A 57,671-nucleotide genomic window follows, 5' to 3' on the forward strand; every position below is an offset into this window, starting at 1 on the left:
CAGTATCAGGTCGGGCACCTTGCCGCTAGCGACCCGCTGTAACGCCTGCACGCCATTCTTGGCAACGCTGATGTTGTACCGCTCATTCAGCGCACCGACCAGTACATCGATATAGAAGGTCTCATCATCGACAATCAACACCCGCGGTCTCTGATCGTCATCCATCTCACTATTCATCCAGATTAATTCCCATTAAAGTCGCAATCTCCCTCAGTGAGACGATCGCCTGGTCGAAATCGTAATCGTTGATCTGTTGGCCCAGCTGGGCGGCCAGCCCTGCCGCTCCATTATCTACTGCTTTCAAGGATACGGCCAAACGCCTGTAGATTTCCCCGGCATCTGGAGAACCCTGATTGAGCAGGTGAGCCAGATTCGACAGCAGCTGCGATATCTCCCCTGCAGTGGTCGAATGCTGTAGATCCTCTTGCTTCAACGTCCCATCTGCCTCCTTCTCCCTCAGATCGAGACTTTCGATCCCCCTAAAGACGATACCTGCCTGCAGACAGAACTCATCAAGCAACGCTGCAATCTCCGCAGGCTTGTCACCGCTGTTTACCGCCAGACGAAGATCTCGCGTCGCATCATGGAAGCTCGATGCACCGATATTTCCCGTTACGCCCTGCAGGGTATGCAGCAGTCGTCGTGACTCTTCAACCTCATCGCCCGCCACCCAGGTACGCAATTGAGTGCAGTTGTCGGCATAGTTGTCATTGAAGTCCGTCAGCAGCTTGAAAAAGAGCGTGCGATTACCACCCACGCGCTTCAATCCCCAGGCGAGATCGATGCCCTCGACCTGATCGGGCAGCACATCCCCGGATGGCAGCTCACTCCTTTCGGGCACGGCCACCAAGTCCTCATCCGGCAGCCAGTTCTGTAACGTTGCCAATACCTTATCGGGTTCAATCGGCTTGGAGAGGTAATCGTTCATACCTGCCTCCAGGCAACGCTCTCTGTCTTCGGCCATCGCATGGGCCGTCATTGCAATGATCGTCAGATGGGTATTCTGTAACTCCTTGCGGATATAGCGTGTTGCCTCCAGTCCATCCATCACCGGCATCTGGATATCCATAAAGACCAGACTGAAATCGACCTCCTTGATGCGCTCTATCGCCTCTTCACCATTCTCGGCAACCATCACCAGCAGCCCCATCCCCTCCAGCAGCTCCTTGGCGACCAGCTGATTGATATCGTTATCCTCCACCAGCAGCACCTGTCCCTTGAAGCGTTTGCGCTGCACATCAGAGTGGTGCGCCTTCAACTGCGAAGGCGCACCCTGAAAGAGCTCGTGGATGGTATCGAACAGCGTGGAGGGGTTGATCGGCTTGATCAGCACGCCATCGACCAAACTCCTCTTTTCATCGCTCTCCAGTTCATCTCGACCATAGGGGGAGATCAACAGAAGCTTCGGCTGTTTAATCAGTCCGAGTTCGTTTCTGATCCGTTTTGCCGCCTCAATCCCACTCATACCAGGCATATCCCAATCCATCAGCACCATATCGATCGACAAGCTATCCATTGACGTACGATCCAACTGCGGCTGCTCGAGCAGTTCGAACGCCTGCTGCGCGGATTCAACAGTAGTCACCTCGCTGAATATCGAAGAGAGCATCTCCGATATCGCCTGCCGTGCGCTTCTGTTACCGATCACCAGTAGTACACGCATGGAACGCAGATCGACCCCGGAGCGCAGGAGAGGCTGTTCATCCTCATCAGGCAGAGGCAGTACCAGCTCGAAGGAGAATGTGCTTCCAGCGCCAAGCTCACTCTCAACCTGTAGCCTTCCCCCCATCAGCAACACCAGGTTGTTGCTGATACTCAGCCCCAGACCGGTTCCCCCATGCTGGCGCGTGACTGAGCTGTCTGCCTGCACAAAGGCCTCCAACAGATCCTCGACACGCCCCGCATCGATACCACTTCCCGTGTCGGTAACCTTAAACCTGAGCCTCACTCGATCGCCCATCTCCTCCACTAGTTCGACCGAGGTCACCACCTCACCCTCATCGGTAAACTTGATCGCGTTATGCACCAGATTTAGCAGTACCTGTCCGATACGCAGAGGATCACCAATCAGCTTGTTCGGCGCCTTCGCATCACGCTTGAGGATCAGCTCCAACCCCCTCCCTTCAGCTTTGACATTGACCATGCCAAAGAGATTTTCGAGTAGCGCATCGAGCTGAAATTCAGTCGATTCGATCTCAAGCTTGTTCGCCTCGATCTTGGAGAAATCCAGGATATCGTTAATGATGCCGAGCAGGTTATGCGCGGAGAGTTTGATCTTGCTCACATAGTCATGCTGCTTCTCATTCAGCTCGGTATTCAGTGCCAGATAAGACATACCGATAATGGCATTCATCGGCGTTCTGATTTCATGACTCATGTTGGCCAGGAAGTCTCTCTTGAATCGATTTGCCTGCTCCGCAGCGAGGATCGCCTCGGAGAGTTCATGCTCCATGCTAATCCGCTCGGTCATGTTCACCAAAATCGTCAGATTCATCATCTCATCGTTGAGCCGAACGGGAATAACTGAAAGCACACACTCCGCGGTATTCCCCTTTAGTGTCTTCACACTCACCGCGCAGTTATCAACTCGCCCATCGCGTGCCAGCATTTGGCTTACCTTGGTACGACCCGCAGGATCGAAAAACATCTCGAGACCAGTACCCTCCAACGCATTTCCCTCAGACTCAAGTTCAGTGGTCACATATGAGTTGGTCATCACAATTCTATTCTTATGATCACTAATAATGATCGAGAGCGGCACGGTGTTGATAATCAGCTTCAGTTGCTCTTCACTTCGTGCCAGTGCACGCTGCTGGCGCTTGACCTGAAATAACCAGGCCATAATCAGCACAAGAGCACCAACCGCAATGGCCACCACCTTCCATAGCAGCGAATAGTCGACACCGACATCGTAACGGATCGACATCCACTTCTTCCTCAGGTCGCTCTTCTCGGCATCGGAAAGATTGCCGATCGCTTTTTCGAGAATCGGAATCAGCTCCGGCCAATCCTTTCTCACACCGATCGAGAGGTCGTACTGGTATTGTGTCGGTGCCCCCACCTTTACGTTGCTCAACCCCTTCTGATTAATCAGATGGCTACCGACGGTAAGATTGCCGACATAACCGTCGACCTCACCCAGAGAGACCAGCTCCAGACCACAATAGGTGTTCTCAACACGCACCAGCTCGATCCCAGGATAGTCACGGCTCAAATAATCCTCGGTCACATACCCCTTCACCACCGCTATCCTCTTGCCGAGAAAGTCGTCGAGATCGGTCACGAACGGCAATCTGTCCGAAACAAAGATGACAAACGGAAAACTGGCATAGGGTTTTGTGAAGTTGAGATACTGCCTACGCTCTTCGGTATTGACCGCAGCAGAGAGCAGATCGACACGCCTCTCCCTCGCCGCCTGCAACACCTGCTCCCACGCCATGTCGCCATCGGCCTGCATCTCGACCTCAAGCAGAGAGCTGATGTATTTGATGTACTCGGAGGAGACCCCCTGATGCTCGCCTCGACCATCCAGAAACTCGATCGGCGCCCAATCACGATCGATACCAACCCGCATCTGTGGATGATCTGCAAGCCAGAGACGCTCCTCGTCAGTCAGACCGATATCCTTTTTCACCACCTCACCACCACCGATGGAGACCCAGTTATTGAGGATCGTCAAACGCTGCTGGTCAGTAATATCACTCATCGCCTTGTCGATGACCGTCACCAACGGCTTCAAGCCTGGAGTTCGGTGAACGGCAATACGTTGCTCGGAAGAACCGATACCTGGATCACCGGTAAAGCGCAGATTGGCAAGCTGTGCCTGCTGAATAAGCCACTGCGCCACAACCCTGTTGCCGATGTAGGCGTCCGCCTTACCCCACGAAACCCCCTGTAGCGCCTCGACCGTTGAATCGAACAGCACCAACTCGATCTGTGGGTGATCCTGCTCCAGTTGGCGCATGGTGGAAAAATTGTTCTCTACCGCTACTCGCTTGCCGTAAAGGGTTTCAATGGCATCCAATTCCGCGTCTTCGTGACGCGCCACAATTGTCTTGTGCACAGTGAAGAATGGCTGAGTGAAGTAGAGATCCTTTGCTCGCTCCTCGGTCTTCACCACCGATGTCGCTACGGGCAGCGTGCCGCTGCGTACCTTCTCCAGCATCTGCTTGAAGGTCGGTCCCGGATGAACATTAAACGTAATGCCCAGTTTCTCTCCTATCAGCGCCAGATAGTCGGCGGCGATGCCACTGTGTTGCGTCTGCTGCCCCATAAAATCGATCGGCGGCCAGTTTCCATCCACACCAACATCGACAACCGGATTGCGACTAAGCCAATCACGTTCATCTTCACTGAGTTCGATCACCTCTCCACTATCGATGGCCCCGGTCTGCCACTGCAGTCCGAGCCACTTGTCGGTAATCGCCGTGAACTCACCGACCTCAATTTCATCGAGATATCGATTAACCAGCATCAGCAGCGCCACATTACCGCGCTGTACAGCGGCACGGTAAGGCCGCACATAGAGCGGTGAGGCCATCATGCGGAAGCCGCTCTTGATCCCGCTCTGCTTGAGATAGCGACTCAGGTAGTGGGGTTGGGTTACAAAGAGATCTATCTCTCCCTCAGTCGCTGCCGAGAAAAGTGCGTCGTACCCCTTGTAGAGCGCCAGCTCCACGGTGGGGAAATTCTTACGCATATAGCTCTCGTGATAGCTGCCCGCCGTGACACCGATTCGGTGAAGCACCAACTCGGCGTCATCTTCGATCAGCCCGACCTTACGACTTGAGAAGATGTGGTAGGCACTACTCAGAATCGGTGTTGAGAAGTCCATATACTGCTTGCGCTTCTCACTCTCAAAAAGACCGGCATTGATATCGGCCACACCATCCCTGACCATCGCCTGTGCCTCTTTGTTATAGGCACCGACGAATTTCACCGGGATGCCTGACTTCTCACTCCACAGCTTCCAGATATCGATCAGAATACCGTCCGCCTCACCCGCGCTGTTACGAAACTGGGTCGGCTCGCTATCAAGTCGATAGGCAATCGTCACTGCCGCCTCTGCGCCATCAACCGGTTCGGCATCTTGAACAGCTTTGGAAACAGACGGGAAAGTAAACAGCGCGAGCAGCAGCGCAGAGAGCCAAATGAAGTGAGTGCAATTTCCGTAGCTGTTATTCATGACACCCTACCTGGCAGTTGGTGTGGCAAAGCGGGGACGCTCCTATCCACCCAGAAAACTGTTCAGCGCCAATGGCATGATCATGAGTTCAGGTCACACGGCACCGCAGCGTTCTCACTGATTAAACCACAACCGTAGCGCGTCAGGCAGAGAGTACCAACGCCTCCTCAAGCGCCTCTTCTGCCGCCAGCCACTGCTCCTCAATCTCAGCCAGTACCTGATCGACTCGAGCCTGCTCCAGTAGCAGCTCCTTCAGCTCGGCCTTGCGGGTATCGCTATAGAGATCGCTATCACCCAGTCTGGTTTCAATTGTTGCCTTCTCATCACTGAGGCGCGTCATCGCCTTCTCCAGCTTATCGAGGCTCTTTTTAAGCGGCTGTAGCTGTTTTCGCTGCTCCGCCTCCAGGCGCTTCTGCTCCTTGCGATTAGTGGCACTGTTGCTGGCAGAGGGTTTCGCCTCAGCAGACTTCTCATCACGGCGCTGCTCGGCCAACCACTGGCGATAGCTCTCCAGATCACCATCGAAGGGCCTCGCGGCACCATCAGCAACCAGCCACATCTCATCAGCGACACTGCGCAGCAGATGGCGGTCGTGCGAGACCACCACCATCGCCCCCTCAAATCCCTGCAGCGCCATGCCGAGGGCGTGACGCATCTCAAGATCGAGGTGGTTGGTCGGCTCATCGAGCAGTAGCAGATTGGGGCGCTGGTAGACCAGCAGCGCCAACACCAGCCGCGCCTTCTCGCCACCGGAGAAGGGGGCGATGGACTCGAAAACACGATCGCCGTTAAATCCGAATCCACCCAGGAAGTTACGCGCCGCCTGATCGGTGATCTTTGGATCGATGCGTGAGAGATGGGTGGCAGGGGTTGCCGCCGGATCGAGCTGTTCGAGCTGATGCTGTGCAAAGTAGCCGATCTGCAGATCGGGCGGCACCTCGCGTTCACCCGCCATCGACGACAACTCACCGGCCAGTAGACGAATCAGGGTCGATTTACCGGCACCATTGTGACCAAGCAGGCCGATGCGCTGCCCCGGCAACAGGGTCATCTCAACGTTAGAGATAATCGGCTTGCCCTCATAGCCGACAGCCACCTCATCAAGGCGCAGCAGTGGACTCGGCTGCTTCTCCGGCACTGGAAACTCGAAGTGAAACGGGGAGTCGACATGGGCGGCAGCGATCAGCTCCATGCGCGCCATCGCCTTGAGGCGCGACTGCGCCTGCTTCGCCTTGGTCGCCTTGGCGCGGAAGCGATCAACAAAATGCTGCATATGGGCGATTTCGGCCTGCTGACGATCGTAGGCGACCTGCTGCTGGGCCAGCCGCTCGGCACGGCGCACCTCAAAATCGGAGTAGCCCCCAGCGTAGACCACCATCCCCTCCTGCTCGATATGGGCGATGTGGTGCACCACCCGATCGAGAAAGTCACGGTCGTGTGAGATCAGCAGCAGCGTGCCGGGGTAGCTGCAGAGCCACTCCTCAAGCCAGATCACGGTATCGAGATCGAGGTGGTTGGTCGGCTCATCGAGCAGCAGCAGATCGGAGCGGCACATCAGCGCCTGGGCGAGGTTGAGGCGCATGCGCCAGCCACCGGAGAAGCTGGTGACGGGTTGCTGCAGCTCCTCCTCGGCAAAACCGAGTCCGTGCAGCAGCTTGGCGGCACGTACCGGTGCGCCGTAACCGTCGATGTTTGAAATACTATCGTGCAGCGTCGCCTGCAGATGACCATCATCGACCGCCTCCGCCTCGGCGAGGCTCGCCTCAAGGGCACGCAGCTCACTATCGCCATCAATCGCGTAATCGATAGCGCTACGCTCTACTGCCGGGGTCTCCTGGGCGACGTGGGCGATCACCGTCTTCGGCGGCATCGACCAGTTGCCCTCATCGACCTGCAGCTCACCGCGCAGCAGCGCAAACAGGGATGATTTCCCGCAGCCATTGGCGCCCGTCACACCGACCCGCTGGCCGGCATGAATCGTAATATCGACCTCTTTGAGCAGCGTGCGACTTCCACGCCGTAGGGTCATCTGATCGAGTTTCAACATGGCGCGGAGTTTAGCAGCTCTCTCCACAAGGAGGTGTTGTTGAGAAGTGTGTGGGCATCTGGGACCGATCAGCTCGTAGCCCGGATGGAGTAGCACGCAATCCGGGGTCTTGTAGCGATCTTCCCGGATTGCGCTTCGCTTCATCCGGGCTACAACGACAGAAACCTCTTCCCTCACTATTAGAATAAGGGGTAGAGGATGCAGCAAATCGACGCACTTTCAGGAGAGTGAGTTACGAGCATTGCCATGACATGGGCAGTTAATGGAGGCTTGTTCTCGGCAGTCTACTGCCGTCATACAGGTTCAGACTGCATCGCGTACACAGCGCGCATAGTTATAGATGCGCACCTCATCACGCTGCCCGCCCATCGCCGGCCATGATTTCGGTTCACCGGTTTTTGGATCGCTGCGCTGTGCACCGGCACCGTGGGTATCGACCCCATCAACCGAGGTACAGGCACCGAAACAGACGTAGTTCGCCATACCCGCACTATCGCCGTGGGTGGTACTCGACCAGAACCAGCCACGGCTATCGCGCTGGGCAAAAAAGCGCATATCGATTGCCGGGTAGGCGTTGCGGTAATCAACAATACTCTGCAACGCCTTCACGTTGGGCAGTCGCCAATCATCTTTGCCAGCCAGCTGCAGGTCGTTGCAGTAGGCGAGCAACTGCGGCCAGTCACGCTCCTTACCATCATCTGACTGCTGCCAGACCAGACCACTCTTCCGGTCGCTGATGGTGCCATTACGATTGTCGACCAGTAGATTTTCGCCATAAGGCTCGCCACGCACGCAGCGGTAGAAGAGGCCGTAACGACCATTGGTCGGCGCCTGTTTGATCCGACCATCGAGAAAGTTAAAAAAGAAGGCGGCCTCGACATTGCGCCCCCAGTGGTCACCCGCATAGATCGTACTCGACCAGGTCTGACCCATCATGCTGGTGCGGTGGGTGGAGCGGAAGCGGTCACCCGTAAGAATCGACTCATCCGGCTCCTCTAGTTCAAAATAACGACTGTTGATAAAGAAACGGCTACCGGTCACGCCACGCCAGTCACTGATCGAGAAGAGTGATTTGATATTAGGCAGCCGCCAGTCGTCACGCCCAGCCAGCTCGAGCTGTTCGCAGGCACGTTTCGCCGCATAAAAACCGAGCCGCTCCCGGTTATGCTCCTGCTGCCACTGCAGGCCCGTCGAGTGATCCGTCACTGTACCGTTGCCATGATCGGTATATGCCTGAGGTCCACCGACGAAGCTTGCATCCTGTCCATAGAAAGGCTCCCCCTCAGCCGGACAGTCGATCTTGCCTCGCCCATCGAAACAACTTCCCTGCATCGTATCGGCAATACGGCTCGAACTTGCCTGTGCCGTGGGGTTTGTCGCAGAGATATTCAGCGCAGAGGGTCGAGCACCACGTGGCTGCATCTCGCCCGATCCTCCCGGTCCAGCGGGTCTGCCCTGATCTCCTGTACCACCGGGACCACCGGGACCACCTCGACCACGCTCCGGCACACAGACCCTGCCATCCTGCCCCATGCTTCGGCAGCTTCCGCTCACCCTACCGTGCGGTGCCGTGAAGCTACATTGCGAACCTTCACTACTGCTCTGACACGCCGACTTCGCCTCCGGTGGCGGCCCACCCATCGGACCACGCTCCGGCATCTGTGCGGCCGTTACCGCCGCGGCAAACATAAACGCTGCAAATATTAGATAGAGGTAGTGCATCTCATCGACTCCACATTGCATTAATCACAATGTTGAGAGTAGGGATGGAATGTGAAGAGAGTGTGCAGATTAACCGCTTTTACAGACGGCGGATGAAATCACTCGCCGGGAATCACCTTGAGTGAAGGCAGATTGGTGCGACCGATCACATGCAGGACGATGCCGACGCCGACAAAGAAGACCACCGAGGCCATAAACGCCGCAGTGACGGGATGCTCAGAACCGTGCTCCTGATACTTCACATAGCTCAATACCATGCAGCCGATCGCCAACAGATAGTTGATATAAGCCGTAATGACGACGGCTTGCTGAATTTTTCCCTTCTTGGCCATTTCTGCTGTTACCTCGTTTTCGTGGCGTGCAACTTAGCATAGGCATTGAAATATAAGATTGATACGGGTCAACACCGATTGGGCTGCAAAGTATCGTGCCATCCCCAGCCAGCCAGCAACATCGCTTATCATGCCCAATCCGATCTAAACCGAAACAGAACATGACCGACTCCATCGACGAGTGGCACACCTACATCGTGCGCTGCAGCGACGATACGCTCTACACCGGCATCGCCAAGGATCTTGAGCAGCGTATCGATCAACACAACGCGGGCAAGCTGGGGGCTCGTTATACCCGCGCCCGTCGTCCGGTGACCTTGATCTATTCCGAACCCTCCGCCTCGCGCTCCGAGGCGCAGAAACGCGAGTATGCGATCAAGCAGCTCACTCGTGCGCAGAAACTTACTCTCATCGATGACTAACGCATGGGTTCGGAGTCAAAACCGACTCCGACCCCTCATCGATGCCTCCTCATGACGTTTACTCGTCGCGATTACGCTGTCCGATCCAGATCACCAGCGGCAACAGAAGCAGTAGACCCCAGGGACCCAATGCGCCGCCCCCGCCACCACCGAAGCTGGGTCGTGAACCACTGAACATCGGCTGGCTGTTATCAACCCGGCGTTGCACCGGCGCCTGTGCCTTGCGTTGCTGCTGCGCTGCAACTTCCTGCTGACGTCTCGCCTGGTTGATGCGCTGAATTCCGCGCTGCGCAAAGACCTCATCACGCACCACCACCATCGAGGTGTAGTCGGTTACCAGTGAAAACCCCTTGCCGAGATCGGTCACTGCCTGTTTCAGATCGGCCTTCTCGCCAAAGTCCTCCATCTCACCCACCATCTGCTCGATGGTGGCGTAGGCCCAGAGTCGCTCGATCTCGGGGTTAGTGGTTGCCGTTGCCGGGAAGTTGAATCGACTCCGGTACTGTTTTTTATCACCGGAGATCTTCGCATTCAGGGTAATCTCCGCTTCGCCATCGCCCCAGTAGTGACCAAAGGCGACTAGCTGCTGACCACGGTAGAGGCTACCGATCTGCTTCGGTGTGAGATCGGCTGTTTTAATGCCGTCGATTTTCAGCTCCACACCGTGCAGCGCCTGATGGGTCATCTTGCTGGTTGCAGCCAGCAGCTGACCGACGATGTCATCGCTGTTAGAGATACTCATCGCAAAGCCGTTGGAGGCCTTGCTTACCGCCTCCAGTAGTGGACGATTGGCGCTGTTGCCCATAATGAAGGTAAAGAGACGGATGTCCTTCTTCTCGATCAACTCGATGAACTTGCGCTGCACCGTCTCACCGACGTTGGCCACACCATCGGTGACCAGCACCACCGCACTACTGCGATCGGGATCGATCGATTTCAGCCCCAGCTCAATGCCACCGAAGAGGTTGGTACCACTGGTCGGCTGTACCGCTGCCACCTTGTCGCTATAACGCTGAACACTCTCAGCCGTCGCGGCGACATACCCTGGGGTCAGCTCACGTGCACCACTGTTAAAGAGCACGATGCGGAAGCGGTCGTTACCGCTCATCTTCTGCAGCGCGCGGCTCACGCCATCGGCCAGCGTGGCGAACTTGCCTCGCATAGAACCTGAGATATCGAGTACAAAGATGTAATCACGACCCTCGGTGATCGGTTGCAGATCCTCACCGGGGGTCACCACCAGCATGAAGGTACCGCGACCGTTTGCATCGGTTTTGTGGGTGATCAGATCGACACTACCCGGCAGCCCCTCCTGCTGACGCCAGTAGACCACCAGATCCTTGTCGAGTGTGTAGGCGACTGCACCACCCTGCGGATTGAAGGGAATTGCCGTTGCACCCTGCTGATCGTCATCACCAGTGGTCGCACTCGATGCCGTCGCAGACGCGACCGAGGCGATGTTCACATCCCATACACCCCCGCTCCGCTGCGACACCTGCGCGGCGGTTTGCCCCGGTACGCGCACCGCATCGACCGGGTAGGCTGAGCGCAGCTGCAGATCGAAACTGAAACTGCCGGTCACCTTCTCGTTGGCAGTCCAGAAGGCGAGCTTCTGCTCATCGACACCCCCCTCCTCCAGTGGATAGACGTAACGGCCGATGCCGCTGTCGATATGGGCCGGTTGCAGGTAGACCAGGCGGATACGGGTATCGTCCCCAGCGCGCACCGGACTGACCGAGATATCGAAGGATTTATGGCTATCCTTCTCGGTAATGCCCGCCTCTCGCCCCGCCGCCTTCTCCTCCTCATAGACGCGGCGCGCCTCCCCCTTCTCCAGCACCTCACCGCTCACCGGCTTGCCATCGATCCACATCGTGAACTCCGCCACCGCACCGTGAGCCGGTACCGGGAAGGAGTAGACCGTCTCCAGATCCTGAGCGTGCGGGTTGTGGAACTGCTGCTCCACGGTGGTGATGGCGTAACCATCTTCGATCACCACGCTGACGTTATGATCTCTGATCTCCAGCGCCGGCAGGCTGCTGCCCGTCGGAGTCAGTAGCCCCGCTGCCTGTGTGGCACTGCCTACGACCAGCGCCAGCGTTACAACCAGCAGCTGCCAGATCGTTCTTTTGTTTCGTTCTCTATTCATGATTCATATCCTCCAGGGTTATTAAGCATTAATAAAAACACCGTTCAATTAATGTTCTCTTTTAACCCCTCACGTGACTGGATTTGATGGGAGGGGTTGATTAATGAACAGTGCTCAGTTAATTTGTAGCACACAAATAAACACCGTTCAATATTTTTGCTAGACTTACTGAAAAACGAGAGCTGCACCCAAGAGTGCAACATATAAGGAGTAGAGAGATGGCCAGACGCAGTGACCACAGCCGCGAGGAGATCAAGGAGATGGCGCTCGCCGCCGCCGAGCATATCGTGGCGATGGAGGGGTGCCAGGGGCTGAGCGCACGCAAGATCGCCAAGGCGATCGGCTACACCGTCGGCACCCTCTATCTGGTGTTCAAGAACCTCGAGGAGCTGATCCTCCACGTCAACGCCCGCACCCTCGACACCCTCTACGCTGAGATGGTCGACGCCGCCAACGACTGCGAGACACCCGAGCAGTGCGTGATGGCGCTCGGAAACTGCTATATCCACCACGCCAACAGCTACAGCCGCCGCTGGGGGATGATCTACGAGCACATCACTCCCGAGGGTGAGGAGGTGCCGGATTGGTACCAGGCGAAGGTTTCACGCATGTTCGCACTGGTGGAGAGGGCGCTGGAGCCGATGACCACCCTCTCCGACGAGGAGCGCAAACGCGCTGCGCGGGTTCTCTGGAGCGGGGTGCACGGCATCTGCAATCTGCAGCACGCCAATAAGCTCGACGTGGTCGGCGAATCCTCGGGCCAGGAGCTGGCCGAGGCGTTGATCAGCAACTATCTGAAAGGACTCTCAGCATGAAACGGGCAATCATCAAACTACTAAAGATCTTCTTCCGCACCCTGGTCGGCCTGCTCTACCGCGTCGAGCTGAAGGGGATGGAGAACTACCACGCCGCCGGCGAGCGGGTCCTGATTGTCGCCAACCACACCTCCTTTCTCGACGCCGCACTGCTCACCCTCTTCCTGCCCGGCAAGCCGACCTTTGCCATCAACACCGAGATGGCACAGCGCAAGATATTCCGCCCCTTCTACGCCTTCGCCACCCTCTTCCCGATGGACCCGACCAATCCGCTCTCGACCAAGGCGCTGATCAAGTACCTGAAGGGTGACCGCAAGGCGGTGATCTTCCCCGAGGGGCGCATCACCACCACCGGCTCGCTGATGAAGATCTACGATGGCCCCGGCATGGTCGCCGAGCACGCCGAGTCGACCATCCTGCCGGTCCGCATCGACGGCGCCGAGCGCTCCCCCCTCTCGCGGCTGCAGGGGATTGTGCCGCTGCGCTGGTTCCCCAAGGTAAAGATCACCATCCTTCCACCCCAGCGCATCGTCCCGCCGGAGGGGATCAGCCGCCACGAACAGCGCAAATACTCGGGCGAGCGGCTCCACCGCATCATGGTCGATATGATGTTCGAGACCAGCGATCACCACCAGACGCTCTTCGATGCGGTGATCGATGCGCGCAAGACATTCGGCCGCAAAACCGTGGTGCTCGATGACATCAAGCGCAAACCGCTCAGTTACGACCGTCTGATCACCGGCGCCTTCGTGCTCGGTGAGAAGCTGGCGGCATTGAGCCACCACGGCGAACGGGTCGGACTGCTGCTACCCAACGCCTCCGCCACCGTCGTCTCGCTGCTGGGTCTGCAGGCGCACGGTCGCACTCCGGCAATGCTCAACTTCACCGCCGGGCTCAACGGCATGCGTGGCGCCTGCGAGACGGCCCAGATCAATACCGTGATCACCTCGCGCAGTTTCATAGAGAAGGGGAAGCTGGAGCCGGTGATCGAGGGGCTGAGCGAGAGTGTTGAGATCTGCTACCTGGAGGATATCGCCGAAGGAATCTCACTTGCCGACAAACTGCGCGGCCTGCTCGCCAGTCGTTTCGCCAGATCGAGTTACCGCCGCCGTGCCGGTGCAGTCGACCCGCAGGATGCCGCGGTGGTGATCTTCACCTCCGGCTCCGAGGGGGTACCGAAGGGGGTGGTACTGAGCCACCTCAATCTGCTCGCCAACTACCAGCAGATGCGCGCCAGCGTGCCATTCAACCCGACCGACTCGATCATCAACGTGCTGCCGATCTTCCACTCCTTCGGCCTCACCGCAGCGACCATCCTGCCGCTACTCTCCGGCATCAAGTGCTTCCTCTACCCCTCGCCGCTCCACTACCGCATCATTCCGGAGATCGCCTACGAGATCGGTGCCACGGTGATCTTCGGCACCAACACCTTCCTCGCCGGCTACGCCAAGCACGCCCACCCCTACGACTTCCACAAACTGCGCTACGTCTTCGCCGGGGCGGAGAAGGTGCACGAGCAGACCCGCAAGGTCTGGATGGATAAGTTCGGCCACCGCATCCTCGATGGTTACGGCGCCTCCGAAACCAGCCCTGTGCTCTCCTTCAACACCCCGATGGCGTGCAAGCTCGGCAGTGTTGGTCAGCTGATGCCCGCCATCGACTACCGCCTCGAGCCGGTCGAGGGTGTCGCCGAGGGTGGCCGACTCCACGTGCGCGGCCCCAACGTGATGAGCGGCTACCTGCTGCACGACAATCCCGGTGTACTGGTGCCGCCGCAGAGCAGCATGGGTGCTGGTTGGTACGACACCGGCGATATCGTCACCGTCGATGACGAGGGTTTCGTCACCATCCAGGGGCGTGCCAAGCGCTTTGCCAAGATCGGCGGTGAAATGGTTTCGCTGGCGGCGGTCGAGGAGCTGGTCAACAGGGTCTGGCCCGATGCATTGCATGCGGTGGTCTCGGTGGCCGATGCGCAGAAGGGCGAACAGCTGGTGCTGATCACAGAGAGGAAGGAGTCACCGCGCGCTGAACTGCTCGGCTATGCACGTGAGACGGGAGTGAGCGAACTCTCGGTGCCGCGCCACTTCATCACCGACACTGCCATCCCGCTGCTCGGCACCGGCAAGATCGACTACCCCGCCGCGCAGCGCATCGCCGACGCAGCACAGTAGAGCAGTCGTTATGAATCGCGGCATCTACACCTTGATGGTGGCGCAGTTTCTTACCGCCTTCGCCGACAACGCAATCCTCTTCGCCGCCTTCGCCATGCTCAGCGAGATGGCGAGCGTCGGCGAGTGGTACAAACCGGCACTGCAGGGCGCCTTTCTGCTCGCCTTCGTGGTGCTGGCCCCCTGGGTCGGGCGCTTTGCCGACCGACACGCCAAGCGTTCGGTACTGACCATCGGCAATGCGATCAAAGCACTCGGCGCACTGCTGCTGATGCTCAACCTCGAACCGCTGCTCGCCTACGCAGTGGTCGGTATCGGAGCCGCCGTCTACGGCCCGGCCAAGTACGGCATCCTTCCCGAGCTGACCGGCCACAAGAAACTGGTGAAGGCGAACGCCCTGATCGAGGGATCGACCATCATCGCCATCGTGCTTGGTGCAGTGATTGGTGCCAATATCGCCGACCAGAGCATAAGCTATGCCTTACTGCTGATCGTCACCGCCTATCTGCTCTCACTTGTCGGTAGCCTGCTGGTACCGAAGACAACGAGCAAGACACAGCCACCTACGGGTTCGGCCATCCGTCACTTCGGCACCATGATGGCGCGCTTCTTCACCACCAGCCACGCCCGCTTCTCAATGCTCGGAGCCAGCATCTTCTGGGCCGCTGCGGTGGTGTTGCGGGTGATGATGGTCGCCTGGGCTCCGGCGGTGCTCTTAACCAGCTCCACCGCCGAGATTGCCAATCTCACCGTCTTCATCGCCATTGGTATCGCCCTTGGTGCCTTCATCGTGCCGTGGCTGGTACCGATAGAGCGGCTACGTCGGGCCAGAGTCGCCGCCTATGTAATGGGCGCACTGATCGTCGTACTGGCAACGGTTAACGACCCTACCCTCGCCAAGATCGTGCTGCTCCTGATCGGCATGTCCGGAGGCATCTTCGTCGTACCGATCAACGCCGCCCTGCAGGAGCTCGGCCACCGCTCCATCGGTGCCGGTGGCGCGGTAGCGATCCAGAACTTCTTTGAGAACCTCGCCATGCTCGCCGGCACTGGCCTTTACACCCTGGCCCTTGGTGGCGGGATAGATCCTGTGGTCGCTGTGTATTCCCTCGGAGCACTGGTGATTATTGCCACCACCATCATCGCCTGGCATCTGCCAAAGGTGGCGGAGTCATGGCCACCTGCGACAAGTGGTAGTTAGCACGAATAAGCAACAAACAAATTTAACGCCTATTCCTCCGAGCAGCCTTCCCTCTCTTTGCATTCGTGATAACTTCACAGCATGAGTAAGGCACCGACGATAGCCATCCTGTTTGATAAATCGACTCGTGATGATGACATACAGATGTATAGAATCTGGCACCTCGCCAACGCATGGCGTGAGCAGGGATTTCGAGTTGAGATAGTCCGCAACCTCAGTGAACTGGAAGAAGCCGATCTAGTTGTTCCACAGATCGATATCAGCGTGATTCCCGAGGAGTACCGTCCTCTGCTTAAACTATCGACCCCGGTTGTTAATCGGAGCGTGGTTGATATTCGCAAGTCGGCCTTCAGCCAATATTTGGTTTCACCGGATGACGACTACGACGGTCCCGTTATCGTTAAGAGTGACTGCAATTGTGGTGGTGGTCCTGAACGTCGGGCGCTTCGCGGCAACCCCCTTCACAAACGGATTACCCAAAAAGTCCACGCTTCACTACGAGCCCTTGGACAGATAACTGCCTCACGCTCTCTTAACCATCTCGCCTATGTCAACGGCATCAAACCGATCAACTATCCCGTTTACGAATCAAAGTCACAGGTTCCGCGCGCTGTTTTCGCTAACCCCGTTCTGGTGGTTGAGAAATTTCTTCCGGAGCAAGAGGGTGATCACTACTACCTGCGCAGCTACGCCTTTTTTGGTAACGAGGGGTGCGCGGTTCGTACCCGCGCCAGCTGCCCGGTCGTAAAGGGTGCAGTCGGTTCCGACATTGAGTTCGTACCTGTGGATGCCGCGATCATAGCCGCAAGGGAGGAGCTAGGTTTCGACTATGGAAAATTTGACTATACGATCCACAACGGTGAAGCGATTCTGTTTGATACCAACACTACACCCACCTTTGGCAAGGCCTATCCAGATGCTGTGCGGTCTAAGATCGTCTCGCAATTATCGCGCGGAGTGTCCACCTGGCTCTGACCCACCGTTCGCATTTACGCCAACCATGATCCTTAAGCTATTCAGATATTAGGGGAGCTTCACACTGGCCCCAATTAAAAGGCGGCAGACCTACAGGGACGAACTGGAATCGTGGATCAGCTGCCGTTACCATCCGCTATATGAAACTCAGCTCCTCACCCAGCCTGCGCCTGCTGATCGTCACACTGCTGATTGCCGTGGTGTTCGCCCAGGCACACCTGCTGGAGCACGAGATTGAACACGCCATCCACGGCGATAACGAAAGTTGCGCCAGCTGCGAGCTCGGTGGACACCTGGCGGCCGCTTTGTCGAGTGCGACCACCCATTGCTACCTCTCCGCAGCCACTCCGCCGCCGGTTCACGACGAATACGGTATCACCCAGAGCCACACCCGCCTCTTCTCTCCGCGCGCCCCTCCACACCTGACCTGAAGTCAGAACATCTACCTATCTGATACCGCGCCTGCCCTAAACCGGTAAGGCGCACCACTCTGGAGAGAAGAGTATGAACAGAAGCGAATTTCGCAGCGCTGCGGTCGCGCTTACAGCGCTGCTTATCCCATTTTCACCCCCCCTCCACGCGGAGGAGGATGTTCACCGTCACCACGAGGCGCACGAGCACGGCGTCGGCCAGCTCAACATCGCCGTTGAGGGTCGGGAGCTCCATCTCGAACTGGAGAGCCCGGCGATGAATATCGTCGGTTTTGAACACGCGCCGCGCAACGAGCAGGAGCACCATGCCGTGGAGCACGCAGTCGAGCAGCTGCGGCGCGCAGAGCGGCTCTTCATCACCTCTGCAGCTGCAGGATGCCGACTACACGAGGCGGAGGTAGAGAGCGGTCTGATGGAGGCTGATGATGAACACCATGAGGCACATCACGATGAAGCGCATGGCGATGAGAAACACGATGCTCATCATGAGGAGGGTCATGGCGAAGAGGCGCACGCCGACTTCGAAGCCAGCTACCGCTTTGCCTGCAATAACCCCGCGGCCCTGAGCACTCTAACGGTGAAACTGTTCGAGACCTTCCCGGCAACCGAGGAGCTCGAGGTACAACTGCTTCGCGATCGTGGGCAGACGGCCGTGGAGCTGACTACTGCCAACGCCGTCATCAACCTTCAATAGTTAAACGCTGGAGGTGCTGCTGCACCTCCAGCCATTCCGAGTGCACTATGGATAACTCAGAGCAAGTCATCGAGATCGAGGGGTTGGAGTTCCGCTGGCAACCGGCGGGGGATCCCACCCTGCAGATCGACCACTTCGCCGTAACGCGCGGCGAACGCATATTCATCAAGGGTGAGAGCGGCAGCGGCAAGAGCACCCTGCTCAGCCTGCTTGGCGGTGTACTCACCCCCCAGCGAGGCACCATCACCCTGCTCGGTGAGACGATCAACTCCTTGCCCGGCGCCAAACGCGACCGTTTCCGCGCCGACCACATCGGCTTCATCTTCCAGATGTTCAACCTGATCCCCTACCTCTCGGTGGTGGAGAATGTGGTACTGCCGCTCCACTTCTCTAAACGACGCCGCAAACGGGTTGAGGAGAGACACTCAGCGGGAGAGGAGGCTGAACGGCTGCTCGGTCACCTCGATCTCAGCGGCGAGTTGCTCCACCGCCCGGTCACCGAGCTGAGCGTGGGCCAGCAGCAGCGGGTAGCGGCGGCACGCGCATTGATCGGCAGCCCCGAGCTGGTGATTGCCGACGAGCCGACCTCCTCGCTCGATGCCGACCGTCGTCAGGCCTTCATCGAGCTGCTGATTCGGGAGTGCGACGAGGCGGGCAACACCCTGCTCTTCGTCAGCCACGACTCCAGTCTGGAGTCCCACTTCAACCACACCCTGCCGCTCGGTGCGATCAACCGTGCGGTAGCAGACTCGAAGGAGAGGGCCGATGGCGATCGTTAGATTGGCGGCCAAGAGCCTCTGGAACCGCCGTTTCACCGCGGCGCTGACCCTCATCTCCATCGCCCTAAGTGTTGCCTTGCTACTCGGGGTCGAGCGGCTGCGCACCGAGTCACGTGAGAGCTTTGCCAACACCATTTCAGGCACCGATCTGATCGTCGGCGCACGCAGCGGCTCGACACAGCTGCTGCTCTACTCGGTCTTCCGCATCGGTAACGCCACCAATAACATCTCCTGGCAGAGCTTCCAGGAGCTCGCCCACCACCGCAACGTCAAGTGGGCGGTGCCGATCTCCCTCGGCGACTCCCACCGCGGCTTTCGGGTGATGGGGACCACCGCTGACTACTTCAACCACTACCGTTTCGCCCGTGAGCGCACCCTCGATTTCCGGCAAGGCACTCCCTTCAGCGAAGTCTACGATGCGGTGCTCGGTGCCGAGGTGGCCGAGCAGCTCGGTTACCGGCTGGGCGAGAAGATCGTCATTGCCCACGGTGCCGGCCGGGTGAACCTCGTCAGCCATGACGACAAGCCCTTTACCGTAACCGGTATCCTCGCGCGCACCGGCACCCCACTCGACCGCACCATCCACGTGCCGCTCGCCGGGATCGAGGCGATCCATATCGACTGGCAGGGAGGCAGCCGCACCCCGGGACTGCCCATCTCGGCCGAACGGGCGCTGAAACACGACCTGACGCCGAAGTCGATCACCGCCGCCTACCTCGGCCTCACCTCACGCATCAGCACCTTCAAGGTGCAGCGCTACATCAACGACTACAAGAAGGAGCCGCTGTTGGCGATCATCCCCGGCGTCGCCCTGCAGCAGCTGTGGGACATGATGGGGGTCGCCGAACGGGTGCTGCTGGCGGTCTCCGCCTTCGTGGTACTGGTGGGCCTGACCGGCATGGTGACGGTGATTCTCACTAGCCTCAACGAGCGGCGGCGCGAGATGGCTATCCTGCGCTCGGTCGGTGCACGACCGTCCCAGATCACCCTGCTGATCATTGGCGAGGCGCTCACCCTCACCCTGCTCGGCACCCTGCTCGGCCTCGCCCTGCTCTACGGCCTGCTCGAGATCGCCCAGCCGCTAATCGAGAGCCATTTTGGCCTCTTCATCCCGGTCGACTGGCCCTCCAGCTACGAGCTTGTACTACTCGGCACGGTACAGCTGGTCGGCTTTGTAATTGCACTGCTCCCCGCATGGCGTGCCTACCGCTACTCAGTAGCGGACGGCATGACAATTCGTATCTAATACACAGGCACCATTATGAACAGACACTACCTACTACTTCTGCTCCCCCTGCTCCTGCTCGGCTGCGAACGCGATCCCCTCTCCGACCGCGGCAAGGTCTTTGTTTCCGAACAGCCGGCGGAGAAACAGCCAGACACCCCCTCTCCGATGATCAAGGTCGCGCAGACGACTACCGAAGAGAACGGCATCAAAACCCTGGACTGGGACGATCTGCTGCCACCCGGCTGGCTCCCCAAGCCGGAGCTGGTCGAACGCTACAGGATCGGCGAGATCGGTGATGATGACCCACTGATTATTGAAGCTCGCGAACGCCTCTCCCGTCCCATACAGCCGGCCAACCAGGAGCTCAACGGCAAGATGATCAAAATATCGGGCTTTGTCGTTCCACTGGAGAGGAGCGGGACGAAGGTAACGGAGTTTCTTCTCGTCCCCTACCACGGCGCCTGCATCCATGTGCCACCGCCGCCGAGCAACCAGACCGTCTACGTCACCACCACCAAGGAGGGCGCAGCGGTTCGCAAGATGTTCGATACCGTCTGGGTAACCGGCACGATCATCATCGACCATGTCGAGAGCGATATTGCCGAGGCGGGTTACACCATCTATGCCGAGAAGGTCGAACCCTACGACGAGTAGCGACCCACGCGATCTATCGTCGTAGGAAGGCTTGACTGGCAGGAACCCAAATGAAACGCACCTACGTTACGATACCGTTCTCAACAGCAATCGATTAAACCATGTACAGCTCACGACAACAGATCGGCCTCTTGCTCGGTCCAGCTCTCTTTCTCATCCTGCTGCTGATCCCCACACCCGAGGGGATGCCGCCTGCCGCGATGCAGACTGCGGCCGTGGTGGCGCTGATGGCGGTCTGGTGGGTAAGCGAGGCGCTGCCGCTGCCGGTCACGGCACTACTACCGATCGTGCTCTTCCCGCTGCTCGATATCACACCGGCCACCCAGGTGACCCGGGCCTACGCCCACCACATCATCTTCCTCTTCCTCGGCGGTTTTCTGATCGCCATTGCGATTGAGCGTTGGCAGCTCCACCGCCGTATCGCACTGTTGGTATTGCGACTGGTCGGCACCCGTCCCGACCGGCTGCTATTCGGTTTCATGTTTGTTACCGCCTTCCTCTCATCATGGATCAGCAATACCGCCTCCACCCTGATGATGGTGACCATCGGCACAGCGGTGCTGACTCGCCTGAGCGAGAATGGCAGCAAGCTCGAGAACGGGCTGGGTACCGCGTTGATGCTCGGCATCGCCTATGCCGCCTCGATCGGTGGCATCGCCACCCTGATTGGCACACCGCCCAATGCGATTCTGGCCGGCATCATGGAGAGCAGCTATGGCGTGCAGATCGGCTTCATGGAGTGGATGGTGTTCGCCCTGCCGCTCTCACTGGCAATGCTGGTGATCACCTGGCTCTACCTGAGCCGCTTCGCCTATCGCCTGAACAACGGCACACAACTCTCTAACCACTCACTCTTCAGCGATGAGCTGCACAGGTTGGGACCGATGAGTTCACAGGAGAAGCGAGTACTGTTCATCTTCCTGTTGGTGGTGACTGGCTGGATAGGTCGCGGCTTTGTCGATATCCCCATGCTGAAGGGCATCACCGACTCGACCATCGCCATCGCCGGCGCACTGCTACTCTTCATCACCCCCTCGGGCCGCAAACCAGGTGAGCGGCTGCTCGACTGGCAGAGTACGGCAAAGGTGCCGTGGGACATTCTCATCCTCTTCGGCGGTGGTCTGGCACTGGCCGGTGGTGTGGCCGACAGCGGCCTCTCCACCTGGCTCGGTGAGCAGATGGTCGGACTGGCCGGGATGCCGCTGCCGGTGATGATCGGCCTGCTGGTGCTGATGGTGGTCTTCCTCACCGAGGTCTCCTCCAACACTGCCACCGCCTCACTGCTGCTACCGGTGCTGGGTGGTTTTGCCGTCGCCTCCGGTATCCCGGCGATGACGTTGATGGCCGCCACCGCGCTGGCCGCCTCCTTCGCCTTCATGCTGCCGGTCGCCACCCCACCCAACGCTATCGTCTTCAGCAGCCGCAAGGTGACGCTGCCGCAGATGGCACGTGCCGGCATCTGGCTCAATTTGATCGGCACGCTGCTGATTACGGTTGCCATAGCCTGGTTGCTGCCTCTCGTGTGGAGGCTATCTACATAGAATTCCGCTCGAAATACTGCCATAGCATGACAATTTCATCCTCGTGCCCATGCGTTTACCACTCGTAGCAGCAGTGGTTGTTTTAAATCATCTCCTATGGTCTATGATGGACGCCCCTGCACCGTCCAGACGACACGAGTAACGATGAATCTGCAGCAGAAGGCCCTGGCCATTGTCATCCCCCTGATCACGCTACTCACTGCGGGATACAGCTACTTCGTCTACGTCACCACATCCGAACACATCGAACAGATAGTCGCCACCGAAAGGGAGCAACTACACCAGCAACACACCCACTACTTTAAGATGATGATCGACCAGCGTTACCAGCATGAGTTACGCCAGCTCTTGATCACACCCGGGCTAGTCGATGTATTCGCACGCCAGGATAGAGCAGCGCTACTCGACCTGGCCGATCCGGTCTGGCGACTGCTGCGTGCTGAAAATCCGAATGTTGCCCGCCTCCACTTTCATCGTGCCGATGGCACTTCGCTGCTGCGCGTGCATCTGCCCAGACGGTATGGCGATGACATCGCCGCGCTGCGTCCGATGCTGCAAACGATCCACGCCAACCACCAGCCGATCAGCGCCGTGGAGATGGGTCGCCACGGCCTCTTCTATCGGGTCATGCAGCCAATCATGGTCGATGGCAACTATCTCGGCGCTGTAGAGCTCGGCCTGTCGATGAAATTCGTGACCAACGCGCTACGCCACATGCTCGGCATCGAGAGCCTGATCCTGATCGGCCACAAAGCACTAGAGGCGTACGACGCGCCCATTGATGACACAGTTAGGCTGGGTGATTACATCCTCTGGTCCAGCAGCAGTGACATTCGTAAAGGGTTAGACGCACTGCAGAAAGGTTTTGATATCAACCAGGACGCCAACGTGATTACTCACGGCACCCAGACCCATCTGCTGCACACCTCGCATATGCCGACGATTGAGGGCAGTCCAAAGGCTGCGATGCTCTTTGTGCAGGACCTCACCCCCTATATTGAGAAGCGTAACCATACGCTCTTCGGTGCCATCATCAGTGCCGTGCTGGTAGTCGTGATCTTTATCATCACACTACGCCTCACCCTCTCACCGCTACTGAGCAACCTTGTGGCCACCAACAGGAAACTCTCGGAGAAGATCGATGAGGTTACCCGCCTTTCGATCACCGATCCGCTGACCCAGATCTTTAACCGGGTGCAGTTCAACCATTCACTGAGCAATGCGATCACCCTGGCCGAACGCTACAACACCCCCTTCTCACTACTGATGTTCGACCTCGATCACTTCAAGAGAATTAATGACGACTATGGTCACCCTGCAGGAGACCGTGTGTTGATCCAGACAACCGAGATCGTCACTCGCCTGCTGCGCAGTAACGATACCTTTGCCCGCTGGGGCGGTGAGGAGTTCATGGTCATTCTTCCCCATCAAGGAGTTGATGAGGGGCGTATCGTCGCCGAAAAGATCCGTACATTAATCGCTGACCATAGCTTCGATGGGATCGAACACGTCACCCTCAGTGTCGGTATCACACAATACCGAGAAGGTGACGATATCGAGCAGATACTGCATCGCGTCGACATTAATCTCTATCACGCCAAACAGCAGGGCAGAAACCAGACCATCGCTGATCAGGACTAAACTCCCGCACCTTACCCACACCCCTCGGCACGCTAACAAAACAGGTAAACGAAATCCGATTCGGTTCAGCTCATGGAGGTCGTGAAATGGTGCGGTGGCGAGCCACCAACTCTCTACCTAGAGCTGCGCATGTTTTCTCACCAGCTCCAGATATCTTGGCGTCAGACCAACATCCTCAAAGATCGGATCACCCAGCTCGTCTTCGGCAACCACCTTCTCACCCGGCACATAGGGCAACGCCTCCTGATAGGAGGAGAGCGCGGTGGCGAGTAGTTGGGAGATCACCGTCTCGGTGGAGAGCCCCGGATAGAGCTCTGAGATTGCCTCGATGCTCGCCATATTCTGTCGGGAGATTTTAAAACAGACCTCAACACCCTCAGCATCCATTTTTGGCATTGAGTCCCACTGCGTGATCAGCTGCTTGATATTCATCTCTGCCTCCAAAAATGGCCAACCATTTAGGGGAGTCGCTATTTTTGCGAGAGTTTGTTTTGGGCATCCAAGCCCAAGCAAACAGCAAAAACTTCACGCGACCGTTTATGCCTGCGGCGCCCCGTATCCATGGCGGTCAGCGTATGTCAAAAAAGTATAGATCGGCGCTCAGTGTCGTCAATGGAGAGAGAGATCGATGCAGACAAATACGTGCAGCTCAACGAGCCGCCAACATTAAGTCAATAAGTCAAACGGAATCAATTCGTTAGAGCCAGGTTTTCGCTATCGAGTGCATTTATAGCTGCCCGACCAACCACTGGCATCATCCGACCGAGTTAACAGCACCGCATCACCACTCACCGAGATACTCCAGCTGCCGGTCCAGACACCCCGAGCACCTGTGGGTCCAATCCTGGGGTTGGAATCTCGATAGGTGTAACTCCCCTTGGCGCTCGTCTCGGAGAGCGATTCGATCAACAGCTCCTCGCTGGCGGGCCTACCACCATGTGCGTGGCGATAGTTGGCCGTGAGCTTTGCCGACTTCTTCATCGAGGGGATCTTGAGAACCAGAGGAGAACCCGAACCGCTGCACTGCCAGGTCCCAATCAATGACGAGATCCCACCACCCTCTTCTGTTCGCTTGAGCGTAATCGAAACCTCGAAGGGTTTCGGCAACTTCGCCGCAGTAATCGTCACAGTGACTGGGAATGGCTCTGGAGACTTTGGCAGCGGAGCACGCTTTAACTTTAACGTAACCGGAAATGGAGCTGGGGCCGTGGGTAACACAGCACGAATTAGCGTCATCGTCACAGGAAAGGGGGTTGGCAGGGGTGGCAGCTCACCCCGCTTAATCTCGATCTCCACAGCAAAGGGGGTCGGAGGTGCAAGTAGCGGCTCTGCCGCTGCCGCAACACCACCACACCATGCCATCAATAAAATAAGCATGTTTGCAGCAGCATTTCGAAGCTGAACCACGGCGTCAAACACTCACTACTAAGGGTTGAAGACCGATTCGATATAGGCGGCTATCTGACTCCGTTCCAGGCAGTAGAGCACCTCTTTTTTCGATGCTCCCTGCTTCTTCGGAACCAATAACACACTGCGATCGCCCAGCCCTATCCGTCTGAGCACATCACTGGTCACGCGCTTGGCATCAAGCACACCACGTGTCTCAGCGATCGTATCCTCCAGCGCTGTTGTCAGTTCGAGCTGTACAATGCCTGGATCGGAGGAACAGATACAGCCTTCGCCAGAATACGCCACTACCTCTTTATATATGTGCGGCACCGTCACACTCTTCGATCTTTCCACCGGGCAGTTCAACTTGACCTCAAACTGTTGAGCCTGTGCTGGCAGCGTGGCAGATAGCGCAGTGCAGAGTAATAGGGGGACCGCAGACGAGAGACTCCAGATTTTCATCGCACACTCCTAATTCACGAAATACAACCTGAGTGAAATAGTAGACGAACCGATGCGAGTTTCGACCAAGCAGGTTGCTCAGCCTCTCGTTTGATATCAACTGGCGCCCCTTGCCAGCACCACTACTTCAGCCGAACGGCCGACCTCACGATAGTTGTCAGCTATCGAGTATAGAACAACAACCCAAGATTAATAACCACAAAGCGTCTTTTTTTAATAATCGTGACCGCTCCCCTCGTTAATGCTAGCCGCCTTAAACAGAGCATCACATGGCCACCATCTCGGCAGCAGAGCTGCTTGTAGGACCAAAACCTACAGACCAAAACAGATGAATCAAGTAGGCTTCAAACAAAAATAACAATTAGTTAATCCCTATGCCGCATAAAGCTCCTGCCATCCTTCTTGTCGAGGACGACCCCGATCTTACCGAGTATCTTGAGCTCTACCTGAGCAACTCCGGCTACCGTATTGCCGGGTGTTTCTCTTCGGGTGAAGAGGCTGTTAAAAACGTCTCAGAGCTCCACCCCGACCTCATACTCATGGATATTGTTCTTGGTGGAGAGATTGATGGTATCGAAGCGGCACGTCAGATCCACCAAGACCTTGATATTCCCCTGCTTTACCTGACCGCACATACTGACGAAAACTTTCTTCAGCGTGCCAAGATCACCTCTCCATTTGCCTACATCCTCAAACCATTTAATGAACGCGAGCTACATCTGACGATCCATTTCGCCCTGCAAAAACACAGAATGGAGAGAGACATCCGTGAGAGCCAGCAGCATCTGGCCAGCGCCCAGAGGATTGGAAAAATGGGTAGCTGGGAGTGGAATATTGAAGCTGACACTCTCAAGTGGAGCGATGAGATTTACCGAATTTTTGGCCTGGCCCCACAGCAGTTTGATGCCAACTATGGTGCTTTCCTCGACATGGTCCACGAAGACGACAGGGAGAGGGTTAAGCAGGCCGTAGACGCCGCACTCTACAGGAGCAGAGACTACGACATAGACCATCAGATACGGCTTCACAATGGATCCATAAAGGTTGTGCACGAACAAGCAGAAGTTTTATTTGATAACAACGGCACTCCTCTGCAAATGATCGGTACTGTGCAAGACATTACCGAGCGTCAAAAGGCAGATGACCGACGCTGACCGCCATGGATAGCGAAGCGAAGGCGGTTAGTCCGCGATAGTCGACGCCGTCTGCCTATTCGTAGTTGAGAGCGCGAGCGAACGACGACCCAAAACAAGCTTCCGCAAAAATAGCGACTCCCCGACTTAAGCTCTTCGCCACCATCTTTGAGAATGCATCCGAGTGCGTGATCATCAGCGACGCAAAAAATCGCGTTGAAATGGTTAACGAAGCCTATTGCAACATCACGGGTTATTCACGATCTGAGATCATCGGAAATAGTCCCGGGCAGATGAAATCCGGCGTCCATGATGCTGACTTCTACAACGAGATGTGGCGCACAATTTCTGAAACTGGTTGCTGGAGCGGAGAGATATGGGATAAGCGCAAGAACGGCGAGATCTTCCCCAAGTGGTTGAGCATCAGAGCGATTAAAGACCGTATCGGTCACGTTCGTCACTTTGTAGGCATCTTCACAGACATCAGTGAACTCAAGGAGAAAGAGCTCCATCTTGAGAGACTTGCCTATTTCGACCTTCTAACAGCCGTACCTAATCGCCTACAGTTTTCTGAACGACTCAAACAGGAGATTCAAGCCGCAAGCAGAGGCGACCATCAGCTGGCTGTTCTGTTCATCGACCTGGATCGATTCAAGGCCGTCAACGACTGTTATGGCCACGATATTGGCGATGAGGTACTCAAAGAGGCCGTATCCCGTATGCAGAGTTGCGTACGTGACTCCGATGTACTCGCAAGACTGGGCGGCGATGAATTCACACTGCTGATGACATCGGGCGATGCGGAGCAGGGAGCTGTTAGTGTCGCAGACAAGATTATCGATATCATTTCAAAACCGATCGTGTTCGATCAACACCATATAGAGATTGGCGTAAGCGTTGGAATTAGTCTCTTTCCGCGTGACGGTACCAATTTTGAAGAGTTAATGCTGAACGCTGACCGCGCCATGTACCACTCAAAGGAGAGTGGCGGCGGCACAATTACCTTTGCCAATGAGGCGCTCCATCATGAGGTTAAGCGAAAACTCTTTCTCGACAACGAGCTGCGCCACGCCCTGGAGCGCAATCAGTTTGAACTTCACTATCAACCCCAGGTAGAGATTGCGAGTGGTCGCATAATTGGCATGGAGGCACTTCTGCGGTGGAACCACCCCGAAGAGGGACCCATATCACCTGCCGAATTTATACCGCGCGCCGAGTCAACCATGCTCATGTTACCCATTGGAAACTGGGTACTACGCACTGCATGCCAACAGCTCAAACAGTGGCATGATTCCGGTTTGCCCAAAGTTCCCGTTGCCGTTAACTTCTCTGCCGCTCAGTTTCGACACGCAGGCATCATGACAGAGATAGAGGAAGCACTTAAAGACTGTGACCTGGCCCCGAAATATCTCGATGTAGAGATCACCGAAAGCGCTTCCATGCGCGTTCCTGAACGCACAATTGAGATGCTCTCCCAATTAAAGAGACTGGGTATTCGCTGCTCCATTGATGATTTTGGTACCGGCTACTCCTCCCTCAACTATCTGAAACAGTTTCCCGTCGACAAGCTGAAAGTTGATAGAAGCTTCGTGCTAGATATAACCAAAGACCACAACGACCTAAGCATCGTCAGCGCGGTACTGGGACTCGCAAAAGGCATGCGGCTTCGCGTGGTTGCCGAGGGCGTTGAGGAGGAAGCACAGCTAGAACTCCTACGAGAGTTGGGCTGCGATTACATACAGGGTTACTACTACTCCAGACCACTCCCAACAGATGAAATGCGCGCCTATCTAGAGAACAGCACCGCGGAGAGCAACTAACAAGACAACCTCACTGGTTTTCTCTGTTTGTCAGCATTGACGCACCAACACTCTCACCATCGCAAAAACACCGTAATTATTACGACCATATGTTCGGCTCAAGCGTATCAACAGTCCAACCAAAGACTACAAAAAGTCGCCATCCTTCCAGCTCCACCACTTCAACTTCTGCGGATCATGCACCGTGTTACTGGCGTAATAGACAGCACAGCGAAATGTGTAGAGCACGCAACGATCGATCTCGATACCCCGACTCTGAATCAGTTCATGGTAGAGCTTCTCCGGATCGGCGCCACGCAGTTGCTCGATCCGTCTCACTCCGACCTCATTTAACATCGTCGCCAATTTGGGACCGATGCCGGGAATGGTGAGCAACTCATCTCTCATACCGCGACCTATAACTCGTAGGCTTTAAATGCCGTTAAGTACTCTTTCAACGCATCGATATCCATAGGCCTGGCAAAGTAGTAACCCTGAAAGAGGTTACAACCGAAACCACGCAGTGAACGGGCATGCTCCAGCTCCTCTACGCCCTCCGCCAGGGTTGGTATTTTCAAGCTCTGCCCAATGCCGATAATACTCTGGATCAGCGCACGGTCGTGCTCGTCGGTCAGTATATGGCGCACAAAACTCTGATCGACCTTCACCTCGTTGATCGGCAGGCTGCGCAGAACGCTCAACGAGGAGTAGCCGGTACCGAAGTCATCGAGAGAGATACCGAAGCCGTCGTTCCTGATCAATACCAGCAGACTCTCGATCTGTTCAAAATCCTCAATAAAGAGACTTTCGGTAATTTCAATCACCAGATTGGTTGGATTAATATCGTACTCAGCCGCCTTCTCTTTCAGGCGAGCCCTGAAACCCTCATTCACTAACTGCTGCACGGAGACGTTGATCGAGAGACGGATTGGATCAAAACCCGCTTGAATTGTTGCAATCTCTTTCAAGGCCGTATCGATAACAAAATCACCAATTGGATTAATCTGGCCACTCGCCTCTGCCACGGCAATAAACTTGTCCGGAGGAACGAAACCGAGCACCGGATGCTGCCAGCGAATCAGTGCCTCCACACCCACAACACAGCCGCTCTCAGCATCAATCTGTGGCTGGTAGACCATGAACAGTTGCCGATTGTTGAGCGCACCATGCAACGCCTCCTCAATCACCGCCCGCTCATCGCTCAGCTGCTGCATCTCTTCGGTGAAGAATACGTAGCTGTTACGCACCTTCTTCGCCTCGTACATCGCCAGATCCGCCTTGATCAACACGCCCTCCAACGAGTTTTCATGCTCCTCCGGGCAGGCGACTCCGACTCCGACACTGCCACTCAACGCAAACTCCAGTGCGTTGACATGAATCACCTCCTTGAGCCGATAGGTGATGCGCTGAATCTCGTGCTGCAGCACTGATTTGTCACTGAAGGGCATCAGCATGATGAACTCATCACCACCGTGGCGGACCAGCATCGTCTCTTCGCTGCACGACTCTTTCAGTCGCTTCGCCAGCTCCACCAACGCCCAGTCACCCACGCTGTGGCCATAATGGTCATTGATCAGCTTGAAGTTGTCGAGATCGAGATAGAGCAGTAGGGGAGTCGCTATTTTTGCGAGAGTTTGTTTTGGGCATCCAAGCCCAAGCAAACAGCAAAAACTTCACGCGACCGTTTATGCCTGCGGCGCCCCGAGACGGCGTCGACTATCGCGGACTAACCGCCTTCGCTTCGCTATCCATGGCGGTCAGCGCGCGTAGGCGTTACCCCACCGTTTCCGCCACTCGGGAAATTTTTTCTTCAGATAGTAGCGATTGGGCAACTCGGTCAGCTGGTCGTGGTTGGCCTGAAACTCCAACTGCTGTTTAGCTTCGCGCTGTAGATTGTTGATATAGCGAAACACCACCAGCATCACATTAAAGAGCGTAAAGACGATGAAGTACCAGATAAATACTGCTACGAACTCATCCCTCATCGATAAAAGACTGCGTCTGACGGCTGTGAAGAGTTTCAGATCACTGTTGTAACCCTGTGTTCCATAGACCTGCCCTACACCCGGCATCTTCAGATTGAAATAGACCGCCTTGCCACTCTGTGTAAACGCATCCAGATCAACACCTGCTGCCGCTTCGATGTGTTCAACAACATGCTCTACCAACTCCTGACTGGCGGGATCATCATAGGTCTGCTCTTTGTCACGCCCATACATGATCAGCGGATGGATAAACTGCGGATAGTATTCACCTGCGGCGTTGGCATCCTTGATAATGTTTATGTAGACACTCTCTGGAAGCCCATCAATTTTCCACGGATTATTTTCACCATCGAGTGAGATACCCGTAGTCATCACCGCCACCACCTCACCCGCCTGATCACGCACGGCATAGCGCAATGGAATGATCCATTCGTTGAGCGGTTTGAAGAGATAGGTTCGACCCAGTGTCACACCTCGGCTGTTCAGTGCCGCCCTAAAACTCTCCGCAGACTTTTCGAACTGGAGCAGATTCGGTAACTGCTTTTGGCTAAGATTTGACGAGGTGAGAATCAACTCACCCTGCGGGTTGGCCAGACCATAGGCGACGAACACCGGGTTCTCGCTGAGCAGCTCATCCATCAAATGCTGAGCCTTTTCCCGATTATCAAAAACTCCAATATCGACTAGGCGATCACCAAAGATTCTCAGCATCGCCGCCTTCTGCAGGAACTGATCCTGGGATGACTGCTCAAGCAGCTTGTGCAGATAGGTGGTCTCAATCTGGGTCTCTTTTTTTATATCGAGCCACTTGTAGTAACTCACCGCAGCGAGAAAAATCACTGAGCTCAAAACAATAAACAGGTAGAGACGCCAGAGTGGTGCACGAAAAACGGCGGGGGAATTTAGATGAGAGGACGACACTGTTTCGATTTTAGACCAACATTAGCAGATAAGCGTCATATATAACCTTCACTCCCACACGAGTAAAGCTTACCGCTCAACAACGCCCATCGTAATAGCCACCCTCTGACACTTGGTCCAATTCCAATTAGAATTTCGACCACACTATGTATCACTCCATACAGGTAGTACTATCGAGCCATGAACATTAATAAATTGATCGGACTCATTCTGCTTCTCCCCGCTCCACTGCTCGCCAGTGACAGCGAACTCTGTAACACACATTATAAAAACGCTGAGTGGCAACTCGCTGCAGCACCCTGCCAGAAAGCGTCTGAATCGGGTGATCACGTCGCACAGACCATTCTTGGTGAACTCTATGACAGCGGTGATGGTGTGACGCAGGACAGCAGCAAGGCAGCCCACTGGTGGGGCCTCGCCTCCAATGCTGGCCATCAGCCAGCACGCAATCTGCTGGCAATGAAACACTACTATGGCGGTACCGTTTTTGGCCCCGAACCAGGCTGGAAAAAGGACTACGCCAAGGCCTATAAGATCTGGCACGAAGATGCCGTGAGGGGTGTTGCGACAAGCCAGTTCATGCTGGGCGTGATGTATAAAAACGGCGAGGGCGTCAAGCAGGATTATGCCGAGGCTTGGGCGTGGTTCAAAATCTCACTGCAGGGTGGTTACAAACTCTCGACCGATCTCCTGATCGAGCTCTCCCGCGCCATGAGCCCTGCCGACAAACAGCGCGGCAAAGCACGTTTACAGGAGCTTCAGCAGCGCCATTCAATCAAACAACGAATGACTGCCTTAGAACGCTAGACCTATCGCGTTCCCGTTCTGCCGCATGCGTGTAACGGGTGCCTTAGTAATGCCCCCCTCCATACGGTATCCTGCCGGACCATGGATACCCTATATATAGAGACCCCCGCCGCGCTTACCGATCTCTGCAACCGCCTCAGTGGTGCCGAGTGGATCGCCATTGACACCGAGTTCATGCGCGAGACCACCTACTACCCCAAACTCTGCCTGCTGCAGGTCGGCATACCGGGACTCGCTGCACTGGTCGACCCGCTGGCACTCGACAACCTCGATCCACTGCTCGACCTGCTCTACGACCCCAAGGTCACCAAGGTGCTGCACGCCTGTCGCCAGGATCTGGAGATTCTCTTCCACATGCGCGGTGAGCTACCCGCTCCAATCTTCGATACCCAGATCGCTGCACCGCTGCTCGGTTATCAGGAGCAGATCGGCTACGCCTCACTGGTGGAGAAGCGCCTCAACATCAGTGTCGACAAAAGCCATACTCGTGCCGACTGGACCCACCGCCCACTCTCCGAGGCGGAGCAGCAGTATGCGGCTAACGATGTTATCCACCTCTGCGCCCTCTACCCAGAGCTACGCAGTGAGCTTGAGGAGCGCGGTCGACTGGCGTGGCTCGATGATGATTTCACTGCCCTCAGCGATCCCGCCCTTTACGTCAATGCGCCCGAGAAGGCGTGGCTGCGCATAAAGATGATCAACAAGTTTCGTGGCGTACAGCTGGCGGTACTGCAGGCGCTGGCGCAGTGGCGCGAGCAGACCGCACAGAACGACAACCGCCCCCGCAACCGACTGATGCGTGATGACGCACTGGGTGATATCGCACGCATGACCCCAGACGACATGGAGAGTCTGGCACGCATCCGTGGTCTGCATGAACGGCTGGTGAAACGCTACGGTAAGTCGATACTCGATCTGATCAAGGCGTCGCGTGAAAACGAGCCGAAGCCGTTACCGGCATTCAAGAAACCGAGCAAGCCGAGCATTGAGCAGGAGGCGCTGGTCGACCTGCTCAATGCCGTGGTCCATCTGCGCGCCGCCGAGCAGCAGCTCAGCCCAACTCAGCTGGCGCCACGCAAACAGCTCCAGCAGCTGGTAATGGGCAGTGAAGATATTGAGTTGATGCGCGGTTGGCGCAAGCAGCTGATCGGTGATGAGCTGCGCCGGGTACTCTCCGGTGAGCTGACCATCGGCGTGGCCAACGGCTCACTGGTCGTCGCTCCCGCCGCTTAACTATTTGATCTAGTCGGTGGTCGGCCGAACCTTGCCGGCGACCTGCCTGGCGGTGGTTCGCGCCAGCTCGACACTCTCATCGTAGACCAGCGCAACGCCCATGCGTCGGCGTAGATAGGACTCCGGTTTTCCAAACAGCCTCACCTCGCTACACGGTGTCGCGAGCGCCCCCTCCAGCCCCTCGAAGGCGATCCCCTTCGCCTCAACACCCCCATAGATCACCGCGCTGGCACCCGGTGTGCGCAGCGAGGTATCAACCGGCAAACCCAGTATGGCGCGTGCGTGGAGTTCGAATTCGTTCTGCTGCTGGGTGACCATTGTGACCATACCGGTATCGTGGGGGCGTGGACTCACCTCGCTGAAGTAGACCCGGTCCTCGGCATCGATAAAGAGCTCCACACCGAACAGACCCAATCCTCCCAGATTGTCGGTCACCTTGAGCGCGATCTCACGTGCCCGATCCAGTGCCGCGCTGCTCATCGGCTGCGGTTGCCAGCTCTCAACGTAGTCTCCCTGCTCCTGGCGATGACCGATCGGTTCACAGAAACTGGTTTCGACCTCACCGTCACCATTCAGTGAACGCACCGTCAGCAGGGTGATCTCATAGACAAAATCGCCAAACGCCTCGACAATCACCCGTCCGCTATCGACCCGCGCACCGCTGGCAGCGTACTCCCACGCCTGCGCCAGCTCCTCGGCGTTGCGCACCGTCGACTGCCCCTTACCGGAGGAGGACATCACCGGTTTGATCACACAGGGATAACCAACGCCAGCATCAATCGCCGCCTGCAGTTCATCGAAACTGTCGGCAAAGGCGTAACCCGAGGTCGGCAATCCCAACTCCTCGGCAACCATGCAGCGAATCCCCTCGCGGTTCATCGTCAACTGGGTAGCACGCGCTTTGGGGATCACCGTGACCAGCCCATCGGCCTCAATTTCAGCCAACATATCGGTGGCAATCGCCTCGATCTCAGGCACGATAATCTGTGGCCGCTCCTGCTCGACCAGAGCACGCAGCGCGGCACCATCGGTCATGTCGATCACATGGGCACGATGGGCGACCTGATGGCCCGGCGCATCGGCGTAGCGATCAGCGGCGATCACCTCAACACCGAAACGTTGCAGGGCGATAATCACCTCCTTGCCGAGCTCACCACTGCCGAGCAGCATCACACGGGTGGCGTTTGCTGATAGCGGGGTTCCGATTTTCATAGTGCGTGTTCCTTAGATTTGCAGCTGCACAATCCTGGGCCTGGTAACTCGATGCGTATACTCAGCGTTGACCCTCTTGTCTGGCCAGGCTAGGCACGCAGAGTGCAGTTTGGTTATTCCAAATAAGCGATGCGTAACGACGTATGACCGAACAAGAGGGCCAACCCTTCGGGACATGCCATTTATCTGCATGACAGCGTTGCATCTTCGCTCGTGTACGGCAAGTACGCCACGCTTGATGCGCCTTGTCATGCAGATAAATGGCGATGTCGCTGGGCATTCGCATCGAGTTACCAGGCCCTACAATTCCGGCCCCAAGAATCATGCGCAGTCGTACCACTGCCCCTAGTAGACGTGGGGTTGCGTTACACATCGTGATGCAGCACGATTCACGCAACTTTAACGGACCCAAGCGCACCATGACTGAAACATTTGAACCCCACAACACCCTCGAACAGAAGCTGTTAGATGCCCAGGAAGGGCGTATGCTGGGCGAACAGTTCCTGCTCGAACTGCTCGACGAACAGCTCTATATGCCGATCAAAGAGCATCAGCAGGTTGAGGGACTACAGACCTCCAGCAACGCCGATCCGCTGCGCATGGAGGATGAGGAGGGCAACATCATCCTGATCCTCTTCACCTCTCCCGACCGCTCCAAGAATTTCACCGCAGATCTGCCCGACTATCGCGGTGGCCTGCTCGTCGAGCTGCCCTGGATCCTGGAGCGCATCGGTAGCGGCGTAGGCATGGCGATCAATCCGGGCTGGCCTGCTGGCATCGACCTCGACCCCGAAACCGTTGCCCAATTGATCCAGATCAGTGCAGCGAAGAGTAATGCCGAGTAACAGATCATGACATGCTAGCCATCGCGCGAGCATGTGATACCATGTCAGGTTCAAACAATTTCGCGGCAAGGTTCTTCAGCGAACCGTACGATCTTCGCTCCTCCAGACCTGGTTGCATCAGTCGCTTATTCAGGAGTCGAAAACCATGGCAGAAAATAGTAACGACAACCCAACAGAAGCACCCGCTGAAGAGGCTGCTGCAACACCTAAAAAGAAGGCCGCGCCCAAGAAAAAAGCCGCCTCCAAAAAGAAGGTTGCACCTAAGAAAAAGGCCGCCGCCAAAAAGAAGGCTGCACCCAAGAAAAAGGCCGCGCCTAAGAAGAAAGCCGCTGCACCTGCAGCAGCTGCCGCCGCTGAAGCCACCCCAGCACCTGCCCCCGAACCTACACCGGCTGCCGAACCAGCCCCCAAACCAAAGGTTAACACTGCGATGACACGCCGCCCTCAACCCCCACACCGTTTCTGGCCCTGGGCCGCAATCATGACCGTCATCTTTGTTGGTGGCTTCCTCTACATCAAGGGTCTCGCCACTGAGGGTGCCGCGCCTGCGGCAACTACCGGTGATGCGGCGACCGCCACTGCACCGGCTACCGAAGATTCAGCCGCAAGAACAGAGGCAGCTACCGCAGCAGCAGAGAGCACCGAAGAGAGCAGCAGCGCCACTGAGGCAACTGCAGCACCCGCAGCAGACTCGGCGGCATCCGCTCCTGCCGCTAGCAGCGATGCACCAACCCAAGACGCCTCCAGCGCTCCGACCAACCCAGCATCAATGCCCTGGGGCTTTAATCGTCAGTTCTCTGAGCCTGCGACAACCGATAGCTCGGCACCTGCGGCGAGCGCTTCGGCTGGTACCTCCGGCAGCGGTTCAACGACTGGCAGCACCAGTGGTAGCACTTCAACCACAGCCTACTCACCCTACCCTTACGGCGCACCGTCCTACTACGCACCGCGTCCCTACGGTTATGGTCAGCCGATGATGCCACCCTGGATGCAGCAACAGCAGAGTGGTGAATAACGCTTAACGCTAGCGCGATTAAAAAGAGAAGGCCCCGCAATGCGGGGCCTTCTCTTTTGTGAGGTGTATTTCAACTGCTCACTACTGCGGTTCGGGATATTGGCGCAGGGTGAGCTGATTTCCACGCTGGCTAAACTCAATCTGCTTGAGGAAGTTCATACCGAGCAGTATGCCTTCACCCTTCATATGCGGGTTAATTGAGGCGCGCAGTCCATCGAGACGAATCGCACCGATCGAAACACTCTCGAGTCGAGTTGTGTAGGCAGTGATCGTGCCGTTAGCAGTGTGGTATCGGCGCTCGGCACCACGACGCAGACCGATGGCACTGGCAACCTCAGCAGGAATTGAAATATCACTTGCTCCGGTATCGAGCATAAAGGTCACTGGATGATCGTTGATCTCACCATTGACCACATAGTGACCATGACGGTTGCGTTGCAGCTTCGCTTCACGAACACCATCCCGGTACTCCATCACCTCAACGGACTGGTTCGGATTATCACCCTGCTCTAACCAGCCATTAAAGACGTAGGTCAGCAAACCAAGCAGAATTAACCAGACGCTATAGACAAGCCATCGTGGGGTAGCAGCTTCTGTTATGTGCGAACGTTTCATGCCCTGAGTATAAGCGCAACCTCCGCATCAACTAACCCGTTAGGTCGTGTGGATTATCTCTGCTATTGTGTAGTTTCGGTCCACCGCACAGATAGCGAAGATCATGGAAAGTCAGGATAGAGAGACACTGCTGTTGAAACTCGATGAGCTCCGCCTTGAGCATCACGATCTCGACACCGCCATCATGGTCCTCTCCGAACGTCCCCACGCAGATCAACTGCAGCTGCGTCGAATGAAAAAACGTAAACTGCAGCTCAAAGACTACATCTCCAAACTCGAAAGCATGCTGATCCCAGATCTCGATGCCTGACTCGACACAGCGCGTCCGCTCAATTAACCTCTATTCCAGCCGCTAATACAATAAAATCAAATAGTTCGAGGCCTTGGAGGGCTGAATGAGCGAACAGGCGAAGATGGAGGCGGGTAACTACGAGATCTTGCTGCGTGAGCGGCAGGGACGAGTACTCGCTGCGCTCAAACCCATCGGTGACGATCCACAACTCCCCACCCGCGACACGCTACTGAAAGCACTTGCCGATAACGGCTTCGGTGAGCTGCATCTCCTCGAAGAGGGTATTGAACAACTACTCACCCCTCCTCCTGAGCCTGAGCCTGAGCCTGAAGCAGATGCAGATGCAGATGCAGATGCAGAGATTGAACCACCAACCCTCCATTCAGAGGCATCTGCCGAACATGAAGCAATCGATCCTGATGAGGAATCTGTAGAAGCTGAATCGGACGAAGAAGATGCTATATCAATTGACAAGAGATCCGATGAACAGGAAACAGCACCAGACAACGAAGCATCAATCAATGAACAACCTGCCGAAGAGATAACTGAGGCGACCGATACAAAGACACCCCCACCAACCACCGCAGATCTGGACGATGAAGATTTTGAGGAGTTTGAGGTTGCCGAGCGCGTCGATGGTGAGGCCCTGGTCTCCACTGACGAAGATGAGATGAGCGCCACCCTCACAATCACTCCTGCCGCCGGCGGTAAACAGATCGCCATGCTTGACGTCGAGTTGGCACTCAAGCAGCAGGAGATCAACTTCGGTATCGATATAGATACGATTAAAAATGCGCTCACTGAGGGAGAGTGCGAAGCGCTGTTAATTGCTGAAGGAACCCCTCCCATTGACGGCGATGATAGCCAGTTTGTCACCCTGACCCCCGACATCCACCGTCGCGGTCCGAAAATCCGTGAAGACGGGACGGTGGACTATCGTGATCTCAACATCATCATCACCGTCAGCCGTGGCGACAAACTAATGAGGCGTGACCCACCGACAGCCGGCACCCCTGGCACCAACATTAAGGGACTCTCGATTCGACCTGCTGCAGGCAAGGAGATCCCCTACGATGCCTGCCTCGACGGCGTTGAGATCTCGACTGAGGATCCCGACATTCTGCTCGCCACCATTGGTGGCCAACCGATTCTGGTTGATCACGGCGTTAATGTTGAGCCGGTACTGACCGTCAAGACCATCGATCTCTCCACCGGTAACGTCGACTTCGATGGCAACATAGCCGTCGAGGGCGATGTTGCCCCCTTGATGCACCTTAAGGCGAGTGGCGACATTGTCGTCTCCGGAATGTGTGAAGCAGCGGCACTCGAGGCTGGCGGTGATATCCATATTGCCAAGGGCGTAATCGGCCACCAGAAACCCGAACAGGAGATCGACAACCAGGCCGAACAAGACGACCACGAATTCATCCGTTGTAACGGTACTATCCACACCCGTTTTATTGAAAACTATCGCGTTACCGCTGGCACCAGCGTCGTTGTTGACGAGCTGATTGCCCACAGCGAGGTGAGTGCTGGCAACGAGGTCATCGTCGGTAATGACAAATCAAAACGGGGCAATATTTTGGGTGGTCGAACACGGGCTAACAACCGTATTGTTGCCAAAAATATTGGCTCCAGCGCCAACCCCCATACCGAGATCGAGGTCGGTTTTGCGCCCGACACCAAACGCTCATACGAGGCGCTCTCCGACCTGCTCAGCAGCAAACTTGAGGAGAAACACAAGCTGGTCACGATCATCAACTATCTGACCAACAATAAGACACCACAGACCGACAACCGTTTTGTTCAGGTCAAGAAGGCCTACAACAAGGTACGTGGTGAGATTTCCAGCCTTGCCAAGATGCAGAAGGAGATACTGGATAAGGTCAAAGGGTGTGAGAAGGCTTCGGTAGATGTTTCACAGCACACCTTCTCCGGTGCACACCTGATCATCGCCGGTCATCCACTGATGGTCCAGGATGAGAAGGGGGCTGGGAATTTCCATATTGAGGACGGCGAAATCGCCTTCCCCTAACTGCTCGATCCAGACTGCAACAACTTCTCCAACGCCTCTGGCTCAACAGGCAGACCCATCGCAGTGAAATTTGAGAAACGTCCACGCAACAGATCCAGCTTCTCCTCCAACTCACGTTCATAAAAAACGACTACTCGGATCTGTGGATTGCGCTGCAACACCGCCACCACGACTTCAGGGGCTCGCTTTTTCAGAAAGGCGACCGCCTTACGTCCGGAGGTGAGCACCTCGACTTCAAAACCGAGTTTTTGATAGAGCGGTACAAAATTAGGGTAGCCTCCCAGCTCATAGATGGAGAGTAACAGCGGCTTTGATTCAGGCATGGTTAATAACAGCTCATGACCCCTACGGGCGGGCCGCTACAGTAGCGTGTAGCTTGGCCATTGGCAAAAACAGCGTACTAAAGAACCCTGTTGCGACAACCCGGTATATCTGGATAATCGGCTTGGCATTTTTACCGACTCACAGCCACCACCTCATCTCTGCACCCCTTGAGCCTCACTCGTACAGAGACCACATAATCGATACCCGCTGATAGTCGGTACCACTGACATCCTCACGGATAATTTTTTGGCCCGCTAGGCCACACTAGCGACAGACAGTTACAAGGCATTTAACAGCAATGAAATTCAACAACAGCTTCTCCAGCATCCTAACCAAGATCATCATCTTCTCCGCTCTGCTCGGTATTATTGTTTACTTCATTTACCCTGCACTCAGCGCCAGCCAGGGTGACAGCGCCCAGCTCGCCGCACTGCTGGCCGCCGCCGCATCGATCATCTCTGTGCTGCTCACCTCCATCGAAATTGAAGCGAGCAGTGATACCAACGGCAAGAGTGGCGGTGGAGAGCCACTCTCAATCTTCGTCGGCAACCTCGCCTACAAGGCGAGTCGTGATGAGCTCAAGGCACTGTTTGGAAAATATGGCGAGGTTCGCTCAGTACGCATCATGACCGACCGTGCCACCCGCCGCCCTCGCGGTTTCGGCTTTATCGAGATGGATGAAAAGTCGGCGCGCAAGGCGATCAAGAAGCTCGACGGTTACGAATTCATGGGCCGCAACATCAAGGTCAATGAGGGTAATCAGCGTCGTCAGCAGCAGGATGGCTGAAGCCGCAGTCACCATCGGCGGCCTGCTTGAGAGCGGCCGCTACGACTATCAGGCGTTCGATATCGGACGCGGCGTGCATGCCATAGAACGTATTCAGTTTGAGCAGTTCGAGGCGTGTATCGCGCCCTACCTCTACCCGCTCAAGCAACACGCCTGGCTCGCCATACTCGGCTGGAATCCCGACAATCGCGAAGAGCATTTCGTCTGGTTTCTCAAGTTTCCACTCGATGAGCAGAGCAAGCTCAACCAGGCGGCACGAGACGACTTCCTCTCACAGCTGGTCGAGGCGTTTGGTACTGCCCACGCCAGTGACGAAGTCGGTAGCGCCCTGAGTGAGAGCCCCTATGGCATCAAACCACGTGAAGAGACAATGGCACTGTTCCATGCCAAGGCGCTGAAACAGCTCGATCAACCACCCTCACGTTTTTTTGAACACGCCCACAGCTACTTCAGTGGTGAAGCCGGTTTCGATCAGTGGGCCTTTGTCGGTCTACAGGGAATCGCCGATCTCGCTTCTCGTCTCGATGAGGGCGACAACAGCACGCTGCTTGCCAAGGCGCTACCGCATCTACCAAACCAACCCTTCAGTGCAGTGGTTATTGCGATTGAGAGCGAGGCACCAGGCGAGAGCATCGCTGCTGCGATTGAGGCCCGTGCCGACGCTGAACTGGCTGGTGATGAAATCGATATCGCTCTGCTGGTCGCCTCTGTGCGTGGACTCTCTACCAGCCCCGATAGTGATCGGCGCCGCGCTTTGCTGCGACGACTTTTGAACTCATCCCAGGGCACAGATATTGAGCTTCTGGCGGCAATCGCCGGGCGTTGCTGGAATGATTTGAAAGAGCCCACTTTGGCTGTGAGTTATCTTGATGCATTGGCGGAGAATAGCGCCGGCGAGGCAGGCTTTAACGCCATTATGAGTGACCTACTCTATATTCCCGGCCTGCGTGAACCGCTATTGCAGCGACTGCGCGATCCTGAGCGCTCGGAGAAGCTGGCTGCTGCCTTCGGCAAGCTGTTCGGCGCATAAAGAGAAACGGCCCGAAGGGCATCATGCCTTCCGGGCCGCTTGTCAGTTCTATTAATGATGCCCCGGATGGAGTGAAACGTAACCCGAGCATCATTGCCCCCCCGGATTTCGCTATGCTCCATCCGGGCTACTACGGCTGTCTACTACCTGCAGCCGTCTTTCTGAATCAATCCTCGGTCCAACCCTGCAACGCCTCAATAACCGACTTTGCCTGATCCTTGCTGGAGATATTGAACTTCGACTTCTGCATATATTCGCCATTACGCTTCTGGTAGCGACGGATGGTGTACTTTTCGGGACCGTACTCCTCCTTGCTCCGGTTCCAGTCCTGATAACGGTAGATGATGGTCGACCAGGCGCCCTTGGAGAGCACCTTCTTATCGAGCTCTTTGGTCGTCTCGATACCATCTTCGGTGTAGCTGATCGTCAGTTCATCAATTGTCTCGGCCATCTCTCTCGCTCTCTTTAAGGCTGTTTTAGTCTCGGGTCGAATCTACCCGATGTGTCCACAAATGGAAATCTACGTGGTGCTCAGTGCATCGTGTTCTGGTTGGCAGCATCGGCAGTGGGTAGCGCGTCGCCTACCTTCAGCTCCTGCTCGCTTGCCTCGCGCACACTGACCACTTCGAGCCTCAGATTGAGATCCTTGCCCGCCAGACCGTGGTTTCCATCAACCGTAATCATGCCGTTCTCGATGCGTGTCACTACAAAGGAGACCACCTCGCCATCGGGGCCGTGCGCCTCGAGCCCGGCACCAATCTCCTGTGCCTGCGGCGGGAACTCCTCAGCAGGTGCGGCGATCATCATCGACTCGTCGCGCTCGCCGTAACCCTCTTCGGGTGTGAGGCTTAGCTCGATCTTGTCACCGGCCACATGCCCCTCCAGTGTCTCCTCGACCTTGGCAAAGACACCACCGTGACCACCGTGTAGATAGAAGACCATATCGTGCATCTCGAGCGCCTTACCCTGACCTGGCACCTCTTTCTCAAAAGCGGAGTACTTGAGCTGTACCACGCGGTCTTTGCTGATCTTCATATCATTGCTGCTCGAATCTGACATATTCTTTACCGTGACATCTGGAAGTTAGTGAGCGGCCATTATACGCAAGCCGCGCCGTACTGCAGGCCTACTTACCGTTGAGCGGCAGCGGCGGCACCATCTCCAGCTTCCAGATCTGTTCGTTGTACTCGAGCATGGTGCGATCGGTGGAGAACTTACCGCTGGTAGCGCTGTTGATAATGCTCATCCGTGTCCAGCGTTCCTGATCCCTGTAGGCCTCTGAGACGCGCTGCTGCGCCTCGATATAGCTACTGAAATCGGCCGCCACCATCCACGGATCGTGTGGGCTGGAGATCGAGCCGATGATCGGATCGAAGAGCCCCGGTTCGAACTGGCTGAAGTGACCACAGCGCAGGAGCTGCATCACACGGCTGAACGCCTCGTCATTTTCAATAATCGACTGCGGATCGTAGCCTTCACGCTGCTCGTTAACCTGCTCGGCGGTGAGACCGAAGAGGAAGAAGTTATCATCGCCCGCCTCCTCGCGAATCTCGATATTGGCACCATCCAGGGTGCCGATGGTCACAGCACCGTTCATCATGAACTTCATATTGCCGGTGCCGGATGCCTCCTTACCGGCGGTCGATATCTGCTCAGAGAGATCGGTACCGGGGGCGATAATCTCCATCGCAGAGACGCGATAGTTAGGCAGAAAGGCAAGCTTGAGCTTGTCACCCACATCGGGGTCGTTATTGACCACGTTGGCGACGTTATTGACCAGCTTGATGATCAGTTTCGCCATCTGATAGCCGGGAGCCGCCTTGCCACCGATCAACACGCAGCGCGGGGTCCAGTTATCGGTATCGCCGCGCTTGATGCGGTCGTAGAGGTGGATCACATGCAGCACGTTGAGCAGCTGGCGCTTGTACTCATGGATGCGCTTCACCTGTACATCAAACATCGCCTCCGTATCGAAACGCACCCCGCAGTCGGCCTCAACCAGATCGGCCAGACGCTGTTTGTTCTGCTGCTTCACTGCGTGCCACTGCTTGCGGAATTTCGCCTTTGCTGCATGCGGAATCAGCTGCTTGAGCTGCGGCAGATCACAGACCCACCCCTCACCGATGGTCGCGTTGAGTAGCTCGCCGAGTGGACGGTTACAACCGGCCAGCCAGCGACGCTGGGTGACACCGTTGGTCTTGTTATTAAAACGCTCCGGCCAGAGCTGATAGAAGTCGTTGAAGAGTCCCTCGGTAAGCAACCGAGAGTGGAGTTCGGCAACACCATTGATGGAGAAGCTGCCGACGATGGCAAGATAGGCCATGCGGATCTGTGGATCCCCACCCTCTTCGATAATCGACATCCGGCGCATACGCTCGTTATCACCCGGCCAACGCTGTGCCACCTGAGCCATAAAGCGGGCGTTGATCTCGTAAATGATCTCCAGCAGACGCGGAAGTAGCTGTTTAAAGAGTGAAACCGACCAGCGCTCGAGCGCCTCGGGCAGCAGGGTGTGATTGGTATAGGCCATACTGCTGCTGGTGATCGACCAGGCCTGATCCCAGTCCATACCATGCTCATCCATTAATAGACGCATCAGCTCAGCAACCGAGATACTGGGATGGGTGTCGTTGAGCTGGAAGCAGCTCTTGGCAGCAAACTGGCTGAAATCATCGCCATGCAGGCGGCACCAGTCGCGAATCACATCCTTGAGGCTTGCCGAGGCGAGGAAGTACTGCTGGCGCAGCCTGAGCTCCTTACCGTTCTCACTGGCATCATTGGGGTAGAGCACCATGGTGATGTTCTCAGCGGCATTTTTAGCGGCCACTGACTCGGTGTAGTCACCAGCGTTGAACTCATCGAGATCGAACACGTCGGTGGCATCGGCCGACCAGAGCCGCAGGGTGTTAACGGTATCGTTTTTGTAGCCCGGTATCGGAATATCGTAGGGGACCGCCAGCACGTCGTGGGTATCGACCCAGCGCACCCGCATCTTGCCGCTGGCGTCACTGTAGAACTCGCTGCGCCCACCGAACTGGACCCGCTGGGTATATTCGGGTCGCTCCAGCTCCCAGGGGTTGCCGTCACGCAGCCAGTGGTCGGGCTCTTCAATCTGATGACCCTGATCGATATCCTGACGGAACATGCCGTACTCGTAGCGTATGCCATATCCCTTCACCGGCAGCTGCAGGGTGGCGCAGCTATCGAGAAAACAGGCGGCCAGGCGTCCCAGTCCGCCGTTGCCGAGTCCCGCATCGTGTTCGCTCTCGGCGATCTCCTCCAGCTCCAGGCCGAGCGTGTAGAGCGCCTTGGTGGTCTTATCGGTGATACCGAGGTTGAGCATCGCATTCCCTAGCGTGCGCCCCATCAGGAACTCCATTGAGAGGTAGTAGGAGCGGCGACTATCCTGCTCATCGTAGGCGTAACGTGTATTTTTCCAGCGATCCATCAGCCGGTCTCGCAGTGAGAGCGCCAACGCCACGTAGGGGTAGTGAGTAGAGCGACAGTTTTTGTCACGCCCCAGGGTACGTGCGAAGTAGTGGCGAATATCCTCCGCGATCGCCTTCGAACCGAGCCCCAGTGCGGGCAGTTCGGTCAGATCTTCACGGGGATTGCTCTTCTCAAGGGGTTTAAAGTTCATCGCTCACTCTCAACGGTTTGTTGTTGTCAGGCTGCTCAGGGAACAAGGCGCAGGCTTCCTAACCATAGACCCTATTTCTCATGCTGCGGTTAAGCCAGAAGCCGCGTATCAGCTGCGTTCTTCGGCCAATTTTTGCGCCATCCTAGCACCGACCACGCCAACAGCCGAGTGTTGCTAGAAATGATCGGTCGTATTCGCACGCTTTTGCATCAATTCGCACATGAGCGACGCACCACCGCACCAATAACAGACAAGCCAAGTTAGTTAATTACCAAATACTTATATTAATCAGAAACCTATACCGCAACGGCCTTTCTGAGTATGCTGCGTTGCAGAAAAGAACATAACAACTCACCAACACCTAATAAGAATGACCCGGAGGGACATCATGAGACTATTCCGACAACTACTGCTGGCTATCGCTGGACTTGCCATCGCCATTTCGGCAAACGCTGCAGAACGCCTACAGCCCTTTGTACTCGCCTCGACTGGCACTGGCGATGTGGCCACCAAGGTTGCCGAGGTTAAGGGCAAGCTCAAAGGCGCCGGCTTTGAAGTAGTTGGCGACTACACCCCCTATGCCGACACCACCATCGTCATTGTCACCAGCAGCGGTCTGAAAAAAGCGGCTGCCCAGTCTGAGTTTGGTGCCTACGGCGCGGTACAGCGCGTATCGGTCACCAAACATAACGGTGAGCTGCAGGTTGCCTATACCAACCCGATTTACATGTCTAACGCCTACCGCATGGAGGATGAGCTCACCTCAACCGGCACTGCGCTGAAAAAGGCGCTCGGTTCAAAGAAGGTCTACGGTTCGAAAAAGGGCCTCAAGGCGAAGAAGCTGCGCAAGTACCACTACATGTTTGGCATGCCCTACTTCGATGATCCGAGCATGCTGGCTGAGCACAAGAACTACAAAGCTGCCGTGGCCGCTGTAGAGAAGGGTCTGGCTGCTGGCAAGAGCGCTATCACCAAGGTCTACCGCGTCGACATTCCGGGCAAGGATGAGACCGTATTTGGTGTGGCTATGAAGGGCAACAAGATCGGCAAACCCTACCAGGACGATGAGTACATCATGAGCGAGATCGACTTCAAGGGTGTTCGCTCCAGTGCCCACCTCCCCTACGAGCTGGTCGTCTCGGGCAATAAGGTCTACGCCCTCTCGGCCAAGTTCCGCATTGCGATGAACTTCCCCGATCTTAAGATGATGGGTGATAACAGCTTCATGAATATCATGGAGTCACCCGGAGCCGTCGAAGATGCGCTGGAGGCCGTTGCTGCCGGCAACTAATCAGACACCACCGAATACCGTTGTTTGAGAGGGCCCGCAAGGGCCCTCTCTCATTTCTGCACCGCAAAAAATCACCACTGTGCGTACCGTTATATTTCCTCACACATCGGTGATACTGTTCTCTACTAGTATCGGTACATCGCATCCCGGTTATCACTATCAGCAGAACATTTAAGTGAGCTCTATGGAACGCATTTTAATCGTAGAAGACAGCAAGATGATGGTTCAGGTATTGAGCCATATGGTGCGCAAGGAGCTTGGATTTGAACCGGTTGTCACCCAATCGATGGCCGATACCATCGAACTGATGGATGGCGGTGACACCGACTTCCTTGCCGCCATACTCGATCTAACCCTGCCCGATGCACCCCGTGGCGAGGTGATTGACCATGTATTGGCAAAGAACATTCCAGCGATTGTTCTCACCGCCACCTTCGACGAGAACAAACGTGAAGAGATTCTGAAAAAGAACGTGGTCGACTATGTGGTCAAAGAGAGTCGTTACTCCTATGACTATGTGATGCGTCTGATCGGCCGCCTCGATCGTAACCGCCGCATCACGGCGATGGTGGTTGATGATTCGAGGACTGCACGTGGCTTTGTTAAGTCACTGCTACGCCAGCACAACTTCAATGTGGTCGAGGCCTCCGATGGCAAGCAGGCGCTGGTTACCCTGCACGCCAACCCCAACACCCGCCTGGTGATCACCGACTACAACATGCCGGTAATGGACGGTTTCGAACTGACCACCACCATTCGCAAGGAGTTCGATAAAGACGCGATGGCTATTATCGGGCTCTCCGGTCAGGGCTCACCCACCCTTTCCGCCAAATTTATCAAAAATGGTGCTAATGACTTTCTTTCCAAGCCCTTCTCTCACGAGGAGTTTTACTGCCGGGTGATGCAGAACATGGAGGCGATCGAGAATGTCGATACGATCAAAGATGCCGCCAACCGCGACTATCTGACCCGCCTCTTCAATCGTCGTTACTTCTTCGAGATGGGACGTGAGAGCTATCATGATGCGGTGAATAACGGCACGCCTCTCTCAATCGCCATGGTCGATATCGACCACTTCAAGAAGATCAACGACGGTTTCGGCCACGATGCCGGTGATGTCGTACTAAAACGAATGTCCGAACTGCTTGATGAACAGTTTGGTGTGGATCAGCTGGTGGCCCGCTTCGGTGGTGAGGAGTTCTGTATCCTCTTTGATGGTAGTGAGCTGGGCGATGCAGAGAACCAACTCGAGGCGTTCCGCACACTCATTGAACAGACCACCGTTGAGACCGAAGCCGGCCCCGTCAATTTCACCATTAGCGTCGGCGTTACCGAGAGCCTCTCCGATAATATCGATGCAATGATCAAAGTCGCCGATGAGTATCTCTACCGCGCCAAGGAGACGGGTCGCAATCAGGTGATAGGCGGGTAACCATCTACGAGACTCAGCTCACTCCAGTTGCATACTGCTCAGTGGCACAGTGTCTGGTAGCGAGCGATATCAACCGTATCAGGCAAAGGCCGGCCTTCAAGCAGATAGTCAGCCATTCGTTCGCCATGCCAGGGAATCAACAGTGAACCCTTGGAGCCAAAACCGTTAAAACTGAAGAGCGGCGACTGCTCTGGGTGGACACCCATTAGCGGCATCTTATCGCGAGTCCCTGAGCGCACACCGGCACGGTGGCTGATCAACTCAAGCTCATGGGGATCGATAAGCAACTCATTCAACGACGCCAGTAGCCGCTCGCGCTCCTCCTCGGACGTCTCCTCATCGAAGTGCTCCCGATCGTAGCTAGCCCCCAGACGCCAGTTGCCATCGTGAAGCGGTATCAACCACTTGCCAGCGTTAACCATCAGCTCGAACGGTTGTCGATCAGGCTTGAGCGTTAAAATCTCACCCTTGGCGGGCTGTAGTGGCAGCCAACCGAACCAGGGGTTATCCATCACCCGATACCCCTCACAGAAAACCAGCCGCTGCGCAGAAACATCACGCCAGCAGACGCCATCAGTATGAGGCTCAATCTCAGCATAGTCGATCTCCGACTCAAGCCATGCACCCTGCTGTTGTAGCCAGTGGCGTAACGTGCACATCAACAGGTTGGTATCAAGATAGCCACTCTGTGGCTGAATATACCCCCCCAGTGGACCCTTAATCCCCGCTGGCAGCTCAGCTGACGTGAGCCGCTCGCCGAGCCAGGATGCGTAGTCGGGATCGGCATAGCGCTTCTGCCACGCCTCGACCTCACGCTCACTCGCAAACAGGCGCAACATCGGTTTGGCATGGTAGAGCTTCACACCAAACTGCTGCTCCAGCTCAGCGTAACAGTCGAGTGCTGCGGGCAGCAGCTGCTCAACACCCCTCGTCTTCACCAGCCGCATCCCTGTGACCGGATTGATCAGCCCCGCGGCAGCACGAGAGGATGCGTTTCGATGGCCATTGTCGACCACCAACACAGAGACTCCCCGCTGCAGCAGTCGCCAGGCCAACAGCGAACCGGCGAGTCCCTGGCCAACGATGATCAGATCAAAATTCATCGATAGATCGTAGCCGATGTTGCTGGTCATGACATCGCCCATTGGCCATAATGCCCGCTCATTTTTCAACACGACGACCTACCGCCATGTGGTTCAAGAACCTGCTGCTCTACCGCTTCTCCCAACCCTTCGAACTCAACGCCGAGGCGCTCAATGAGGCGCTGAGTCAACATGCGGCTCACCCCTGTGGTCGTCACGAGCTGACCAGCTACGGCTGGGTCGAGCCGCTCGGTCGCCACGGCAGTCAACTGATCCACGCCACTAACAGCAATCTAATGATCTGTGCCCGCAAAGAGGAGAAGGTGATTCCAGCTGCGGTGGTGCGCGACCTGACCGAAGAGAAGGTCATTGCGATTGAGGAGAGCGAAGGTCGCAAGGTACGCGCCAAGGAGAAACGTGCGATGCGCGACGAGATCATGCACGACATGATCAACCAGGCCTTTACCCGTTCGAGCCAGACCTACGCCTATATCGATGCCAAGGGTGATTGGCTGATCGTCGATGCCTCCTCGCCAAAACGGGCAGAGGAGCTGCTGGTGTTACTGCGCAAGTCGGTCGGTTCACTGCCGGTAGTACCGGCTGCGACCCAGCAATCTCCCGCCGTAGTCACCACCCGTTGGCTACAGCAGGGAGGCGCTGAACTCCCATTCGAGTTGGGTGATGAGTGCGAACTACGCGAACCGGGTGAAGATGGCGGCGTGGTACGCTGCCGCAAACTCGACCTGACCGGCGATGAGGTACAGACCCATCTCAACAACGGTCGTATGGCGGTCAAATTGGCTGTTGAGTGGAATGAGCGCCTCAGCTGCATCCTCACCGAGGAGCTGGCGGTCAAACGATTGAAGTTTCTCGACATCGTCGAGGAGGAGGCGCAGCTGGAGGATATCGACGACTACGCCACCCGCTTCGATACCGATTTCTCGATCATGGCGCTGGAGCTGTCGCGCTTTATACCCGCGTTAATGAAGACCCTCGGCGGAGTTACACCCACCGAGTGAGCAAGTGGCGTTCTCTTCCTATAGTTCAGGTCATCATCTATTCTGGGCACAAACGACCCAGCATTGATCTTCGCTCTAAGAGAGCACCCTAAAAGTTACCGTCACCAAATATTAGTAGCGGCTCATCGTTATTGGTAAATACGTAATGATTAACACCAACCGGGCCTACGCCATCGCCCTACTGCTAAGTACTGCATTCGTTGCATTGGAAGCGGATTTTGACGTAACGGGCTTCATACTCGATTCCTAAACCACACACATCCGACGATGCCGAATCGGAGTTGTATTTCAATGCAGGAGTGATCGCGGCTAGTCAGCCCCATCCTCCGCATGACAGATGATACGATTACGCCCCTGCTCCTTTGCGAGCAACATAGCGGTATCAGCCTGAATGACAAGCTCATCAGCGCTGAGCGTAGTGTGGGGAGCGTAGTATGTGCAGCCTAAACTGAGAGTGATAGAGATGTGACCTGCGCTGGTTAGCAGGGGCGTATCCCCAACGGCGGCGTGAATGCGTTCTGCTACCTGTGTAACACCACGACTACTGTCCGTTCCAACCAGAACGGTAAACTCTTCACCACCCCAACGATACTCGCTATCGGTACTTCGCAGCGCACTCTTGATTCGTTCAACAGCACCTTGCAGAGCCTCATCGCCGACGGTGTGGCCGTAGCGATCGTTGATGGATTTGAAGTAATCGATATCGATAAAGATTAATCCAAAACCTACCCCTGTTCTTGCACTCTCCTCCATCTTTTGACTCAAACCCTGATCAAAACCTCTCCTGTTACCCACCCGAGTCAGATTATCGATTGTCACCAGATCACGCATTTCACGCTCCAGGTGCAGCGCCAGTACTGTAGTCACCTCCTTGGAAGCCGACTCAATATTTAGCAAATGATCGATCATCTGCTCTGGACGCTGCTGCACAGAGAACGCCAGGAGCTGCTTGGCAATCTCATGCAGGCGATCGTGTGCTGCCACAAACCCGCTACGTAGCTCTGGGTCAATCAACTCGAAGCCCCCCGCCGCAAGCCACTGCCCAAGATGGCAGTCACTGCTGTCGAGAGGTAACTCATCAACGCCTTCACGCTCACCAAGCGCCAGTGAGTAAGCATGCAACTTCCAGCTCAGATGGTCGATATAGGCTTGCCCTAGAGGGCTGGGTTGAGCGCTCGACATAGAGTCGGTTAGCGCCCGGATACGAGTAATCTCAGAGTCAGCGCTTGCACGCAGATGATCAAGGGTATCTGCTATGTGGTATACCACGGCAAAGACCGCTTGAGAGAGATCGACCAGCTTGCACATCACCCCGGCCAGCGCATTCGACTGATTATTACCCACATTGTGGAACAACATTCGAAGCCGGCTACTGGCAGCGATTGAGAGCGTGGCATCAACTCCGCTGCGATGCCAGTTAATCGCCTGCAGATAGAGTACCGAAACGAAGGAATCATCGTAATAACCCTTCAAGAGAGTTTCGATGAAATTTGGCAATAGAACAGGTTCATCCTTATGCTGTTCGACCTTGCCCAAATACCAGTCCGAAAAATGTCTTTCAATAAAGTATATTCGCTGCTGCAGGTACCCCCGATACCTCTTCAGAAGCGCACTATCACCTTCGGTAAAATCAACCATCTGCTGAAGCTTTATCAAATCAATCAACTTTATCCACCAGCTTGATAGCCAGCCCCCTATTTCGATATATCAAGCAACTATTAACAGCCTCCCTGCACAACCCACTTCTTCCCTGGAGACCATTTTGAGGCTAGCTTATTGCTATTGAAATTAATAGAACGTTGGTCGTATCTGCACAACCTGATGGCTGATTTCCGTCGGTCATATTCTGTGGTAGCCAGCCTGGAAGGCTCACCACGCAGTACCTTCACGCTCAATCAAGGCCACACAGGCATCGACCACCGCACTATCGTACCAACTGCCGCGATGTTTATTGATCTCCTCCATGGCGAAGTCGATTCCGAGCGTAGGACGATAAGGCCGGTGTGAATCGATCGCCTCGACCACATCGGCCACAGCGAGAATGCGCGCCTCGATGGGAATCTCATCGCCCTTTAGCCCCTGCGGATAGCCGCTGCCATCGAGACGCTCGTGGTGCATCAGCACCATATTGCCCACCGGCCAGGGGAAGTCGATCTCCTTAATGATATCGTGGCCCACCCTGGGGTGGCTCTTGATGATCTCAAACTCGGCATCGGTCAGTTTTCCTGGCCGATTGAGGATCTCGGCTGGCACATAGATCTTGCCAATATCGTGAATGGTCGCGCCGAGTGCAAGGCCGATAACACTGTTCTCATCCATCTCCATTTCGTTCGCGATCGCCGTGGCCAGTAGCGCCACACGCTGTTGATGACCGGCGGTGTAGGGGTCGCGCACCTCAATAGCACTAGCGATCGCCTGAACCGTCTTCTGCGTGCTTCTCTCCAGCTTAACCACCACCTCATGCTCAGCCTGCTCGGCATGCTCACGCTTCTCCTTGCTGCGTAGTGAGACGATACCGTACGAAAGGTCGCTGGCCAGCTCGCTTAACAGCTCGATCTCCTCCTCAGAGAAGGCATCAGGATCAGACGCTGCAATCGTTAATCCACCCAATACTCGCCCATCATGGATAAGCGGAAAGGAAAGAATCGAATGGTAGTCGTACTTGATCGCCAGATCCTTACAGGCCTTGCAACGCGCTTTCTTCTGCGCATCCCGATTGATCTGAATTTGACTATTGCGGATCGCGACCGCAGTCATATTCTGCCCCTGTTCGGTATCGGACCAGGTCATCCCCAACTCTACTACATCCGCTTCAGTCATCACCCCGGCACGACCAGCCACCTTAATGCTTTTCTCGGTGTCATCCTGTTTTAAGCCAACCATAGCCAAGGGGTAGGACTCCTCGTGGCAGATCAATTCACACGCCTTCTGCAGCAGGGATGATTCATCCTGTGCATGGACCAACGTCTGGTTGCTGGCGCTGACTACGCGGCGCGCCCTAATTTCATGCTCAAGCTGTTTCTCCATCTCTTTCCGCATGGAAATATCGCGAACGGTGGCCTGAATTACCTCCTTGCCCTTGATCGGTACACGGCTGAGCAGCACATCTGCTGTGAAGAGCTCACCACTCTTCCGTGTGTGCAGCCACTCAAAGAAGAGCATGCCTTGAGTTGAGGCTTGTGCGACTTTTTCTATAGCTAGCTGTACTGTCTCTCCATTGCTCTGTCTCTCCGGTGAAAGATCAGCAGGCCGCAGCCCTTGCATTTCATCTATCGAATCAAAGCCAAATAGCTCTACGGCAGCACGATTAACATCGAATATTGAATGAGACTCATCTAAAAGCATAAGGGCATCGGCCGATGTTTCAAATAGAGCGCGGTAAGATTCCTCACTCTCTTCCAGCGCCTGCCGTACCTTTTTCTGCTCACTGATATCCCTGATGATATGCATCGAATATTGATAGGCACCAGCAGCGTCGCGAATAGAGTAGGCTCGTGACAGATAGCTACGCCCATCCGAAGAGGTGAACTCCTCCTTCTCCTCGTTATTTTTCTCTTTAAGTGCCTTCGAGCATGATTCGAGCGGCCCCTCCCTGAGTGGGAAGAAGTGCCAGTAGGGCTCACCGATAAAGTCCTGATATTCGACCCCCACCTCCTTGGCATAGGCCCGGTTTGCACGCAGGATTCGCCCCTCTCCATCGTGCAGAAAGATCGCATCAACGACCGTATCGAAGGCATCAACCCACTGACGGTGGGCAAGCTCAATCTCTCTGCTCTGCACCTTCAGCGCTTCATGGCTGCGCATCAGCGTTTCTGTCATCTCTTCAGTGGATATTCTTCGTTGCACCTCCAGGTAGCGAAGTACTGCCAGTAGTAGGGTGATCAACATACCGCCGAAGATGACCCCCCACGGCGATTTCATGTTAGCAAGAATGGGTGCATCAAGCGGGGGGCACATTTTGACCGACCACTGCCGCTCCAACACCGTCAGATGTACTTCAGAATGGATGGCACAGTTCGTCTTGCCGGCGGCAGGAAGGCGTTCTTCTATAATCTCCGGATTTAGCGGATCGGTGATATCAGTCACCTGAAGCCACTCGTCGGTATGCACGTGGGTATGTTGCAACAGGTCCGATACACGGTAGACGCCAAGCACAAAACCCTCCACCACGCCGCCAAAGGTCGGAGAGATGATTAAAAATGCCTTCTGCTCTCCAGCCTCCTGAACGAGCGTGATCGGTGCCGTTGCCTGCGCCATACCGCTCTGAGCAACGAGACGCAGGGTCGCCAAACGCTCAGTTTCAGATGCCAAATCGAAACCCAGCGCCATCTCATTGCCGGCGAGCGGCTCCACATAGTAGACAGGAAAATATTCGTCCCGCTCTCCTGCGACCGACATCACACCCTGCCGGTCGCGTTCAGTTATACGGAAGTTTTCTAGCCCCTCCTCCCTCGCCAGCCGCTCAAAGCGATTACGGTCACCAGCAGAGACTCGTGGGATCCACTCCAATGCCTGAATCTCGGGGTGGAGCTGCAGTAAAGGCTGTGTAAACAGTGAAAAATCTTCTCGTGAGGGTCGACCGGAAGTATTCAGGTGGGCTGACGTAGCAACTACCAGGTCGATATTACGGTGTACTGCTTCTTCAAGATTTCGGACATGCAGCGCGACATGGTTCTCCCAGGCAATCATGGTCGATGCATGACGATTCGACTGCTCCGAGAAGTAGGCTACCACCGTGAAAAGCGTACCGATCAGCAGCACCAGAAGTGTTGCATGCTGAGTGTGAACGAACTGCCTTTCTCGTGACATGCCGGATATCCGAAATATTTAAACGCAGGAAGCAGGCCGCACGGCCTATCCATCAGCGCCATCAGTAAAGATGCCTAGCTTTTACAGCAGTAGTTGACGCAACGCACTTGGGTGAGAGACTGGGACACCGTGCTTCCTATCCCACACAAACATCCACCTTATAATAGATACTGTAAGTAGCTGGCTTACTCACCCAGCGAGTATAGCCCTTTCCCTTATAAATAGTAGTGATAACTATTCATTACCCTTATAAGAACTCACTGAACATCGGCTGCAATCGCCTGACGCTCAGCCACCGAGAGAAGCGCTGAAGCGCTGTAAGCCGGGTGTTCGATTGCCGCCGCGATCGCCGCACCCTGCTTAACAGCCGCAACCACCTCACCACTCAGCTCAAAACGAACGAAGTGGACCGCAGCAGTCTTATCCTCCGTCTCTCGACCAAGATCCTCATTGGCGACAGGATAGACTCGATCAAACCCCTCCACCTGCATATAGAGTGATCGTTCCACCCCGAGCAGCTGTGTCAGTGCGCGCCGACGCTCTGCCTCATCTTCATACTCAAGCATGAAGCTCGCCTTCCAATTACTACCGTCAGGGATCAGCGGGTTATAAACCTCCAATTCATCCTGAATAGCGTCGACCTCAAATATTCGCTCAATACGCAGCATCTCCTGGACCTGATACTGCATCGTCAGCGCATCCTCAAAGTAGAGCGTTGCATGCTCCCCAATGGCCACACGACGGCTCTTTTTGTGCTCCATCACCCGGGCACGAAATTCGTTACGCTGCTCGGCATACTGCTCCAGGCTGAGCAGATCAGTGCGTGTCAGCGGGCTCATTGATCGCTCTCAACCATTAGATGGCGTAGGCCTTGCGCAGCAGACTCATCGGGTGCTGCGTCTCGCTGCCATCATCCATGCCGTGCTCAATATGGTGGCCCGCCATCGGGCAGTCACTGCCGTAGTAATCGGCCTTGGCATGTTTAACGGCAGCCACCACAGGACGCCCGATTTTCATCGCTGTCTGATGAAACTCGCGCTTCACTGCATAGGTCCCGTCGTGGCCCGAGCAGCGCTCAATCGCTGTCACCTCTGTGTCGGGGATCAGTGACAAAACCTCACGTGTCTTGGAACCCACATTCTGCACCCGCTGATGACAGGCGGCGTGATAGGCAACCTGACCGAGTGGCTGTTTGAACTCCGTATTGAGTTTGCCCACCCTATGGCGATGTATCAGATATTCGAAGGGATCGAAGATCGCTTCACTGACCCGCTTTACATCGGCATCCTCGGGGAATATCAGCGGTAGCTCTTGTTTGAACATCAATACACAGGAGGGGATGGGGGCGACGATATCCCAGCCCGCTTCGATCATCTCTAGCAGCACTGGGATATTGGCCTCCTTGGCACGCCGCACCGACTCCAGATCGCCCAATTCCATCTTCGGCATGCCGCAGCACCGCTCTCGATGTGCCAGCGTAACCGGAATCTTGTTGTGTTCGAATACTACGGTGAGGTCCTCATTGACGATCGGTTCGTTGCGATTGCCATAACAGGTGGTAAAGAGCACCACCCGCCCCTGTGTGGGTCCTGCAGCATCTCCGTTACTATCGCTGCTGTGTAGCCTCGCCAGCCGCTTACGTGCTGTTTTCGAGAAGAATTCGGGCAGACGGGCCTCGGCATGTACTCCCAGCACCGTCTCGAGTAGCTTGCGTGCAGGCTTCAGTCGATTGGTGCTATTAACAACACCAGAGATAATCGGAATCCCTGCCAAAGCACCGACCGCATCGGTGCTAGTGAGAATTTTATCGCGAGTTTTAATCTCACCCTTTTTATACCTCACCGCCTTGGCACGCAGCATCAGATGGGGGAAATCGATACCCCAGGGGTGCGGCGGGGTGTAGGGACATTTGCTCATGAAGCAGAGGTCGCAGAGATAGCAGTGATCGACCACCTGCCAGAAATCGGACTTCTCGACCCCATCGACCTCCAGTGTCGGCGACTCATCAACCAGATCGAAGAGCGTGGGAAAGGCATTGCAGAGACTGACACAGCGACGACAACCGTGGCAGTGATCGAAAACGCGCTCCAGCTCATCGAACAGATCGGTCTCTTCATAGAAAAGTGGCCCTTTCCAGTCGACCGGATGGCGTGTCGGCGGTTCAAGGTTTCCCTCTCTCTTTGCGGTCACGATCATGCTCCCTGTTAACCAAATCATTAGTGCATTACAAATATGCCCGCCATGAAAGACAGGCTAATCTCAGTTACGTATCCAACTCATTGATCGCCTTCTGATATCGGTTGGCATGAGAGCGCTCCGCCTTGGCCAGCGTTTCAAACCAGTCGGCAATCTCCTCAAAACCCTCTTCACGGGCCTGCTTTGCCATACCTGGATACATATCGGTGTATTCATGGGTCTCACCAGCGACGGCGCTCTTGAGGTTATCGGCCGTTCCGCCAAAGGGCATGCCAGTGGCGGGATCACCACTCTGCTCCAGATATTCGAGATGGCCATGTGCATGTCCCGTCTC

50 protein-coding genes (2 of these 50 running past the window's edge) are annotated in these 57,671 nt (G+C 55.9%); 26 read left to right on the forward strand and 24 right to left on the reverse strand.

From position 1 onward, the window contains the following. Both BOW52_RS05540 and BOW52_RS05545 read right to left on the reverse strand, forming a co-directional pair. Positions 1-177 carry the 5' portion of a response regulator gene (locus BOW52_RS05540; RefSeq protein ID WP_236725651.1) on the reverse strand. The gene continues 921 nt to the left of window position 1, outside the view, so only the first 177 of its 1,098 coding nucleotides appear in the window; the start codon lies at positions 175-177; its stop codon lies off the left edge, out of view. Then, positions 170-5,185, reverse strand: a complete 5,016-nt coding sequence (locus tag BOW52_RS05545; RefSeq protein WP_078483099.1) for a transporter substrate-binding domain-containing protein — start codon at positions 5,183-5,185, stop codon at positions 170-172. The genes BOW52_RS05540 and BOW52_RS05545 overlap by 8 nt, the downstream gene beginning before the upstream one ends. On the opposite strand from BOW52_RS05545, the gene BOW52_RS17675 reads away from it, so the two are divergent. Beyond that, positions 5,184-5,306 carry a hypothetical protein gene (locus tag BOW52_RS17675; protein WP_269087634.1) on the forward strand — a complete coding sequence of 41 codons (123 nt, stop codon included), beginning with the start codon at positions 5,184-5,186 and terminating at the stop codon, positions 5,304-5,306. The two genes, BOW52_RS05545 and BOW52_RS17675, sit on opposite strands and share 2 nt — an antisense overlap. A gap of 21 nt (positions 5,307-5,327) precedes the next feature. Here BOW52_RS17675 and BOW52_RS05550 read toward each other — a convergent pair whose 3' ends face one another. The 3 genes from BOW52_RS05550 to BOW52_RS05560 form a co-directional block, all read right to left on the reverse strand. Further along, entirely contained in the window at positions 5,328-7,232 is a 1,905-nt protein-coding gene (locus BOW52_RS05550; RefSeq protein WP_078483100.1) for an ATP-binding cassette domain-containing protein, read from the reverse strand. A 303-nt stretch (positions 7,233-7,535) separates the two neighbouring features. Then, complete coding sequence (locus tag BOW52_RS05555) at positions 7,536-8,954, reverse strand: Lcl C-terminal domain-containing protein (RefSeq protein WP_172840190.1); 1,419 nt, start codon at positions 8,952-8,954, stop codon at positions 7,536-7,538. 98 nt (positions 8,955-9,052) lie between these two features. After that, entirely contained in the window at positions 9,053-9,286 is a 234-nt protein-coding gene (locus BOW52_RS05560) for a hypothetical protein (protein WP_078483101.1), read from the reverse strand. A gap of 161 nt (positions 9,287-9,447) precedes the next feature. Between BOW52_RS05560 and BOW52_RS05565 the strand changes: the two genes are divergently transcribed. Further along, positions 9,448-9,708 carry a GIY-YIG nuclease family protein gene (locus tag BOW52_RS05565; protein ID WP_078483102.1) on the forward strand — a complete coding sequence of 87 codons (261 nt, stop codon included), beginning with the start codon at positions 9,448-9,450 and terminating at the stop codon, positions 9,706-9,708. Positions 9,709-9,766: 58 nt separating this feature from the next. On the opposite strand, the gene BOW52_RS05570 is transcribed toward BOW52_RS05565, so the two are convergent. Beyond that, on the reverse strand, positions 9,767-11,857 hold the full coding sequence (locus BOW52_RS05570; RefSeq protein WP_078483103.1) for a VIT and vWA domain-containing protein: 2,091 nt from the start codon (positions 11,855-11,857) through the stop codon (positions 9,767-9,769). A gap of 218 nt (positions 11,858-12,075) precedes the next feature. On the opposite strand from BOW52_RS05570, the gene BOW52_RS05575 reads away from it, so the two are divergent. The 11 genes from BOW52_RS05575 to BOW52_RS05625 all read left to right on the forward strand — a co-directional run bounded on the left by BOW52_RS05575 (position 12,076) and on the right by BOW52_RS05625 (position 23,984). Further along, positions 12,076-12,672 carry a TetR/AcrR family transcriptional regulator gene (locus BOW52_RS05575; RefSeq protein ID WP_078483104.1) on the forward strand — a complete coding sequence of 199 codons (597 nt, stop codon included), beginning with the start codon at positions 12,076-12,078 and terminating at the stop codon, positions 12,670-12,672. Then, the gene (locus tag BOW52_RS05580; RefSeq protein ID WP_078483105.1) at positions 12,669-14,843 is read left to right on the forward strand and encodes an AMP-binding protein; all 2,175 of its coding nucleotides are present in this window, start codon (positions 12,669-12,671) and stop codon (positions 14,841-14,843) included. The genes BOW52_RS05575 and BOW52_RS05580 overlap by 4 nt, the downstream gene beginning before the upstream one ends. 10 nt (positions 14,844-14,853) lie before the next feature. Continuing rightward, positions 14,854-16,041, forward strand: a complete 1,188-nt coding sequence (lplT, locus tag BOW52_RS05585; RefSeq protein WP_078483106.1) for a lysophospholipid transporter LplT — start codon at positions 14,854-14,856, stop codon at positions 16,039-16,041. An 81-nt stretch (positions 16,042-16,122) separates the two neighbouring features. Then, the gene (locus BOW52_RS05590; RefSeq protein WP_078483107.1) at positions 16,123-17,016 is read left to right on the forward strand and encodes a hypothetical protein; all 894 of its coding nucleotides are present in this window, start codon (positions 16,123-16,125) and stop codon (positions 17,014-17,016) included. A 140-nt stretch (positions 17,017-17,156) separates the two neighbouring features. After that, positions 17,157-17,447 carry a hypothetical protein gene (locus BOW52_RS05595; protein ID WP_078483108.1) on the forward strand — a complete coding sequence of 97 codons (291 nt, stop codon included), beginning with the start codon at positions 17,157-17,159 and terminating at the stop codon, positions 17,445-17,447. Positions 17,448-17,520: 73 nt separating this feature from the next. Beyond that, positions 17,521-18,141, forward strand: coding sequence for a DUF2796 domain-containing protein (locus tag BOW52_RS05600; protein ID WP_078483109.1), 621 nt, complete (start codon positions 17,521-17,523; stop codon positions 18,139-18,141). A gap of 47 nt (positions 18,142-18,188) precedes the next feature. After that, entirely contained in the window at positions 18,189-18,920 is a 732-nt protein-coding gene (locus BOW52_RS05605) for an ABC transporter ATP-binding protein (RefSeq protein WP_078483110.1), read from the forward strand. Continuing rightward, positions 18,907-20,166 (forward strand): ABC transporter permease, encoded by a 1,260-nt coding sequence (locus tag BOW52_RS05610; RefSeq protein WP_078483111.1) that lies wholly within the window; start codon positions 18,907-18,909, stop codon positions 20,164-20,166. The genes BOW52_RS05605 and BOW52_RS05610 overlap by 14 nt, the downstream gene beginning before the upstream one ends. Positions 20,167-20,181: 15 nt before the next feature. Then, a complete protein-coding gene (locus BOW52_RS05615; RefSeq protein ID WP_078483112.1) occupies positions 20,182-20,802 on the forward strand; it encodes a DUF3299 domain-containing protein in 621 nt (206 codons plus the stop codon). Positions 20,803-20,903: 101 nt separating this feature from the next. Continuing rightward, the gene (locus tag BOW52_RS05620; RefSeq protein WP_078483113.1) at positions 20,904-22,343 is read left to right on the forward strand and encodes an SLC13 family permease; all 1,440 of its coding nucleotides are present in this window, start codon (positions 20,904-20,906) and stop codon (positions 22,341-22,343) included. A 96-nt stretch (positions 22,344-22,439) separates the two neighbouring features. Next, positions 22,440-23,984, forward strand: a complete 1,545-nt coding sequence (locus BOW52_RS05625; protein ID WP_078483114.1) for a GGDEF domain-containing protein — start codon at positions 22,440-22,442, stop codon at positions 23,982-23,984. Between the two features lie 117 nt (positions 23,985-24,101). Here BOW52_RS05625 and BOW52_RS05630 read toward each other — a convergent pair whose 3' ends face one another. The 3 genes from BOW52_RS05630 to BOW52_RS05640 form a co-directional block, all read right to left on the reverse strand. Then, a complete protein-coding gene (locus BOW52_RS05630) occupies positions 24,102-24,416 on the reverse strand; it encodes a type 1 pili tip component (protein WP_135622078.1) in 315 nt (104 codons plus the stop codon). A 282-nt stretch (positions 24,417-24,698) separates the two neighbouring features. Then, positions 24,699-25,361: a hypothetical protein gene (locus BOW52_RS05635; RefSeq protein WP_135622080.1), complete on the reverse strand. Its 663-nt coding sequence runs from the start codon at positions 25,359-25,361 to the stop codon at positions 24,699-24,701. A 48-nt stretch (positions 25,362-25,409) separates the two neighbouring features. Then, positions 25,410-25,835 (reverse strand): hypothetical protein, encoded by a 426-nt coding sequence (locus BOW52_RS05640; protein ID WP_078483117.1) that lies wholly within the window; start codon positions 25,833-25,835, stop codon positions 25,410-25,412. Positions 25,836-26,209: 374 nt separating this feature from the next. Between BOW52_RS05640 and BOW52_RS05645 the strand changes: the two genes are divergently transcribed. Both BOW52_RS05645 and BOW52_RS05650 read left to right on the forward strand, forming a co-directional pair. Next, a complete protein-coding gene (locus tag BOW52_RS05645; RefSeq protein WP_078483118.1) occupies positions 26,210-26,989 on the forward strand; it encodes a response regulator in 780 nt (259 codons plus the stop codon). Between the two features lie 65 nt (positions 26,990-27,054). Next, positions 27,055-28,788: a putative bifunctional diguanylate cyclase/phosphodiesterase gene (locus BOW52_RS05650; RefSeq protein ID WP_078483119.1), complete on the forward strand. Its 1,734-nt coding sequence runs from the start codon at positions 27,055-27,057 to the stop codon at positions 28,786-28,788. 126 nt (positions 28,789-28,914) lie between these two features. Here BOW52_RS05650 and BOW52_RS05655 read toward each other — a convergent pair whose 3' ends face one another. The 3 genes from BOW52_RS05655 to BOW52_RS05665 all read right to left on the reverse strand — a co-directional run bounded on the left by BOW52_RS05655 (position 28,915) and on the right by BOW52_RS05665 (position 31,601). Beyond that, entirely contained in the window at positions 28,915-29,175 is a 261-nt protein-coding gene (locus BOW52_RS05655) for a helix-hairpin-helix domain-containing protein (protein ID WP_078483120.1), read from the reverse strand. Between the two features lie 8 nt (positions 29,176-29,183). Next, on the reverse strand, positions 29,184-30,428 hold the full coding sequence (locus BOW52_RS05660) for a putative bifunctional diguanylate cyclase/phosphodiesterase (RefSeq protein ID WP_078483121.1): 1,245 nt from the start codon (positions 30,426-30,428) through the stop codon (positions 29,184-29,186). Between the two features lie 96 nt (positions 30,429-30,524). Then, the gene (locus BOW52_RS05665; protein ID WP_135622082.1) at positions 30,525-31,601 is read right to left on the reverse strand and encodes a PDC sensor domain-containing protein; all 1,077 of its coding nucleotides are present in this window, start codon (positions 31,599-31,601) and stop codon (positions 30,525-30,527) included. Between the two features lie 252 nt (positions 31,602-31,853). Between BOW52_RS05665 and BOW52_RS05670 the strand changes: the two genes are divergently transcribed. Both BOW52_RS05670 and rnd read left to right on the forward strand, forming a co-directional pair. Then, the gene (locus tag BOW52_RS05670; protein WP_078483123.1) at positions 31,854-32,480 is read left to right on the forward strand and encodes a tetratricopeptide repeat protein; all 627 of its coding nucleotides are present in this window, start codon (positions 31,854-31,856) and stop codon (positions 32,478-32,480) included. A gap of 81 nt (positions 32,481-32,561) precedes the next feature. After that, complete coding sequence (gene rnd, locus BOW52_RS05675) at positions 32,562-33,713, forward strand: ribonuclease D (RefSeq protein ID WP_078483124.1); 1,152 nt, start codon at positions 32,562-32,564, stop codon at positions 33,711-33,713. A gap of 9 nt (positions 33,714-33,722) precedes the next feature. On the opposite strand, the gene purT is transcribed toward rnd, so the two are convergent. Then, positions 33,723-34,925, reverse strand: a complete 1,203-nt coding sequence (gene purT, locus BOW52_RS05680) for a formate-dependent phosphoribosylglycinamide formyltransferase (RefSeq protein WP_078483125.1) — start codon at positions 34,923-34,925, stop codon at positions 33,723-33,725. A gap of 419 nt (positions 34,926-35,344) precedes the next feature. On the opposite strand from purT, the gene BOW52_RS05685 reads away from it, so the two are divergent. Beyond that, positions 35,345-35,770 carry an SseB family protein gene (locus tag BOW52_RS05685; RefSeq protein ID WP_174672570.1) on the forward strand — a complete coding sequence of 142 codons (426 nt, stop codon included), beginning with the start codon at positions 35,345-35,347 and terminating at the stop codon, positions 35,768-35,770. A 145-nt stretch (positions 35,771-35,915) separates the two neighbouring features. Then, complete coding sequence (locus tag BOW52_RS05690; RefSeq protein WP_135622084.1) at positions 35,916-36,785, forward strand: hypothetical protein; 870 nt, start codon at positions 35,916-35,918, stop codon at positions 36,783-36,785. Positions 36,786-36,866: 81 nt separating this feature from the next. Here BOW52_RS05690 and BOW52_RS05695 read toward each other — a convergent pair whose 3' ends face one another. Then, on the reverse strand, positions 36,867-37,400 hold the full coding sequence (locus tag BOW52_RS05695) for a retropepsin-like aspartic protease family protein (protein WP_078483128.1): 534 nt from the start codon (positions 37,398-37,400) through the stop codon (positions 36,867-36,869). Between the two features lie 103 nt (positions 37,401-37,503). Between BOW52_RS05695 and BOW52_RS05700 the strand changes: the two genes are divergently transcribed. Next, the gene (locus tag BOW52_RS05700) at positions 37,504-37,710 is read left to right on the forward strand and encodes a YdcH family protein (RefSeq protein WP_078483129.1); all 207 of its coding nucleotides are present in this window, start codon (positions 37,504-37,506) and stop codon (positions 37,708-37,710) included. Between the two features lie 85 nt (positions 37,711-37,795). Continuing rightward, positions 37,796-39,727, forward strand: a complete 1,932-nt coding sequence (locus BOW52_RS05705) for a DUF342 domain-containing protein (protein ID WP_078483130.1) — start codon at positions 37,796-37,798, stop codon at positions 39,725-39,727. Here the strand turns inward: BOW52_RS05705 and BOW52_RS05710 are convergent. After that, on the reverse strand, positions 39,724-40,050 hold the full coding sequence (locus tag BOW52_RS05710) for a Clp protease/crotonase-like domain-containing protein (protein WP_078483131.1): 327 nt from the start codon (positions 40,048-40,050) through the stop codon (positions 39,724-39,726). The genes BOW52_RS05705 and BOW52_RS05710 overlap by 4 nt on opposite strands. 299 nt (positions 40,051-40,349) lie before the next feature. On the opposite strand from BOW52_RS05710, the gene BOW52_RS05715 reads away from it, so the two are divergent. Beyond that, positions 40,350-40,838 carry an RNA recognition motif domain-containing protein gene (locus tag BOW52_RS05715; protein ID WP_078483132.1) on the forward strand — a complete coding sequence of 163 codons (489 nt, stop codon included), beginning with the start codon at positions 40,350-40,352 and terminating at the stop codon, positions 40,836-40,838. Beyond that, positions 40,831-41,868, forward strand: coding sequence for a DUF3549 family protein (locus BOW52_RS05720; protein WP_172840194.1), 1,038 nt, complete (start codon positions 40,831-40,833; stop codon positions 41,866-41,868). The genes BOW52_RS05715 and BOW52_RS05720 overlap by 8 nt, the downstream gene beginning before the upstream one ends. Before the next feature lie 166 nt (positions 41,869-42,034). Here BOW52_RS05720 and BOW52_RS05725 read toward each other — a convergent pair whose 3' ends face one another. From BOW52_RS05725 to BOW52_RS05735, 3 genes are all read right to left on the reverse strand, one after another. Further along, positions 42,035-42,319: a hypothetical protein gene (locus BOW52_RS05725; protein WP_078483134.1), complete on the reverse strand. Its 285-nt coding sequence runs from the start codon at positions 42,317-42,319 to the stop codon at positions 42,035-42,037. A gap of 80 nt (positions 42,320-42,399) precedes the next feature. Continuing rightward, on the reverse strand, positions 42,400-42,903 hold the full coding sequence (locus BOW52_RS05730) for an FKBP-type peptidyl-prolyl cis-trans isomerase (protein WP_135622086.1): 504 nt from the start codon (positions 42,901-42,903) through the stop codon (positions 42,400-42,402). A gap of 91 nt (positions 42,904-42,994) precedes the next feature. After that, positions 42,995-45,508, reverse strand: a complete 2,514-nt coding sequence (locus BOW52_RS05735) for a glycogen/starch/alpha-glucan phosphorylase (protein ID WP_078483136.1) — start codon at positions 45,506-45,508, stop codon at positions 42,995-42,997. 388 nt (positions 45,509-45,896) lie between these two features. Here BOW52_RS05735 and BOW52_RS05740 point away from each other — a divergent pair, with 388 nt between their 5' ends. Further along, on the forward strand, positions 45,897-46,799 hold the full coding sequence (locus tag BOW52_RS05740; protein WP_078483137.1) for a hypothetical protein: 903 nt from the start codon (positions 45,897-45,899) through the stop codon (positions 46,797-46,799). A 184-nt stretch (positions 46,800-46,983) separates the two neighbouring features. Beyond that, the gene (locus BOW52_RS05745) at positions 46,984-48,231 is read left to right on the forward strand and encodes a diguanylate cyclase (protein ID WP_078483138.1); all 1,248 of its coding nucleotides are present in this window, start codon (positions 46,984-46,986) and stop codon (positions 48,229-48,231) included. A gap of 38 nt (positions 48,232-48,269) precedes the next feature. On the opposite strand, the gene BOW52_RS05750 is transcribed toward BOW52_RS05745, so the two are convergent. Next, complete coding sequence (locus BOW52_RS05750) at positions 48,270-49,406, reverse strand: NAD(P)/FAD-dependent oxidoreductase (protein WP_135622088.1); 1,137 nt, start codon at positions 49,404-49,406, stop codon at positions 48,270-48,272. Positions 49,407-49,420: 14 nt separating this feature from the next. On the opposite strand from BOW52_RS05750, the gene rdgC reads away from it, so the two are divergent. Next, positions 49,421-50,332 (forward strand): recombination-associated protein RdgC, encoded by a 912-nt coding sequence (gene rdgC, locus BOW52_RS05755; RefSeq protein WP_078483140.1) that lies wholly within the window; start codon positions 49,421-49,423, stop codon positions 50,330-50,332. A gap of 309 nt (positions 50,333-50,641) precedes the next feature. Here the strand turns inward: rdgC and BOW52_RS05760 are convergent, their stop codons facing one another. From BOW52_RS05760 to BOW52_RS05780, 5 genes are all read right to left on the reverse strand, one after another. Next, positions 50,642-51,829: a GGDEF domain-containing protein gene (locus BOW52_RS05760; protein WP_172840198.1), complete on the reverse strand. Its 1,188-nt coding sequence runs from the start codon at positions 51,827-51,829 to the stop codon at positions 50,642-50,644. A 372-nt stretch (positions 51,830-52,201) separates the two neighbouring features. After that, positions 52,202-55,141 carry a CHASE domain-containing protein gene (locus BOW52_RS05765; RefSeq protein ID WP_078483142.1) on the reverse strand — a complete coding sequence of 980 codons (2,940 nt, stop codon included), beginning with the start codon at positions 55,139-55,141 and terminating at the stop codon, positions 52,202-52,204. 257 nt (positions 55,142-55,398) lie between these two features. After that, positions 55,399-55,980, reverse strand: coding sequence for a DUF3501 family protein (locus tag BOW52_RS05770; protein ID WP_078483143.1), 582 nt, complete (start codon positions 55,978-55,980; stop codon positions 55,399-55,401). 16 nt (positions 55,981-55,996) lie between these two features. Beyond that, positions 55,997-57,337 (reverse strand): heterodisulfide reductase-related iron-sulfur binding cluster, encoded by a 1,341-nt coding sequence (locus BOW52_RS05775; RefSeq protein ID WP_078483144.1) that lies wholly within the window; start codon positions 57,335-57,337, stop codon positions 55,997-55,999. Between the two features lie 67 nt (positions 57,338-57,404). Continuing rightward, positions 57,405-57,671, reverse strand: the 3' portion of a protein-coding gene (locus BOW52_RS05780; protein WP_078483145.1) for a rubrerythrin family protein. 153 nt of this gene lie beyond the right edge of the window; only the last 267 of its 420 coding nucleotides appear in the window; the start codon falls outside the window, past its right edge — the gene reads right to left on this strand; the stop codon is at positions 57,405-57,407.

Origin of the sequence: Solemya pervernicosa gill symbiont (assembly GCF_002020875.1) — a bacterium.
GTDB lineage: Bacteria > Pseudomonadota > Gammaproteobacteria.

Bases quoted from the DNA above. Each gene is read 5' to 3' on its own strand.
- BOW52_RS05770 (WP_078483143.1), bottom strand. From the start codon at position 55,980: ATGAGCCCGCTGACACGCACTGATCTGCTCAGCCTGGAGCAGTATGCC.
- BOW52_RS17675 (WP_269087634.1), top strand. From the start codon at position 5,184: ATGACACCCTACCTGGCAGTTGGTGTGGCAAAGCGGGGACGCTCCTAT.
- rdgC (WP_078483140.1), top strand. From the start codon at position 49,421: ATGTGGTTCAAGAACCTGCTGCTCTACCGCTTCTCCCAACCCTTCGAA.
- BOW52_RS05775 (WP_078483144.1), bottom strand. From the start codon at position 57,337: ATGATCGTGACCGCAAAGAGAGAGGGAAACCTTGAACCGCCGACACGC.
- BOW52_RS05645 (WP_078483118.1), top strand. From the start codon at position 26,210: ATGCCGCATAAAGCTCCTGCCATCCTTCTTGTCGAGGACGACCCCGAT.
- BOW52_RS05620 (WP_078483113.1), top strand. From the start codon at position 20,904: ATGTACAGCTCACGACAACAGATCGGCCTCTTGCTCGGTCCAGCTCTC.
- BOW52_RS05555 (WP_172840190.1), bottom strand. From the start codon at position 8,954: ATGCACTACCTCTATCTAATATTTGCAGCGTTTATGTTTGCCGCGGCG.
- BOW52_RS05600 (WP_078483109.1), top strand. From the start codon at position 17,521: ATGAACAGAAGCGAATTTCGCAGCGCTGCGGTCGCGCTTACAGCGCTG.
- BOW52_RS05745 (WP_078483138.1), top strand. From the start codon at position 46,984: ATGGAACGCATTTTAATCGTAGAAGACAGCAAGATGATGGTTCAGGTA.
- BOW52_RS05610 (WP_078483111.1), top strand. From the start codon at position 18,907: ATGGCGATCGTTAGATTGGCGGCCAAGAGCCTCTGGAACCGCCGTTTC.
- lplT (WP_078483106.1), top strand. From the start codon at position 14,854: ATGAATCGCGGCATCTACACCTTGATGGTGGCGCAGTTTCTTACCGCC.
- BOW52_RS05565 (WP_078483102.1), top strand. From the start codon at position 9,448: ATGACCGACTCCATCGACGAGTGGCACACCTACATCGTGCGCTGCAGC.
- BOW52_RS05590 (WP_078483107.1), top strand. From the start codon at position 16,123: ATGAGTAAGGCACCGACGATAGCCATCCTGTTTGATAAATCGACTCGT.
- BOW52_RS05705 (WP_078483130.1), top strand. From the start codon at position 37,796: ATGAGCGAACAGGCGAAGATGGAGGCGGGTAACTACGAGATCTTGCTG.
- BOW52_RS05595 (WP_078483108.1), top strand. From the start codon at position 17,157: ATGAAACTCAGCTCCTCACCCAGCCTGCGCCTGCTGATCGTCACACTG.
- BOW52_RS05545 (WP_078483099.1), bottom strand. From the start codon at position 5,185: ATGAATAACAGCTACGGAAATTGCACTCACTTCATTTGGCTCTCTGCG.
- BOW52_RS05690 (WP_135622084.1), top strand. From the start codon at position 35,916: ATGGCAGAAAATAGTAACGACAACCCAACAGAAGCACCCGCTGAAGAG.
- BOW52_RS05575 (WP_078483104.1), top strand. From the start codon at position 12,076: ATGGCCAGACGCAGTGACCACAGCCGCGAGGAGATCAAGGAGATGGCG.
- BOW52_RS05640 (WP_078483117.1), bottom strand. From the start codon at position 25,835: ATGAAAATCTGGAGTCTCTCGTCTGCGGTCCCCCTATTACTCTGCACT.
- BOW52_RS05715 (WP_078483132.1), top strand. From the start codon at position 40,350: ATGAAATTCAACAACAGCTTCTCCAGCATCCTAACCAAGATCATCATC.
- BOW52_RS05710 (WP_078483131.1), bottom strand. From the start codon at position 40,050: ATGCCTGAATCAAAGCCGCTGTTACTCTCCATCTATGAGCTGGGAGGC.
- purT (WP_078483125.1), bottom strand. From the start codon at position 34,925: ATGAAAATCGGAACCCCGCTATCAGCAAACGCCACCCGTGTGATGCTG.
- BOW52_RS05725 (WP_078483134.1), bottom strand. From the start codon at position 42,319: ATGGCCGAGACAATTGATGAACTGACGATCAGCTACACCGAAGATGGT.
- rnd (WP_078483124.1), top strand. From the start codon at position 32,562: ATGGATACCCTATATATAGAGACCCCCGCCGCGCTTACCGATCTCTGC.
- BOW52_RS05570 (WP_078483103.1), bottom strand. From the start codon at position 11,857: ATGAATAGAGAACGAAACAAAAGAACGATCTGGCAGCTGCTGGTTGTA.
- BOW52_RS05730 (WP_135622086.1), bottom strand. From the start codon at position 42,903: ATGAAGATCAGCAAAGACCGCGTGGTACAGCTCAAGTACTCCGCTTTT.
- BOW52_RS05655 (WP_078483120.1), bottom strand. From the start codon at position 29,175: ATGAGAGATGAGTTGCTCACCATTCCCGGCATCGGTCCCAAATTGGCG.
- BOW52_RS05740 (WP_078483137.1), top strand. From the start codon at position 45,897: ATGAGACTATTCCGACAACTACTGCTGGCTATCGCTGGACTTGCCATC.
- BOW52_RS05630 (WP_135622078.1), bottom strand. From the start codon at position 24,416: ATGAATATCAAGCAGCTGATCACGCAGTGGGACTCAATGCCAAAAATG.
- BOW52_RS05605 (WP_078483110.1), top strand. From the start codon at position 18,189: ATGGATAACTCAGAGCAAGTCATCGAGATCGAGGGGTTGGAGTTCCGC.
- BOW52_RS05550 (WP_078483100.1), bottom strand. From the start codon at position 7,232: ATGTTGAAACTCGATCAGATGACCCTACGGCGTGGAAGTCGCACGCTG.
- BOW52_RS05700 (WP_078483129.1), top strand. From the start codon at position 37,504: ATGGAAAGTCAGGATAGAGAGACACTGCTGTTGAAACTCGATGAGCTC.
- BOW52_RS05615 (WP_078483112.1), top strand. From the start codon at position 20,182: ATGAACAGACACTACCTACTACTTCTGCTCCCCCTGCTCCTGCTCGGC.
- BOW52_RS05765 (WP_078483142.1), bottom strand. From the start codon at position 55,141: ATGTCACGAGAAAGGCAGTTCGTTCACACTCAGCATGCAACACTTCTG.
- BOW52_RS05695 (WP_078483128.1), bottom strand. From the start codon at position 37,400: ATGAAACGTTCGCACATAACAGAAGCTGCTACCCCACGATGGCTTGTC.
- BOW52_RS05685 (WP_174672570.1), top strand. From the start codon at position 35,345: ATGACTGAAACATTTGAACCCCACAACACCCTCGAACAGAAGCTGTTA.
- BOW52_RS05560 (WP_078483101.1), bottom strand. From the start codon at position 9,286: ATGGCCAAGAAGGGAAAAATTCAGCAAGCCGTCGTCATTACGGCTTAT.
- BOW52_RS05670 (WP_078483123.1), top strand. From the start codon at position 31,854: ATGAACATTAATAAATTGATCGGACTCATTCTGCTTCTCCCCGCTCCA.
- BOW52_RS05720 (WP_172840194.1), top strand. From the start codon at position 40,831: ATGGCTGAAGCCGCAGTCACCATCGGCGGCCTGCTTGAGAGCGGCCGC.
- BOW52_RS05735 (WP_078483136.1), bottom strand. From the start codon at position 45,508: ATGAACTTTAAACCCCTTGAGAAGAGCAATCCCCGTGAAGATCTGACC.
- BOW52_RS05580 (WP_078483105.1), top strand. From the start codon at position 12,669: ATGAAACGGGCAATCATCAAACTACTAAAGATCTTCTTCCGCACCCTG.
- BOW52_RS05635 (WP_135622080.1), bottom strand. From the start codon at position 25,361: ATGCTTATTTTATTGATGGCATGGTGTGGTGGTGTTGCGGCAGCGGCA.
- BOW52_RS05625 (WP_078483114.1), top strand. From the start codon at position 22,440: ATGGTCTATGATGGACGCCCCTGCACCGTCCAGACGACACGAGTAACG.